We start from the raw sequence: 54,270 nt of genomic DNA, 5'->3' as shown, positions 1-54,270 counted from the left end.
AAGCTCGAGGTCGAAGTGCGTAAACCCATGGCGCACCACGCCTCCGGCTTTCCACGCCCCGGGAATCGGCGCGTTTTCCGAGCCATCCTTGCGCGAGCTCCAGCCATCGTCTGGCAGCGCGCGCATTCCGCCGAGCATGCCCTTCGAGGGCCGCCGCACCAACCAGACCTGTCCGTTGCGTTCGATCCAGAAGGCCGTCCCTGTGCGCCCAGTCCGCTCCTTCTTGCGCGCCTTGACCGGCAGGTCAGACTGCCTCCCCTGCGCCCGGGCAAGGCACGGCGCCGACAGCGGGCACAGCAGGCACTTGGGCGCCCGAGTGGTGCAGATCGTAGCGCCGAGGTCCATCATCGCCTGCGCGAAGTCGCCCGGGCGTTCGCGCGGGGTGATGTCTTCGGCAGCGGCCCGGATGGCCTTGCGGGCGCCAGGCAGCGGCTCGTCGATCAGGAACAGGCGGGCGACCACCCGCTCGACATTGGCGTCCACCACCGTCGCCGCCTCGCCGAACGCAATCGCCGCTACCGCCGCAGCGGTGTAGGCACCAAGGCCGGGGAGTTGTCTCAGGCCCTCTTCGGTCTCGGGAAAACCTCCGCGTTCGGCCACGGCTTTGGCGCAGGCAATGAGGTTGCGAGCGCGCGAGTAGTATCCCAGCCCTGCCCACTCGGCCATGACCGCTTCCTCCGGCGCGTCGGCCAGCGCTTTCACCGTTGGCCAGCGAGCGGCGAACTTTTCGAAATAGGGCGCGGCGTGCGCGGTCGTGGTCTGCTGAAGCATGACCTCCGACAGCCACACCCGGTACGGGTCGGGGCGTTCGGCCGAGCCAGGTGCGATTCTCCACGGAAATGCGCGCGCGTGGCCATCGTACCATTCGAGCAAAGCGGCTGGGACCCTATCCTCCATCGCGCCGCTATGGCATGGGCTTGGCGTCCATGGAACGCGATGGCGAAAAGAAGAAGGGGGTTAAGCCCAAGGCTTACGAGCGCCCGCGCGGAGGTCCCGCTCGGCCGGTGGCGGAGCTTGTCCCGCAGATCGGGCGCGCCGCGTTCCGCCGGTTCGGTTTCGTGCAGTCGAGCGTGGTCACGCGCTGGCCCGAGATCGTCGGCCCCACCCATGCGAAAGTCTGCAGCCCCGAAGCGATCCGCTTTCCGCCAGGGGAGAAGAACGACGGCATCCTGCAACTGGTCGTCCTGCCGGCCCATGCCCCGCTGATCCAGCACCTGATCCCCGAGATCATGGAGCGCGTGAACCGGTTCTTCGGCTACAAGGCTGTGGCGCGGGTGAAGTTGCGGCAAGGCGCGGTTAAGCCGCCGCGTGCAGAAGGCGTGCGGACGGCGCCGCCTTCGCTCAAGCCAATCCCGATGGAATTGGGCGACAGCTTGCGCGATATTGGGGATCCGGAACTGCGTGCCGTGCTCGAATCGCTGGCGCGCAGTCTTGGAACGAGAGAGGGGTCCGAATGATCGGTAGAAGGATTGCCGCTGCCCTTGCGCTGGGTGTCGCGGCGCTGGCATCGGGCGGTGCCACCGCAAACTGGAACGCCACGGTCAGCGCGACCGGCACGAGCCACCTTATCGGCAACCCGGCCGCCAAGGTCAGGCTTGTCGAGTACATCAGCTATACCTGCCCGCATTGCGCGGCTTTCACCCGCGAGGGGGAAGAGCCGATCAAGCTGGCCTACATCGCGCCAGGCAAGGTCAACCTGGAGGTCCGCCACCTGCTGCGCGATCCGGTGGACCTGACAGTAGCCGTGCTGGCGCATTGCGGCCCCGTGTCGAAGTTCCCGCAGAACCATTCCGCGTTCATGTTCGGGCAGGACAAGTGGCTCGCGACCCTGACCAAGGCCACGCCGGCCCAACAGCAGCGCTGGAAGGCGAGCGGGGCCGCCGGCCGCAAGGCGATCGCGAGTGACGGCGGCCTCTACGCCATCATGACTCGGCGCGGGTATTCGCGCACGGAAGTCGACCGCTGCCTGGCCGATGACGCTTTCGTGAAGACCCTGGCGGAAACGTCGGCCAAGGATTGGGAAAAGCCCGGTATCGACAGCACCCCGACTTTCGCGGTCAACGGGGTGGTCCTGCCCGGCACACACACCTGGGACGCGCTTTCCAAGCAGCTCGACGAATTCGTCCGCAAAGCGTCCTGAGCCCCTAGTTCAGCTATATAGACCCACTCGAGAGGGAACCCGCATGATAACCATTCGCCAAGTGTCCTTCGCCATCCTCGCCGCAACGTCGGCGCTCGCGCTCGCCGCGTGTGGCGAAAAAGCCGAGGAAGGCGCGCCCAAGGGCGAACCGATCGCCAACATCGCCGCGCCGGCCGGCACGACCTGGGCCGAGACCGCCGTTGAAACACCCGAAGGCGGCTTCCGCATCGGCAATCCCGAAGCCCCGCTCAAGCTGGTCGAATACGCCAGCCACACCTGCTCGCACTGCGCCGAGTTCTCGCAGCAGGGATCCGGCCCGCTCGATGAATATGTGAACCGTGGCATCGTCAGCTACGAGATCCGCAACCTCGTCCGCGACTCGCTGGACCTGACGATTGCCATGCTGGCCCGCTGCGGTACGCCTGAGACATTCCACCCGCTCGCTAACCAGGCCTGGGCCAACTTCACCCCGATCATGGAGCACGTGCAGGCCAATGCCGGCGCGGTCCAGGCGGCGATGGAATCGGCCCCGGCCCAGCGCTTCCAGAACATTGCCGAGGCCGCTGGCCTGTTCGACTTCTTCGCCGCTCGCGGAATCAGTCGCGACCAGGCGATGATGTGCCTGGCCGACACGGCCAAGGCGCAGAAGATCGCTACCGCGTCGCAGACCCAGGCTGACGAACTCAAACTCACCGGCACGCCGACCTTCATTCTCAACGGCAAGGTCATCGACGGCACGAGCTGGGAAGTGCTCGAGGCCGCGCTTCAGGCCGCCGGAGCGCGCTGAAGTTTAGGCCGCAAACCCCGACACGGCACCGTACCGGGGATTGCGGCCTGACCATGGCGCGGCGCATAGCTGTGGAAACAGCGGCGCCGCGCTTCTTCCGCCAGCTCCGTTGGTCTAGCCTCTCCCTCTTACGCAGGGGGTTTTTGCGACCGATGGACATTCACGTCCAATGCTGATCCGCAAACTCAAGCTCGCAGGCTTCAAGAGCTTCGTCGAGCCCTCCGAGCTGCGCATCGAGCCCGGCCTCACTGGCGTGGTCGGGCCTAACGGCTGCGGCAAGTCCAACCTTCTCGAAGCAATCCGCTGGGTCATGGGCGAAAACTCGCCCAAGTCGATGCGTTCGGGCGGCATGGACGACGTGATCTTTGCCGGCACGGCCCAGCGCCCACCGCGCGATTTCGCCGAGGTCGTCCTCGACGCTGTGCGTGACGATGGCGAGGAATTGCAGGTCACTCGCCGGATCGAGCGGGGCGCGGGCAGCGCCTATCGCGTCAACGGGCGCGATGTGCGGGCGAAGGACGTGTCGCTGGTCTTCGCCGACGCGGCCACCGGTGCGCACAGTCCCGCGCTCGTCAGCCAGGGCAAGATCGCCGCGGTCATCGCCGCCAAGCCGGCAGAGCGGCGCATGATGTTGGAGGAAGCCGCCGGCATCGCCGGGCTCCACGTCCGCCGTCGGGACGCGGAGAGCAAACTCAAGCAGACCGAGGCCAACCTCGCCCGCCTCGAAGATCTTGCCGCCGGACTAGACAGCCAGATGGCGACGCTGCGCCGGCAGGCCAAACAGGCGGAGCGGTACAAGGCTCTGTCCGACAAGATTCAGCACGCCGAGGCGCGTCTCGTCTTCGCACGGTGGCGCGACGCCGCCCAGGCGGCGGAGGCCGCGCGGGCCAGCGCACGTGGCGCCGAACAGAAGGTCGAGTTGGCCCAGCGGTTAACCCAGGAAGCGCAGAAGGCTCAGGCGGCCGCGGCAGAAAAACTGGCCGAAGTGCGCGAGGAACTGGCCGACAGGCGCGATGATGCCAGCGCGCACGGTCACCGGATGGCAGCGCTTTCCAGCCAACTCGAAGCCGCCGAACAGCGCCTGGCCGACCTCGACCGTCAGAAGCAGCGGCTGGAGGAAGACCGCGGCGAGGCTGATCGCGTGACGCGCGACGCGGCCGAGGCACTCAAGAAGCTGGCCGAAGATCTCGCCAGGGGTGAGGCCGGCTTGACTGCGGACGAGGCGCGCAGGCCCGAATTCACCCGCGCGGCGGAGCAGGCCGAAGCGGCCTCGCGCGCCGCCGAACTGGCGCTGGCCAAGGCGACCGCCGACCATGCGGGCGTAGAGGCGGAGTGGCGCATCGCCCAGGCCGAGGTCGGCCAGGTCGAAGCCAGGCTCGCGCGATTGGAGAATGAGGTCCGGCGGCTCGAGGACCAGCGCGCCTCCCTTTCCGCCCAGGGCGACCCTGACGAGGTGGTCGTCACCGCCCAGTCCGCCGCCGACGAAGCCGCACAAACCCTCGCCCGCACTCGCGAGAAGCTCTCCGAGGGGCAGGCGCGCAAGGAAGACCTAGCCAAGGCCCGCGACGAAGCTGCCAGCGCCCTCGCCACCGCGCGCGCCGAGCTGGCCGGGATCGAGCGTGAGTGGCAAGCGCTCCAGCGTGATCGAGAGGCCCGAGCGAAACAGGCCGCGGGCAAGCACGGCCTCCCCGTCGCGCTAGACAAGGTCGCCGCCGAACCGGGCTACGAACGGGCGCTCGCCGCCGTCCTCGGGCGTGACGCCAAGGCGCCACTTGGATCACCCTCGGGAGACGCGGAGGGCCGCTACTGGAGCGGCGCCGAAGCGCCCTCGCCGGTCGCCGGCAGTCTTGCAGCCCATGTCCGCGACTGCCCGCCGCAGTTAGCTGCGCGGCTGGCACTGGTCCATTTCGTGGAGAGCGACGATGGCCGCTTGCTCAAGCCGGGTGAATGGCTGGTCACGCGCGATGGTCGCTTGCGCCGGTGGGATGGCTTCCTGGCGCGCGGCGAAGGAGCGGCCGAGGCGGCCCGCCTTGAGGCCGAGAACCGATTTGCCGAACTCGACGCCCAGCTCCCGGCCCTTCGCGAGGCCGCGAACAAGGCCGAATTGGCCCAACGGGCAGCGCAGAAAGACCTCGCCGAGCTCCAGCGAACCCTTGTCGGGATCGAGCGCGAGACCCAACAGGCCGCCGAAGTCGAACGTCAGGCCCTGCGCGCGCTCGATCAGGCCGAAGCCGCGCGCGAACGCCTCGCGGCCCGCCGAGAAGAGCTAACTGCGGCTGAGACCGGCCTCGCCGAACAGCGCCAACAGGTCCAGGCGGAACTCACGGCGGCGCAGGCCAAGAAGCGCGACTTGCCCGACCCCGAGACCGGGCGCGCCGCCCTCACCGCCGCGCAGGCGAGGAACGAAGCTGCGCGCGTTACGCTCCAAAGCACCGCGGCCGCCCTCGCCGCGCACGACCAGGCACTCGCCGTCGCGCGCGAGCGGGTCTCGACCCAGCGCGCCGACATCAAGGGTTGGGAAGCCCGTGCCGGCGACGCCGCCAAGCGCTTGTCCGACATGTCCCTGCGGTTCGACGAGATCGCCGAGGAACGTGCGATCGTCGCTGCCAAGCCCGCTTCGCTGATGCGCGAGATCGAGGGCGGCGAAGCGGTGCGTGACCGGTTGGCCACCGAACTCGCCGCCGCCGAGGCCGCGGTCGCTGCGGCCACCGAGGAAGGCCGGACCGCGGATGGCGCTCTGACAGTGGCCAACGAAGCCCTGGCCTCTGCCCGCGAAGAGCGTGCCGGTTCCGCCGCTCGCGCCGAAAACGAAGAATCCCGGCGCGAGGAGATGGCGCGCATTTCCGGCGAGCGCTTCCAATGTCCGCCGCCAGTGCTCGCCAGCCGCTTCGAGTTCGACCCCGCCGAGATTTCCGGCTCGGGGGAGGAATCCGCGGTGATGGACCGCCTGGTCGGTGATCGCGAGAGGATCGGTCCGGTCAACCTCGTCGCGGCCGACGAACTGGCCCGGATCGAGGAAGAGCATGGCGCGAGCGTGGCCGAACAGGCCGAATTGGCCGAGGCCGTCAATCGCCTGCGCGGCTCGATCGGCAACCTCAACCGCGAAGGCCGTGAGCGGCTGCGCACCGCCTTTGAGGAAGTGGACGCGCATTTCCGCCAGCTGTTCACGCGGCTGTTCGAGGGTGGGCAGGCTCACCTTGCGTTGGTCGATTCCGACGATCCGCTCGAGGCGGGCCTTGAGATCTATGCCCAGCCCCCCGGCAAGCGGCTGCAATCGCTGACACTGCTATCAGGTGGCGAGCAGGCCCTGACCGCAGTGGCGCTGATCTTTGCTCTGTTCCTGACGAATCCCGCGCCGATCTGCGTACTCGACGAAGTCGACGCCCCGCTCGACGATGCCAATATCGATCGCTTCTGCGACCTGCTCGATGCAATGGTCCGAGAGACGCAGACCCGCTACCTCATCGTCACCCATAACGCGGTGACCATGAGCCGGATGCATCGCCTGTTCGGCGTGACGATGGTGGAGAAGGGCGTGAGCCGCCTGGTGAGCGTGGACCTCGGCGGAGCCGAGGAGCTTCTGGCGGCTGAGTAGAACCGACTAAGCGTAATAGGTCTCGATGAAGGGTTTGAGGAACGCCCGGTAAGGCTCCGCCGAGCCAATTCCTTCGCGGTTGATCGGACGGCGGACCTGCATGACGCTTGCCGTCGCAACGGCTCGCTCGCTCAGATGCGGCGCGAAAACCTGTGGTTCCTCAACCAATCCGCAGTGCGAAAGGATGCGGCGTACCCAGTCGCCTGGGTCGGTCACAAGTTCCTCGTAGGGCACGACAAGCAGGCGGTTGCCCAGAATGGACCGCCACTCGCGAAGCAATTGGTCGTCGAGGCGGAAATGAAAAGCGATGTCCTCGAGGTCGTAGCTCCAGGGCATGGTGCCAAGGAAATAGGTGCGGAAGCACGACCAGGCGCGGTCGAGTGGATCTCGGGTGACCCAGATCAAAGGTGCTTCGGGAAAGAATGCCGCGGCAAGGCCCAGATGCCGGCTGGTGTTGACCGTCTTGTCGACAATCCGTCCGCCCTTGGGAAAGCGCTCCGCGAGCAAATGATTCCATAGCTCCGTAAGGGAGAGCGTGCCCTGCTCCTTTACATAGCGTTCCAGCGTCTCGCAGGATTGGCCGCCGACTTCCTGGCTCAGCAGATCGAGCCGATTGATTTCGCCACCATCGCTCACCGCACTGTGGCTGGTGAGGATTTGCTCTACCAGGGTCGTACCCGAGCGAGGCAGGCCGGTGACGAAAATCGAACGGTGCGTCGGTTGCTGTTGCTGGCGACCGATGGCAGCGATCGCTTCGGCGGTATAGCCTTGCGTCGCGTCTTCCGCGTTCCTGCGATCCGCTTCGCGGTCGTAAACGATGAGCGTCTTCTGCAGTTCGGCACCGCGCGCAAAGGCCGCGAAAGCCGGGTCGTGCTCTCCACGATCGGCGCGTGCCTTTCCCAAGGCGTAATAATACGCCGCCTGTTCCGAGGGGCCCGCGGCTTCCATGCCCGGCTCGGCCCGGACAAGACGCTCGGCCAGTTCGGCCTCCCGCCCGAGATTGACGGACAGGGCCAGGGCCAGCCACGCCGAACCGGACTCCGGCCGCAGCTGCGTTACGCGTTCAAGCAACTCTTGCGCCTGGTCGGCCCTGCCCAGACTGAGCAAACTGGTTCCGCGACTATAGGCATTGGCCGCAGGGTCGGGGGCGGTATCGGGCAGCGTACAAAGCAGGGCGTAGGCTTCATCCAGGGCGCCGCCATAGGCCAGCAGGACAGCCTTCTGATACTGGGCGGCCGGATCGTTTTCCGCCGCTTCCACGAACAGGTCGATAGCCGCTCGCGACAGCGTCAACTCTCCAAAGTTGGCCGCGATTTGGGCGAGTTGCTGCCACTGCCCACCCATCGGCGCGCGTATCGCCACCAGCTCTCCAATTATGCGCTTTATCTCCGCGCGATCGCTTCGCTGAAGCGCCGGCTGCAGGTGCGCCAGTAGCCGCAGCTCTGCGGCCACGTCGCGGGAGTGCAAATTTCCGGTTTCTGGAGATGTGGGCACTTATCTGGCCGTGATGCGAAAATTCGACCCTTGGGGAACTCCAATTGCGAAGGGTTTTCAATGGCAAAAGTGTCGTAAGTTGTATCTTTGCCACGACATTAAACTTAGTGAGCTAAGTAACCCCGATTGCTTGTGCGCCCCGTCGTACGTGGCATATTCGGGTAAGGGAGGCTGCCGGTCATGCTGGAGCATCAGCAGATTGGCATTGAAGAGGTTCGTGCCGCCATCGCTATCCGGGATCATGACCTGGAGGGTGTAAGGTATCCAGCTGGAATCAAGCGCAAGTCCTGCGTCAACGGCCGGCTTCCCTGGACATGTCATTCATGCCGGGATTCATCTTAATGCCAGACGATCCAAAATTGCCTACGAGTCAGGACAAAGGGGACGGAAAGGCCCCGTGGCGGGAACTTGACGTCCAGCGCGCGATCAGTGCCGCAGAGAAGGCTGGCCTGAATCTCTACCGGGTCGAACTTGCTCCGGACGGCACGATTTCGATCGTTGTCCGCACCGAGTCCTGACTCGCGGAAAAGCACAATCCTCAGACAGGATCGCCGAGTTATAACGTCGGAACCGTTTCCAATCCCGCAGGCTGACGCCAGCGACCGGATTGTATCGAGAGGGTTTCGTCATGACCGATCACCCGCACACTCCTCTCGCGTTGGTCCCCTGCAACGATATCGAAGCCAGTGCGGCGTTTTATGCGCGGCTCGGTCTCGACGTGCTGAGCGACTACGGCAGCTATCGCATCCTCGGTGACGGTAAGGGCTGACTGCTGTACTTCTCTTCGGATCGCCCGAGGGGTCGTCCCCGGCCGCAATGTCAACGGCGTCTATCTCTATCTCGAAGACGTCGACGGCCTTGCCGCCAGGCTTGCGGATTGGCGCCCCGGTGGTGGTCCTTCTCACAAGACGTGGGGCGTGCACGAAGAGTCGGTACCGGACCCCGATGGTACGCTGACGCTGGTAAGGATCGGCTTGCCCAGCGAATGGGTCCGTTGAGGACGTGCCATCGCGGCACAACCGGGCCCCTGTGCGCAAAACGCCAAATATCTGGCGCTTTCAGTATAGCATGGTGGCGAGTGAAACCATATCTGTGTGCCTACCGAGGCCAGCGAGCGCGGAGGTCACGGAACCGGAGATTCCCCTTCGGCATGCTAAGCTGACGGCAAGGTCCAACCTGAACCCCTGGGCCAAACCGTTTCCGCGCTCACTCCTGGCTATCCGAGTATAGCGCGCGGCCCGGCGCCCATGGCGCCAAGACGGTCGTCCTTGTTGTAGAGCTGGCACTTCTGCAAGCTCAGGCAACCGCATCCGATACATTGATCGAGCTGATTGCGGGTACGTGTCAGCAAGTTGATCCGCTGGTCGATCTCGAACCGCATCCCGCGGCTGATCTGCTGCCAGTCGGACAACGTCGGCGCCCTGCCCTGCGGCAACTGGGCCAGCTGCTGCTCGATATCGGCCAGAGCCAATCCCAGCTTCTGAGCGATGAGAATGAAGCTGACCCGGCGAATGTCGGAGCGCAGGAACCGGCGTTGATTGCCACCCGTGCGCAGCGCCTGGAGAAGCCCCTTGTCTTCGTAATATCGGATCGCCGAAACCGCCACGCCCGTACGTGCCGCGAGCTGGCCAATCGTAATGAAGCGGTCTTCCACCATGGCGAACCCACCCATTTTCGTTTGACCTCAAGTTAGCTTGAGGTTGCACAAGGAGCAAGCGAATTGATTCGCCCGCGCCCGCTAGTGAGCGCGAATGCATTGTTAAAACAAGCTTTTATCGCAATTTCTTGCTAGAAGAGTGGAGCCCTGAGATGAACGAACCGCTCAGAACGCCCGAACTAGAGTTCTATCGCCTCACCCAGCTCGTACGCCGTGATCCGTCGGTCAAAGAAGCCGAGAGACGCCCGCTGCTCGGACCACTGGCGCATATGCGCCGTCTCAAAATGAGCTGAAAGGGCCTCACGGCGGGTCCAGACTTCCGTCACTCTGAACAACCCTGCTTCGGCGATGTCCTCGGCGTAAGCGTAAACGCGGCAGCCCGGCTCTGCGAGCGTCGCCTCGATCACCGCGCGCATCAGCGGGCGGGCCGCGGCCAGCGAGTCCGCCGGAAATCGAAACGTCCCGATGACGGCGATCAAGGCTCGTAGTCCGGGAGGGGTTTCAGGACACCGAAGGTCTCCTCGCTCGGCTTGCCCGTGAGCGGTGGCAGTTCCAGCGGGACATCCTGAACCCTGGTGTCGGGAACTCGCCGAAGTAGGTCCTGGATCAAGGTCAGCCGACCGACCCTCTGGTTGTTGAAGTCGACCAGCGTCCACGGCGCGTGCTCGGTATGGGTCGCCCGAAGCATGGCCTCGCGAGCGCGGGTATAGTCATCGTACTGCTCGCGCGCGGTCAGGTCGATCGGCGAGAGCTTCCAGCCCTTCAGCGGATCCTCCGCCCGTTCGGCGAACCGCTCCTCCTGCTTCTCCTGGTCACAGCACAGCCAGTACTTGAGCAGCAGCACGCCGTCATCGACGAGCAGCTTTTCGAATACCGGCGTCACTCTCAGAAATGAATCGACCTGGGCCGGAGTCGCGAACCCCATGACATGCTCGACCCCGGCACGATTGTACCAACTGCGGTCGAACAGCACGATTTCGCCGGCGGCCGGCAGGTGCGAAACGTAGCGCTGAAAGTACCACTGGCCCGCTTCTCGTTCCGTCGGCGTGCCGAGGGCGACGACGTGGCACTGACGAGGATTGAGGTGCCGGCTGATCGCATTGATCGCCCCGCCCTTCCCTGCGCTGTCCCGCCCTTCGAACACCACCACCACGCGGGCACCGGTATGCTTGACCCAGCGGGCCAGCTCGATCAGCTCGCGCTGCATCGGCTTGAGAGCTTCTTCGTATTCCTTGCGCTTTAGCTTGCTCATGGAATGACCTCCGGCAAGCCTCCGTATCGGCGCTAGAAGCTCTCTTCGTAAACCCGGGAAATGTCCTGACCCCACTCGCCGTGGAACTTGTCGAGCAGACGTTGGGCCGGGACCTTTCCGCTGGCGACGATTTCCTGAAGGGGTTCAAGAAAGCCAGCCTCGCTGTCGCCACCGGCATTGAAGCGCGCGCGGGCGTTAAGGCCGGCGCTGGCGATCTCGAGCGCCGGGCCCGCCAGATCGCGCAGAGTACCGCCGCCCGGCAGCGGAGCATCAAGCGCGAGCTTCGGCACTGCATTGCGCAGCGCCTCGCGCTCTTCCATCGACCAGTGCTTGACCAAGTCCCACGCTGCATCCAGCGCGGCGCCGTCGTAAAGCAACCCGACCCACAGCGCCGGGAGCGCGCAGATCCTGTTCCACGGGCCGCCGTCGGCCCCGCGCATTTCGAGGAAGCTCTTGAGGCGGACCTCGGGGAACGCTGTCGAGAGGTGGTCGGTCCAGTCGCTCGCCGTCGGCAGCTCGCCCGGGAGCGCCGGCAGACGGCCCTGCATGAAGTCGCGGAAGCTCCGCCCGGCGGCATCGATGTACCTGCCGTCGCGGAACACGAAATACATGGGAACGTCGAGCATGTAGTCGACGTAGCGTTCGTACCCGAACCCATCCTCGAACACGAACGGCAGCATTCCCGTCCTATGCGGATCCGTGTCCGACCAGATATGGCTGCGATAGCTGAGGAAGCCGTTAGGCTTTCCTTCGGTGAACGGCGAATTGGCGAACAAGGCGGTGGCCAGGGGCTGGAGCGCCAGACCGACACGGAACTTCTTGGCCATGTCGGCTTCGGAGGCATAGTCCAGGTTAACCTGGATCGTGCAAGTCCGCAGCATCATGTCGAGGCCCATCGAGCCCACCCGCGGCATGTGGCGCAGCATGATCTCGTACCGGCCCTTGGGCATGATCGGCAGTTCGTCGCGCCGCTTGTCGGGCCACATGCCCAGGCCGAGGTAGCCGATGCCCAACGCCTCGCCCACTTCCTTGACCTGTTCCAGGTGGCGGCCGGTCTCGGCACAAGTCTGGTGCAGGTTGTCCAGGGGAGCGCCCGAGAGTTCGAGCTGCCCGGCGGGTTCCAGGCTGACATTGCCGTCAGGCCCTTCGAGCGCAATGACGTTCTCGCCCTCGTAGACCGGCTTCCAGCCGAAACGCGTCAGCGCGAACAGCAACGAATGGATGCCGCCTGGCTCTTCATAGGAAGGAGCGTGATGATCGGTCAGCGAGAAGACTAGCTTTTCGTGCTCGGTACCGATGCGCCAGTTGATGACCGGCTTTTCGCCAGCCTGCATGGGTTCGACGAGCTGCTCACGCCGCTCGATCCGCAGATCCTCCCCCTCGGACGTCTTGCGCGTGCTCATGGCCGGGCCGTTAGGCGAGCCTTGCGAACCACGCCAGCGCAATTTTCATGGGCACGGATATCTACCAATCGCCGACGCTTCCCATCCACAGCGCTGCGGCCGCCATCGCGGCGGTTTCGCCCCGTAAGATACGCGGGCCGAGTGTGATGGGGCGCGCTTGTGGGACAGCTCGCACAGCCTCGCGCTCGGCGTCGTCGAAACCGCCCTCTGGTCCAATCAATAACGCAGCTGGTCCCGAATGCGCAGCGAAAGCGGCCGCCGCCGGTCCGCCCCCGAGCTCGTCGGCGAAAAACAAGGTTCGATCCGCCGGCCAGTCGCGCAGCAGCTTATCGAGTTTCACCGGGTCAGCGAGTTCCGGCAGCGCCGTCCGGGCGCACTGCTCCGCCGCTTCGGTCACCACCGAGCGGGCCCGCTCCAGGTTGAGCTTGTCCGCCACGCACCGCCGCATCAGCACAGGCTGGATTCGCCGCACGCCGAGCTCGGTCGCCTTCTCGAGCACCAGATCAAAGCGATCCTTCTTGAGCAGCGCGGCGCAGAGCCACAGGTCCGGCACCTGCTCACGCGAGCGCAGCCGTTCGACGAGATCGAGCCGGAGGTCGCGTTTGCCGGTATCGGAAACCCTGGCCGCCCACTCACCGGTTTCGTCGTCGCACAGAATCACTGTGTCGCCTTGCGCTATGCGCATCACCCGCAGCAGGTAATGCGCCTGCGAACCCTCGAGCAGGAGCGACTCTCCCTGGGCCAAAGGTCCGGATACGAACAGGCGCGGGGCGCTGCGCGGAGGCCAGGCGGGGGTGGCGGGCATTTGCACCTCCTACCTGCGTCCTAGCCGACCGCAATGTTCTTAAGGGCCTCACGTTGGCTCAACCCGCTGAGGCGGTCAGCGTTCGCTGCCACGTAGCGGCGGACTTCCGCGGGATCGGTCCAGGCGTATTGCCGTAGCGCCCAGCCGATCGCCTTGCGCAGAAAGAACTCCTTCGAATCCAGCGAGGGCTCGATGCAGGCGTAAAGGAGGTCCAGGTCTGTCTCCTGCTTGGCCTTGAGCTGGCAGAGGATCGCACTCCGCCGCTTCCATATGTCCTTGTCCTTGCTCCAGGTGAGCATGGCCTGCTTCATCGGCTCGCCCTCGGCCTTGAGGATGGGCCAGAAGCGCTGGCCGGCGATGGCATCGACGTAGTCCCACCAGGCGCCGCTCACGATCATTTCCTCGTACATGGGCAGGGCATCGAGCCTCTGGAACAGGCGTGCACCGCGCTCTCCGGTGAGTTCGATCGCCGCGTAGCGCTCCTCGCGGAATTCGGCGTTTCGCCAGATCGCCAGCACGTCAGCCTGCCATGCCGAGGTATCGGGCCACGCCAGGCCCGCGAAGAGGTTCCGGCACACCTTGCGCAAGGGCACCGCCGACACCCCTAGGTATGGCATGGCCGACTTCATGTAGGCCTGCATACCGGGCGCGCGAGCGGGCTCGGCCGCTTCGGCAAGAGCCGCGCGCAGGGTGGCGGCCAGATCGGGCTTTGCGGGCGGCATGCCGCTCTCCTAGCCCTATCCTCGCGAATCTTATAGGGCGTCGCGCATGACAGAAGCCATCGTCCCCGACAGCGAACACAAGGGCTTGGTCGCCCGCCTGCCGCAGCGACTGCGCGATTTCGCGCTGCTGGCGAGGTTCGACCGGCCGATCGGCTGGTGGCTCTTGTTCTGGCCCTGCGCCTGGGGTGTGTGGCTGACGGGCAGCGGGCTGCAGTGGCAGCTGATCTTGTGGCTCCTGCTCGGCGCCATCGCCATGAGAGGCGCCGGTTGCGTCTATAACGATGTCGTCGATGCCGATCTCGACCGGCAGGTCGCGCGCACTGCCAGCCGTCCGGTCGCGAGCGGCCGTGTCAGTGCCAAGGCCGCCTGGGCCTGGCTCTTCGCGCTATGCGGCGTCGGGCTCTTGGTGCTTTTTCAGTTGAGGTTGGAGGCGCAGATCGTCGCGCTGGCCAGCCTGGGCCTCGTCGCTGCCTATCCCTTCATGAAGCGGATCACCTGGTGGCCCCAGGCTTGGCTCGGCCTGGTATTCACCTGGGGTGCCCCGGTAGGCTGGGTAGCCATGCGTTCCGACCGGCTGGAGGTGCTCGCAGCGCTCTATGCGGGGAGCATCTTCTGGTGCATCGGCTACGACACGATTTACGCCCTGCAAGACCGGGAGGACGACGCACTGGTCGGCATCCGCTCGAGCGCGCTGCGGCTGGGAAACAATGTGCAGGCTGGGGTGATCGCGTTCTATGCCCTGGCCCTGAGCCTGTGGGGCCTAGCGTTCTGGCTGCTACGGGAGGACTGGGTCGCCCTGGTCGCGCTGCTGCCGGCCGCGCTTCACCTGATGTGGCAGGCGTTCACGCTCGATCCAACCGATCCTGACAATCCGCTGGCACGCTTCCGTTCCAATCGATTTGCCGGACTGTTGGTCGCCGCCGCCTGCCTGGTGGTCGGGAACGCCTGAGCTACTCCGCCGGCTGAACTTGCAAGCGGCGCGGACGCGCTCGGGTCAACGCGCGCGATAGCGGTGCGGTGATGAGCCCGTGATCGGCCATCCACGCGTGGTATTCCCGGTACTTCGGGTCCTCGGACAGCAAATGCGCTTCCTCGGTCCGGGCGCGCCAGTAGTAGATTCCGCTTATGATGGCGAGGAACACGGTGTTGCGTACCGCTTCCAGCCAAGAGCCGGTCGTTACCAGGAACGGCATGGCCGAAAGCCACCAGAACAGGTTCTTCGAGACGTAGGCCGGATGCCGCGTGAAGCGGTACGGCCCGTTGGTCACGACCCCGCGATAGGTCAGGTTGGAGAACCGTATCCCGAACGCGAAAGTCGCCCAGGCATAAATCGCCGTGAGGCTCAGCAGCAGCGCGGCCCAGATCCACAGCAGCGCGTCGTGGCCGGCCAGCCAATGTCCCCAGCCGGCGGTCTGATATTCGTATTGCAGGATGCCGCCGCTTCCCATCGTCACGAAGACGAACGGCGGATAGCAGATCAGCGCGGCGACCCAGCCCGCCAGGAAGGGATTGCCGCTGCGAATATGGGCGTCGAGCGGGCGCAGCGTCAGCAGGTAGCCGACGGTGCCGATCTGCACGTCGATAACGAACAACAGTTCGAACAGCCGGGCGCCAAGCTGCACCGGATCGTGGACCATGGCGCCAAAGTCAGCCTCCACCACGCCGGCAAAGCCGGGCGGCAGGATTGAGATCATGAATGCGCAGAAGAAACCCTTGATGATCCACGCCCGCCAGTGGCGCTTGACCTCGACAGGATCCCACGGCTCCCGGCTCATGAACATCGCGCCGAAGTGCCAGGCGTGGTCGCGCGGCTCCTTGAGATAGCGGTCGAGCCACAGGACATAGGGCACCGACAGCACGAACAACGGGATCGCCGCTGCGAAGATCACGTCCATCGCGAACAGGTACTGCCCACTCCAGTACCAGCGCCCGAGGCAATAGAAGGCGCCAATCGCGATCCAGGTCGCCCAGAGCCCCGCCAGCTTGACCAGCGAGACCTCGATCACTGCCGAAAGCGGCCGCGGGCGGCTCCAGTCGATGCCGGTCGACGGGCGGCGATGCACCTTGTCGACGAGCAAGGACCATGCCCCCATGGCTAGGCCGGTAAGGATCATCGCCATGAGCGCCGAATGCGGTCCGGACAGGACCTCCCGCCTGACGGGAAGGTCGAGAGCGGCGGAGATTTCCGGCCACAGTCGGGCAACGGCGATCCAGCCGAGCAATGTCACGACGCCGACGAGCCCGACCGACGCCGAAACGTCGCTCGTCGGCCGCTTTGCAAGCGTGGTGGAGGACGCGCTCATAGGCGCGCCCTAGCTCACAACGGTTAAAGCCCCGGTAACGCCTGCCTGCGGACTGGAGTCAGGGCCCTAACGCCAGGCCGTGATGCGGCCGCCGTCATCTAGGATGTACATCGTTCCGCCGGCGACGATCGGCGGCAGGGAGACCGGGTTGCTCAACTTGGTGAACGGAGTCACCGACCCATTGGTAACATCGACCGACTGGACCTCGCCCTCCGAACTGGCGATCCACAGGCGATTGTTGGCCAGAACCGGGCCGGTCCAGAAGATCGGTCCGGTCTCCTTCTCCGGATTGCGCCAATGCGGCAGCTGGATGACCCAGCGCACCTTGCCGGTGTTGCGGGCGATCGCCAGCATGCGCGAGTCGTCGGTCAGAGTGAAGATCCACTCGCCGGAGATGACAGGCGTGGAGATACCCGCGAGGCTCAGTTCCCAGAGGCGCTGGCCGGTTACCAGTTCGTAGGCCGCCATGCGCCCGCCCTGACCCAGCGCGTAGACGCGGCCATCGGCAATGATCGGGTCGGCGTCCACGTCGGTAAGCGTGCCAACCTGCGTCGAGATCGAGGTGCGCGAGAGCGCGTCCGACCACAAGTTGCGGCCGTTCTCGTAGCGGTAGGCGACGAGTTCACCTTGCGAATAACCGGCAATGACCGTGCCCTGTCCGGCGGCGGGCGCCGCCACGCCGAACACGCCTGATTCACCGGTCGCGGCCGCGTCGGTCCAGATGGGCGTGCCATCGGCGATGCGGAGAGCGTGAATCTGGTTGTCCTGCGTCATGACATAGACGGTGTTGAAGGCGATCGTCGGCGAACCGCGCAGCGGGCCAGCCGGCTTGACGCGCCAAAGCTCGGAACCGGTCGTCGCATCGAGCGCGACGACGTAGCCCGCGCCGTTGGTGGCATAGACCCGGCCTTCGAAGTAGCTCACGCCGCCACCGAAGGCTGCATTGCGAAGCTCGTTGGCGACCTGGATCTGGTGCACCCAGCGGGAAGCCCCGGTTGCCGCGTCAAACGCGTGGACCGAGCCCGTGGTGTCGACCGCGAACAGCGTCCCGCCGCCAACGACTGGCGCTGCGGCCAGGCGGCGTGCGGAGGTCGAGCCGGGGATCGAGGCCACCCAGGCCTGGGTGGGAGCAGCGGACAGCGCGACGTGTCCGGCGGTCTTCGACGCGTTGCCACCGGCCTGTGGCCAATCGGCATTGGTCTGCGCGGGAGGCAGCACGACCGTGATCGAGGCGAGGGTCGGGTCTGCCTTCACCTCGTTCGAAATACGCGAGAGGATCGGCGTGCGATTGCCGACAGTCGGCGTGCCCGGCTTGTCCTTGCCACCGAACGCACCGCATCCGGCAAGCGCGACTGCCAGCAAAGGCAGGGCGAGATAACGAGCGTGGGTAGTGAGACGCGAAGTCTTATGCATCAATCGGTTCACCATTATTGGGCCGGCTGGGCGGCGGGAGCGCCACCTTCCTGCTCGCGGACTTCGGCCAGCGTCTTGTCGACGTCGACAACGGCGTCGACCCCGAGCAGGCCGGCCATCTGGCGAGTACGCGAACGCAGGGACTTCGGCACGGTTTCATCCTTGGCGATTGCCGCGAACAGCGGCCCCGCAAGGTCGGGTTTGTTCTGCTTGAGATAGGCCATGGCGACCAGCTCGCCGGCGCTGCCGAACCAGGGGTTGCCTGGAGTGGCGAGCGGCTTCAGGCGGTCGATCACCTTCTGCGGCTCCAACTGGTCGAACTGCGCTGCCATCGAACGGATCGACGCGAGGTCGCGATAGGCCTGCGGGGCGTTGCCGTCGGCCGAAACCTCTTCGTACAGCTTGACCGCGTCCGCGTGGCGATTCTGATTAAGGGCGATACCGGCGCGGGCGAGCTTCGCCGAAACCGCTTGGGCGTCGCTCCGTTCGCTAGCCAGGGCCGCGAGGTCCTTGTCCGCCTGAGGGATCTGTCCTGCTTCGAGCCGGTCGAACGCGGTGATGAGCCGTTCCGAACGCTCTTCCTTTACGCCTTCCTGGTGCTCTGTCCACCACAGCCAGCCGCCAAAGGCCGCCAGCACGAGAATCAGGCCGATCGCAACAGGGATGCCGTATTTCTTGGCCGCGCCCCCCAGCTGGTCCTGTCGGACAGCCTCGTCGACCTCACGAAAGAGGACTTCCTGCTCGCGCGACTGGCGGTCGGCAAGCTCATCGGCACGGGACTTTCCGGAGTCAGGTCTAAGGGCCACGGGACTTTTCTGTTCAAGTTAATTGGTCGGCGCGCTGTTTAACGGATGGCTGCGCCTTTTCAATTGCCGAGTCGCCTCTGTCCCCGCCGCGGTGAACCTTGGCTGAAAGCTCAACGCGCGACTCCGGCTCGATTCATCAGGCCCCAGTAGAGTGCGCGATAGCGTTCGATCATCCGGCCTTCGTCGTATTCGGCCCGGGCCTTGGCTCGATTGGCCTCCCCGATGCGCTTGCGCAGCGCCTGATCGCCTGCAAGCGCCGTGATGGCCGCGGCAAGTCCTGCCTCGTCACCCGGCGCGCAAAGGTAGGGGCCGTTCTCGGTTGCAACCATAGCCGCGATGTCGCCGACCCGCGGGGCCGCGATTGGAAGCCCGGCCGCCATCGCCTCGACCAGCGAGATCGGGAACTGTTCCGATAACGAGGACAGGGCGAAGATATCGAACAGGGCGGTCGCCTTTGCCGGCTCGACTTGCCCAGGCAAATGAAGCCTATGCACCAGGCCGCAAGCGGATGCCTGGGCAAGGATCGCATCACGATCGGGCCCCTCTCCTCCAATGACCACCTGCCATTCTTCGGGCAGATCGCGGCAAGCCCGGACCAGGAGTGGCAGGTTTTTGACCGGTCGCAGGCCCGCCAGCGTGCCGACCCACAACTCGCCCTTGCGCTTGACCACGCGCGGCAACGCGTCGCGCTTGGGCGGCAGGGAGAAGGCGCGGGTGTCGATGCCGTTGGGGATCAGGCGCACACGGGTCCGTGGCTGATGCCATGTCTCGAGCGCGATCCGCTCCAGCGTGCGCGAAGGCACCACGAGGGCCGAGCTCCGCCCGAGCGCGATCCCACGGTAGAAGTTGCGCAGGGGTTTGAGGCCCGATGCCTCGTCCTCGTTGAAACCGTCCTCGTGATGGACGAGCGGCGGCAGCTTGTAGACGTCGGCAAACAGGGTGTGCGCCATCACCGCATCCATCGCACCCCAATTGTAAGTGCAGATGAGGTCGTACCCGGCCATTGCGGCGGCGAGACGTTTAAGCCGTCCGGGTAGTGGCTTCCCTTTGAGCGAAGGAAACTCGGGCCACGAGACTTGTGCCGCGCCGGAGAAGCGCTCGGCCGCCGCCCGGCGCTCGGGATCCGCCGAGACGATTGCATGCTCGGCATCGCGGCCGAAAGCGTTGATCAGTTGGACACAGCGCAGTTCCTTGCCGCCCGCATCGAAGCTCGAATGAAGGTGAAGTACTCGCGGAATGCTCATACCTGCGCGGCTTCGACCTTGCCGAGGAGCCGGGAAATCGCGTCCAGCGCCTGGGGCTCGTCCAGAGTTGGCGCATGGCCGACGCGGCGGATCGTGACGGCGTCGAGGCCCGGCAGCTCTTTCTTCATGCGACTGAGTGTTGCGGCGGAGAGGATGTCCGATACGCCCCCGCGTATCGCAAGCACCGGACGGCCTGCTAGCGCCTTAAACGCTGGCCACATGTCGGCGGGAGCCGTCCCTGAGGGCGTGCTAAACGGCTCTGCAATCCTCATGTCGTAGTCGAACGCGATACGGCCGCCCGGCCCCACCGCCATCAGCCGCTTGGCGAGCTTGAGCCAATCGGCGATCTTGAAATCGGGATAGGCGATGCCGCCCTGCTCCCGCAGGCCCCGGGCGGCGTGCATCCAAGTTGGGTAGCTGCGCCCCTGACCCACGTAGTCACGGATTCGGGTAAGTCCGGCCTCCTCGATATGTGGACCGATGTCGTTGAGCACCACGCCCGCGATCCGTTCCGGCGACAAGGTCGCCAGCAACATCGCCACGATCCCGCCGAGCGAAGTCCCGATCACGACCACCCGCGCCAGGCCCGCCTGGTCGAGCAGGGCGGAGATGTCGGCCACGTACTGCATCGGATTGTAGCTGGCCGAATCCTTCGCGTAGTCGCTCAGCCCCCGTCCCCGCAGGTCGGCGCAGATCACGCGCCAGCCTCCTGCGAAGGTCGAGGCTACGGATTCGAAGTCACGCGCGTTGCGAGTCAGACCCGGGATGCAGAGGATCGGCGGACGGCCCTCGCCGCCCGGATGGTCGCGATAACGGAGCGTCAGTCCATCCGCGCTAATCCATTCGCCCACTGTGAAGGCGGGTTCGCTCTGTACCACGTTCTGCTTGCTCCCCCGCTCTGGCCGCCCCACTAATGCAAAGATGCGAGCCGAACCGCAAGCTGCCCCTTATCGCCCCGATCCGCAGATCCTGAGCCTGGCCGATTGGCTTGGCGACCCGGTGAAGCCTGCCGACTTCCCTCGACATGACTTGCGCTTCCGCAACCAGCGATGGGCCAAGGCGGTCGGCCTCGACGGCTTGAACGATGAGGAGTGGATCGGTCATTTCGGACGCTTCGAGCCGTTGGCCGACAACCTGCCCCAGCCGCTGGCCCTGCGCTATCACGGCCACCAGTTCCGCGTTTACAATCCGGAGATCGGCGACGGTCGCGGTTTCACTTTCGCGCAGATGCGCGACGGCGGCGGACGTTTGCTCGAGCTGGGCACCAAGGGGTCCGGCCTGACTCCCTACAGCCGCACGGCCGACGGGCGACTGACGCTCAAGGGCGCCGTTCGGGAAATTCTCGCGACGGAGATGCTCGAGGCGTTGGGGGTCTACACCTCCAAGACCTTTTCCGTGATAGAGACCGGCGAAGAGCTGGAACGGGGCGACGAACCCTCGCCTACCCGCTCTGCGGTCCTGGTTCGCATGAGCCACTCGCACGTCCGCATCGGCACCTTCCAGCGTCTCCTGGCCTTCGAAGAGGATGGCCACATGCGGCAACTGGTGGACTACTGTCTCGCCCAGTTTCCCGGCCCGCCACCGCCAGACGACGCGCCGGGCCGCGACGAGCCGGCGGTGGTCCTGATGCATCAGGCGGTCGAGCGGCTGGCCGACCTCGCCGCGTCGTACATGGTCGCCGGCTTCGTCCATGGCGTGCTCAATTCGGACAACATGAACGTGACCGGCGAGAGCTTCGACTACGGACCATGGCGCTGGCTCCCGCAGTGGGATCCGGCTTTTACCGCCGCATACTTCGACCACAGCGGCCTCTATGCGTTTGGCCGTCAGCCCGAAGCGATCCGGTGGAATCTGACGCAACTGGCAATCTCGCTCACGCTTCTGGTCGAGGCTCCACCGCTCGTCGCCGCGATCGAGCGCTTTCCCGATCTTTACCACCAGGCGATCACTCGTCGGTTCTGCTGGCGCCTCGGCCTCGAGAGCCAGGGCGTGGAGGCGGATATGCATCTGATCGCAGCCGCGGAACAGACCATGCGAGGAGACGGGACCGGACCCGCCCGGTTCTTCTTCGACTACCGCGGCGGTCGCAGCGCCCAAGGCCCCCTCGCGGAAAGGCTTGCTAGTTACTCGGCGGTCACGAACGACCATCCCTATTGGTCGGGAGACGCTCCGCAAGCGATGCTCATCGACGAGGTCGAGGCCATCTGGTCGGCTATTGCTGAGCGCGACGACTGGCAGCCCCTGCACGACAAGGTCGCCGCGGTCCGCATGATGGGAGACGCTCTCGGGGAACCTCCTGAGCCGGCCGGACACCGGGCATAAAGAGCTTTGTAATATCTGGCGGACTGGCAAGATGAGACTAGTGGGACTATCTACCGTGATCGACCCCCCTTCCCTGTGAAACAGCGCGCGTGAGCGAAACCGAGATCATCTCTTTCGAACCGGCAACGGGTGCCGAACTCTGGCGTAGCCAGGTAGGTAACGTTGACGAAGTAGTCGGGCGGGCCCGTTTGGCCTGGCCCAAATGGGCGGCCGAACCCAATGCCGTGCGCATGGAACTCATGCGCCGCTTCGCCAACGAAGTGCGCAAACGCCTCGATGAGTTCGCCCAGCTCATCGCGAGAGAGACCGGCAAGCCGCTGTGGGAAAGCCGGACCGAAGTGGAAGCGGTCATCGCAAAGGTCGAAATTTCGATCCGCGCTCATGGTGAACGGACGGGACAGAGACGCCTCGACAGCGCCCTGCAGGGTTCACAGGCGCTGCGGCACAAGCCCCACGGCGTCATGGCCGTGCTGGGTCCCTATAACTTCCCTGCCCACCTCCCCAATGGCCACATCGTCCCAGCACTGATCGCGGGCAACGCCGTGATCCTGAAGCCGAGTGAAAAGACCCCGGCGACCGGTGAGTTCCTTCTCAAATGCTTCCACGCGGCCGGTGTCCCCGCCGACGTGGTCCAGTTGCTTGTCGGCGGACCTGACGAGGGCAAGGCGCTGGTCGCCCATGACGGCATCGACGGCGTGCTGTTCACCGGTTCGGCCCAGGCCGGCATCGCGATCAACCGCAAGATGGCGAGCAATCCGGGCAAGATCGTCGCGCTGGAGATGGGCGGCAACAACCCGATCGTGGTGTGGAACACGCCCAAGATAACCGACGCTGCCGCCTTGATCGTGCAATCGGCGTTCACCACCGCCGGCCAACGTTGCACCGCAGCCCGTCGGCTGATCGTCAAGTCCAGCATGTACGACAAGATCGTTGCCGAGGTGAAGCGGCTGACTGGCCGGATCATCGTCGGCGCACCGTTCGACGATCCCCAGCCGTTCATGGGTCCGGTCATCGACATGCAGGCGGCCGTCCAGCTCGCCGAGAGCGTGGTCTACCTGATCTCGAAAGGCGGCAAGGCGCTGACGCACATGAAGCAGCCGTTCGAAGGCCTGCCGTTTGTGACACCGGCGGTGATCGACACCACGGCGCTGAGCGAACGGCCCGACGTCGAGCTGTTCGGTCCGATCCTGCAAGTGATCAAGGTCGACGACTTCGACGAGGCGATCGCGGAGGCGAACAATACGCGCTTCGGACTCTCAGCCTCGTTGATCGGCGGTACACCCGAAGAGTACGATCACTTCTGGGCGGGAATCCGCGCCGGGATCGTCAACTGGAACCGGCCGACCAACGGCGCCTCTTCGGCCGCGCCGTTTGGCGGGATAGGCCTGTCGGGCAATCATCGGCCCGCCGCCTATTATGCCGCCGATTACTGCGCCTATCCGGTGGCGAGCACCGAAATGGAGCAACCGCGCGCCAGTGTCGGGGTAGGCTTCCGCGAAGACGGCAAGGCCAAAAGCGAGGCTTAGCCCGCCGTCACCAGGTCCACTTCGACCAAGCCCGAGGGTAACTCGCGGGCATAGACCACGATCGAGCGTGTGCCGTTGCTTCCCGCCAACACGTTATCGCCGCCTTGAAGGCCGTGCCTGGCCGGAAGCCCGGCGTTGCGGGCTCGCGTGAAATAGAAGTCCATCACCTCGTCCAATGGAACAGGCGTGACGAAATTGACCACGCGGAGAGCGCATCCCTCGGCATCGGTCCCGGCTGCTTCCTGCACGGCGCCCCGAGGGTAGATCGGAAACGCCGCCGGCATCTTGGCGGCCCATTGCATGGTGTAACTCACTTGCCCCGCACAAGCCGGATCGATTCCAGGCGCCACCTCCGCCCGAGCGCCGGCCGTCAGGGAGGATTCGGGAGCCAGTGAGTCGGAAATATCCTCGGGTTCCGGCGCCTTGCGCATGAGACCGACACCGCCCACCAACCCGAGGGCCTCCGCCCGAGCGGCTTCGATCGCGTCGGGCCCACTGTCCACGGTCGGCAGCGATCCATCCTGCCAAGGTAGCGATGCCGCGCTATTGGCGCGGTTCATGGCGGAGAGGTCCGGGTCGTAGCTGAGCGGTTGATTGAGGGCCGTGGTGACGGCGGGGTCTTGCTCCGTGTCGGCACGCGCGAGCTCATCCGATCCACCACATGCCGACAACAGAACCGGGGCGCAGGTCGCCAGGAGGATTCGAAAGCTCAGACACATCACTGCGCCCTAGCGCAAACTGGCAACTAAAGTGTTTAGGCTGAGAAACGAACAAGGCGCTCGCGTGGATCCATCACGCGAGCGCCTCGGCGCGATCCCTCATGAACACGTCCCGAAGGGCCGCACTCCAGCCGGAGCCGCTACAGGAGCAGCGGGCTCCGGCTGTCGGGTTGTCGGATCAACGGCATTTCACGCCGTCATCGAGGTTCTTACCAATCAGGGCACCGGCGGCGGCGCCGAGGATGGTGCCGAGCGAGCGATCGCCGCTGCTGTCGACTTCGCGACCGAGCAGAGCGCCGGCCGCACCGCCGATGATCAGGCCCGTAGTGCCGTCCTTCTTGCGGCAATAAGTCCGCCCATCGTTGCCGCGCCATACCCGCGTGTTGCGGCTAACTTGCTCACCACCGTAGTACGACTGGCGATAGCGGCGGTCATCGCGATGATGGCGACGATCGCGGTTCCAGCTGTCCTCTTTGGGAGCAGCACTGACCCCAGTGCGGACGTGACCGAAATCGGCGGCCATGGCCGGAACCGCCGAAGCGGTCATTCCGAGGGCAGCGATGGCGAGGGTGATATTTTTGGACAGCTTATTCATGTCTCGGCTCCGTTGAACTTCTTGTGACGGTTCATGCCTAAGCCCGGAATCCTGAACGGACGACAACCTGTCTGAAAGGATCGCATTTTTTTCGAACGGCTTGTCGAAAAGTGACTTCGTGCCTAACCGACAGCCAGTGAACGGGCACTCGGAACAGCATCGCAGTGGTCTACCCTACGCCCTTGGCGCGCACGCGTTCTGGGGCTCGATGCCCCTCTATCTGTTGCTGGTGCACCAGGTGCCGCCGATTGAATTCGTGGCGTGGCGGATCATCTTCACTCTGCCCTTGTGCCTCGTTTTCCTCACCTGGTCGCATAACCGCGGGAATGACGGTTGGGGTGAATTGCGGGCCGTCCTGGCCGACCGCCGGGCGCTGCTGACGCTGCTGGCCAGTGCCGCCCTGATCGGAGTCAACTGGTCGCTCTACGTCTGGGCGATCCAGACCGAGCATGTCTATGCCGCGAGCCTAGGGTATTACATCCTGCCGCTGGCCATGATGCTCATGGGCCTCGTCGTACTGGGAGAGCGGCTCAACCGCATCCAGTGGTGTGCGCTTCTCCTGGCAGGCGTCGGAGTCACCGCCCTGGCCATCGGGGCCCTGACGACCTTGTGGCTGAGCCTGTCGATGGCGCTGAGCTTCGGCATCTACGGCCTGTTGCGCAAGACCGTGGCGGCCGGGGCGCTGGTGGGCCTCACGATCGAATCGCTGCTGTTGTTGCTGCCGGCCGTGGCCATCGTCAGCTGGTACGCTGCCAGCCCGGCGGGAACCGTCATTGGGCGCGATACACTGGAGACCGCCGCGATCGCCTGGGCCGGGCCCATGACTGCGATACCGCTGATCTGGTTCGCCATCGCGGCCAGGCGGATGCCTTATACGGTCCTGGGCTTCCTGCAGTTTATTTCGCCAACCATCGTTTTCCTGATCGGCCTGCTGGTATTCGGCGAGAAACTGCGGCCGGCTCAGCTCGCCTGTTTCGTGGCGATCTGGGCCGCGGCGGGTTTGTTTGTGTGGGACCTGCTACGCCGTCGGAGTGCGTCCGAGGCTCATTGAACGCCTGTCTCCCCTCCCGCGCGCGGGAGGGAATCCTCACGCCGCCAGCGACAACTTCAGCTTGTCGAGAGCCGTAGCCTTGAGCTGATGCACACGCGGGATGCTGACGTTGAGCACCTGGGCGATCTCCGACAGGTTCAGTTCCTCCACGAAGTAGAGCTGGATCACGAGCTGCAGCCGTTCAGGCAAGGCCGTGATCTCGTCGATCAGGCGTGCACGATCCTCGGCTTCGAGAAGTATCGCTTCGGCACCCTCGTCATCTGACGCGAACACCGAAGAGGTGTCCGAATAACATTCGTCGATCGAGTCGAGCTGGATCACTGCCGCGTCGGTGCGCAGCTTCTCGAACTCCGCGAGCGTCAGGCCAAGCGCGGCTGCGGTTTCCGCAGCGGTCGGGACGCGCTTCAGCTTGAGCCGGAGCTGCTGTTGCGTCTGCTCGACCTTCCGCCTGTTGGCGCGCGCGCCCCTCGCTTCGGGAGAAGACGCGCGGAGCAAGTCCACCATCGCGCCCCTGACCCGCAACTTGGCATAGGCGGCAAAACCATCCTCGCTCGGTCCTTCGTGGCGCTGGGCGCACTCGGTAAGCGCTACGAGCCCAGCCTGCATCAAGTCCTCGACATCGAGCGAGGGGCCGGCGCTGCCCGAAAGGTGCCAAGCGAGCTTGCGCACCATGGGCAGGAACCGGGAGACCCGGTCGCCCACTTGAACTGAGTAGGCTTTCGCAGCCGAAAAACGGGTGTGATCCTGGATCATGCGGCCAAAGTCTCCCTGTCGGGTTCGTTGTTCTGTGTTTGATGCGATTCCGGCGCCTGGTGCGCCGCCAGGGCATTGTCGTCCCCGATCACGGCGATCACTTCGATCGGCTGCGTCACGGGAAGCTCATGGATCGAGATCACCAGGCAGCCCGGGGCACGAAGCTTGAGCAAGGCGGTTAGCGGTCGGCGGGCCCGCTGCTGGACGACCAGGGCTGGAGCGCCCTCGCCCGGCTGACGGGAGGCGACAATTGCAGCCACGCGCTCTCCGAGCGAACGAGCAAGGTCGGGCTCGATGATGACTTGGCCGGTGCCCGGATCCTGCATGCCTCCGACGACCATCTCTTCGAGATCGGCGGCGAGCGTTATGACCGGGAGGCGCTGATCTGGCGCGCAGATCTGGCCCACGATCATACCACCCAGGTCGGCACGGATCATATCGATCAGGCGATCGTGGTCGGTCGTCTGTTGCGCGGCTTGCGAGAGACTGGACAGAACCGGCAGCGGGTGAGCCAACGGAATGCCGTCGGCCAGGAGCGAGCGCATCACGCGGGTGATCGCAGCGAGCGATAGCGGTTGCGGTGTGATCGTATCGACCAGCTGAGCGTTGTTCTCGCGCACCGAGTCGAGCAGCTCGCGGACCTGATCGGGTCCCAGCAGTTCCTGCGGCCGCGCGGCGAGCAGCTGGTTCACGTGGGTCGCGATGACACTCTCTATGTCGACCACGAGATAGCCTTCGGCCACCGCGAGGTCGCGATTGTTTGGATCGATCCACAGCGCCGGGCAGCCGAAGCTGGGGTCGAACGTCGCCTCGCCCACGATCTGGTCATTGGGCTTGGCGTCTCCGGTATCGATGGCGAGAACTCGGTTGGTACGGATCTGGGCCGAGCCGAGCGGCGCGCCGCCAAGCAGGACGCGATAATGATCGGGCGCCAGATCGAAGGAGTCGCGAACGCGGAAACGCGGGACGACGAAACCAAAGGTCTGGCAAAGTTGCCGCCGCAGGCCCGTAAGGCGCGCCACGAGCGGGGCGCCCTTCCGGTCGTCGGCCAGATGAACCAGGCCATAGCCCAGTTCGATCGTGACAAGCGTCTGTTCCGAAATCTCCTCGATCGAGATGCGCGACGGATCGGTCACCGGCTTGGGCTCTTCGACCACGGCAGCGGTCCGGGCACGGCGGCCGAGCGACTTCCACAGCCAGAAGGCCCCCAGGGAAAGCGGCCAGAAGATGGTCTGCGGCATCGCCGGGATCATTCCCATCGCGCCGAGAATGCAGGCCACAGGCAACCAGATGCGCGGGTCCGAAAGCTGGCCGCTGATCTGGCCGGTAAGGTCGCGGCTGTCCGAAACTCGCGTGACGATAACGGCGGCCGCAATCGACAGCAGCAGGGCCGGAATGGAGGCGACCAGCGCGTCGCCCACGGCCAGTGTGACATAAAGCGCACCGGCATCGGCAAGCGACAGGCCGTGGCTCACGACGCCAAGGATGAGACCCGCGACGAGGTTGACGAACAGGATCAGCAGGGCAGCGATCGCGTCGCCCTTCACGAACTTGCTGGCGCCATCCATCGAGCCGTAGAAATCGGCCTCGGTCGCCACTTCGCGGCGGCGGGCCTTGGCTTCGGCAGCGGTCATGAGGCCTGCCGCGAGATCGGCGTCGATCGCCATCTGCTTGCCGGGCAAGGCGTCGAGGGTGAAGCGCGCGGACACTTCGGACACGCGGCCGGCGCCCTTGGTCACGACGACCAGGTTGATGATCATCAGGATCATGAATACGAACAGGCCGACGGCGAAGTTGCCGCCGATCAGGAAGGCCCCGAAAGCCTCGATCACCTTACCCGCCGCGGCTTCGCCCTCGTGGCCGTTCATCAGGACCACACGGGTCGAAGCGACGTTGAGCGCCAGCCTCAATAGGGTGGCGAAGAGCAGAACGGAGGGAAAGGACGAGAAGTCGAGCGGCTTTTCCGAGTTGATCGCTGCCATCAGGATCGCGACCGACAAGGCGATGTTGAGCACGAAGAAGACGTCGAGCATCATCGCCGGGATCGGCACGACCATCAGCACGATGATCGTCAGGATGCCCACCGGCAGGGCGAGCGACGGCGTCAGGATCGAACGAAGCGCGTTCACAGCCCGAATGTCCTGAATGCGGAGTAGGCTTTCTCGACGCGTTCACCGGCCTTGCCAGGCAGGTTCGCAGTGGAACCGAAGGTCGCCTGCAGCGTGTCCGCCATGGAGGGGATGCGCTGCGGCTGCTCGGGTGCCGCCGAGCGGCTGTAGGACGCGGCCTGGAAGGACGACTGCGGCGAATAGTAGCGTCCGCCGGAGAACCCGTCGAAGCCGCCTTCCATGGCCGAGGAAACCTTGTTCCGCATGAGGTCCATGACCTCGCCGACCGAACGGGGCCGGCCGTTGTCGTAGAAGATCGGGCGATTGGCCGACGCGGATTCGGGAAAGAGATCCGCCGCCGACTGTCCAGGGTTGTTTTGAAGCGCCGTGAGGAACGAGCGAGCCCCTCCGGCTCCCATGAAGTGCGCCAGGTAGAGTTCGGCGGAATCAGGCTCGCGGCCCAGGACCCCGCGCAGTTCGGTCGCGTTGTCGCGAGCCAGTTCGGCGGCCATCAGGGCCGAGGCGTCCGGATCGAAGCGCAAGTTCATCACTTGCGCCCGCATCGTCGGATCATCGATTCCCGCGCGTCCGCCTGAGCGGGAGATCGCGGCGTCGGCCCAGCTGAGCCCGTGGCGCGCACCGTGCCGGTCGAGCGTCTCGAGCCAGGTGCCGGCAGTGAACTGGAATAGGCCCGCCGCGCTCGAGGTCGAGGCGCGGGCGCTGGGATCGAAGGCGGACTCGATCTTGGCCTGAGCGAGCAGGTAGTCGAAATTGACTCCTGTAGCGGCGGACGCGCGGGCAATCGCCGCACGAACATCGCTTCGCTGCACAGAACTGACTTCAGGCACTGTTACCCCCGGATCGGAAAACTCGATCCGGGTTCAGCATGATCCGTGCCAAACTAGGCGCGGGCGGGAATTTCCCTTTGCCGGGGAGTGCGGCGAGCCTCGTATACCGAGTTTCCGCCGCTCAAGGCCGTAAGGCGCGATTGCACGTTGGCGGCGATCAGGTTGCGCAGCTTCCGGTTTACGTCGTTAAGGCGAAGGACGGAGTCGAGAATCCCCCGGCTTTCCTCATCAAGCTCCGCGCCGCGGCCCTCGATGGCGTCGCACAGGGTCATCTTGCCGTCGGCACAGGTAACGATACGTTCGAGGTCGATGGCGGCAAGGGCCTGCCGTTCTGCCTCGAGTAGGGCAAACATTTGCCGCAGACTTTCGCGAAGGGCCGGGTTGCTCATGGTTTGGTCCTGAGAAGGATGCCGGCGGCGATCATCGCGTCAGCGACTTTCATCGGCACGATGGGATAGTGACCTTCCTCGATCGCCTGGCGGATTTGCTCGACGCGATCGATATCGACGGGCGCGGACTCGCCGGCGGAAGCTGCGGAAAGAGCCACTTCGCCGAGCCCTTCCTGTTCGCGGGATTCGACGGGCCGCACACGCGCAACCGCGTTCACGGGGGTGGCCCCCGCTCCCGTTATGCGGGGAGTTATCCCGCTCAGCCCTGATGTTTCGATCGGTCTCATTGTGCCGCTCCGTCGTCTGGACAATGACTAAGACGGCGGCAACCAACTTATTTTAAGGCCCCGCCTTCACGAGGCCGGGCAAAATTTGCCGGGTTACGGCAATTCCATGCCGACAATGCCGGGACGCAGGACCTGTGCGCGCAGCGGATCACCCTTGCGGTCGAGCGGTTGCACGCGGATCCATTCGCCCACGGCACCGGCTTCCAGCGCCTCTCCTTGACGGGAAAGCGTGAAACCCGAACCCTTGACGCTGATGGTCACGCGCGAGCCGCGGCTGACCACATCGGGTCCTGCGGCAACGGCGGAAGCCGATGCGTTGCCGCCGTCGACAAGCGGGACGAACACCCGCCAACCGCCCGGCTCGGGGCATTGCACGATCACGGTGTTGCGGGTCCTGCCATACCATTCGAGCGCCATTCCCGGCGCGCATTCGGCCAGGCGCAAGCGGCGGTCTACCGGTAGCCGGGCACCCCCTGGCGTACCGATGGCCGCACCGGTGAAATCGGCAACGGCGCGGTCGATGGCGGAAAGGTCGGTAACCCCTGCCGCCAGGGCAGGAGCGGACATTGCCGAAAGCGTTGCGGCGGCAATCAGAACCCTTCCTGTGAGGCGACGCCTCAACGGCAGGGGGATCGCACGCGAAGCGGAGGGCGGAGGCTCGGGCGGCGTACCGCAGGCTCCTCCGTCAGCCGCCTTGGGCGACTGCCGCCTCTCCAGGGCGTCGCAATTCGAAAGATTGCGAAGGAAAGCTCGCTGCTTGGCGATAGAGCCCGGTTTCGCACGCATACTAGTAAATCCCTTGCAACGGATCAGTTCTGCCGATCCTGCTGCAAGGTTTGTGCCATCTTCTCTTCACCCTGGTCGAAAGCGAGCACGGCAAGAGCTTCGGCTTTCGGCCCCTGCTCCAGAATAATGCGAGCGGATTGTCCCGCTGGACCGGCCGCACGAGCCATCTCGATCGCTTTCGCCGCCGCCTCAGGAGCATGCCCCGCCTCGTAGCGGACGACCAGGGAGAGCTGCTGGCGCTGGTCGGGCGCCTGCTCGGCCAGCCATTGGGATAGCGGCGGCGCCCCCTCGGCGTCGCTGTAGATCGCAAGCGGCTCACCCGACACCGGCAGGACTGGCGCCTGGCGCTTCTGGATTTCCGAGCTGATCCCGGCTGCGGTGACGATGAACAGGATCAGCGCCAGGTCGGCCATGGTGGTCTGCCAGCCGACGGACATCTTCGGGATCATGCGGCCTCCCTTGCCGCCGCCTCGGGATGGCGGCGGAGCGAGGCCTCTATCGCCGAGGCAAGCCAGTCGATCATTTGCTCGCGCGCCTTATCTTCGGCCTGCGCCTTCCGGTCGACGACCGCGGCAAGCGGCGCAAATATGAAGTTCGCGGCGACCAGGCCGTAGAGCGTCGTCGCCACGGCCATTCCGATCGACTCGGCGAAATTGCCCGTCGCGGCGGCGAAGGATGACAGCCCCCCGAGCGAGATTAGCGTGCCCGCCAGCCCCAGGACCGGACCAAGATCCGCCGCCGCGGCAAAGAACGTCGTAGCCCTCTGGGCCGCATCCATGCGCTTGGCGCGATGGGCTTCATGGCTGCTGTGAATGGTCTTTATCGAGCGGGTGCGGATCAGTTCGTCGGTCACCTCGTCGAATTCGCCATCGCCAAAATGGCGCGGCTCCGCTCCGAGGAAGCCTTGGGCCTCGATGTCCTGCACCTGTATGGCCAATTCGGACTTCGCCCTGTTCGCGTCAAAGCCCCGGCCGAACAGGAGCCCGAACTCGCGAAGCGCAGCGCGGGCATCGCCCCAACCGCAGCGCATGACCGTGGCGACGATCGTCCCGCCGAAAACGAGCACCGCCGCTACGGGATCGAAAAAATGACTGCCTTCCATCACGAGATCTCCTCACCCGAAAGAACGGCGGGAAATCGCTGCTTTCAGGGTGTGGCCGAACTTTGCCGGTTTGCGGCAAACCCTTGCCGCCACCCCCGCCCTGCCTCCGGTGAGACTGCTCCTCGAAGGCATTTGGCACGGCCCTTGCTCAAGACATTGCGAACGAACGTCCGTGGCGACGAATGCCGAGGGCGAACGAACGTGGAGACTATGATGAGCGAGGGATTGTTCGGTGTTCACGGCGCAGCGCTGGAAGTACGCGCTCAACGCCTGGGAATGCTCGGCTCCAACATCGCGAATGCCGCGACCCCCGGGTACAAGGCGCGCGACATCGACTTCGCCAAGGCGCTCGAAGCGCGCATGGGCGGAACCGAGGCCGACGCGGCCGCTGAATCGGCCGTGCAGTATCGCGTGCCGGTGATGCCCAGCCTTGATGGCAACACGGTGGAGATGTCGGTCGAACAGACGGCCTTCGCCGAAAACGCCGTCGCCTACTCGGCGACTCTCGGCTTCTTGCGCGGGCGGATCGAAACCGTCACCCGCGCGATCAAGGGCGAATGACGATGCCGGGCCAGATGACCCTGTTCGACGTCGCCCAGCGCGCCATGTCGGCGCAGCTCGTGCGTATGAACACCGCCGCTTCCAACCTAGCCAACGCGGGCAGCGTGGCGGGCAGCGAGGCCGAAGCCTACCGCCCGCTCCGTCCGGTGTTCGCCGAACAGCTGGACCAGGCGACCGGCCTCAGCACCGTGCGCGTCGACGGCGTCTACCGCGCCGATGTCACGCCGACCAAGACGCACGATCCCAATCACCCGCTGGCCGACGAGAACGGCGATGTCTGGGCCTCTCCGGTCGATGAGAACTCGGAGATGGTCGAGATGATGGAGGCGTCCCGCCAATATCGGAACGTCGTCGACGCTCTCTCCACCGCCAAGCAACTGATGCTCGAAACGATGAGGATGAAATGACCGTATCGCAAGTCAACTCGACTGGGGCGAACGCCGCCACCAGCACGACCGGGCGGGGTTACTCGTCGCTCGACCAGACCGATTTTCTGCGCCTGCTGACCGTACAGGTGCAACAGCAGGATCCGTTCGATCCGGTCGATAACAAGGAGATGCTGGCGCAGATGGCCCAGTTCTCCTCGCTAGCCGGCATCAACGACGTGAACTCCAACCTCGAACAGATCTCGGCGAAGCTCGACGCCCTCGCCGCTGCGCAAACCGCCCAATCAACGGGAGCCTAATCCGATGTCCTTCTACACTTCGCTCAACGGCCTCAAGAACGCCCAGACCGACCTGGGTGTCATCGCCCACAACATCGCTAACGCCGAAACGAACGGCTTCAAGAAGGGCAACACCCAGTTCGCCGACATCGTCGTGAACTCGGCATCGTCCAACCCGCGCTTGGCCCAGGGCCTTGGCGCCCGCGTCGAAGCGATCACTCAGAATTTCTCGCTCGGCCCGATCGAGCAGACCGGTTCGGCACTCGACATTGCTATCTCGGGTGACGGCTTCTTCGCCATGCGCGCGCCCGATGGCTCGACCCTTTACACCCGCAACGGCGCCTTCGACACCGACGGCGCGGGCTTCATCAACGACGGTTCGGACAACCGGCTGCAGGTCTTCCCGACGGACGCCACCGGCACCGTCACCAGCATGACCCCGATCGATGCGCAGATCCCGCCCTTCAACGGCGCAGGCGCAGAGTATGCCGGCGTATCGGTGACCGACAACGGCCTGGTCGTCGCGACTTATGCCGACGGCAGCCAGACCAACATCGGCACCGTCGCCCTCGCCCGCTTCGTTTCCCCGACCGGCCTCAAGCAGGTCGGTTCGTCGAACTGGGAATCGACCGGCATCTCCGGCGCCGCCACCTTCGGCCTGCCGAACCAGGGCGCTTACGGCAGCCTCATGTCGGGCGCGCTCGAGCGTTCGAACGTCGACATCGCCGAAGAGCTCGTCGGCCTGATTACCGCCCAGCGTAACTTCCAGGCGAACGCCAAGGCGATCGACACTGCGACCCAGATCTCGCAGGCGATCATGAACCTGCGGACGTAAGATCATGGACCGGCTGATCTACACCGCCCTCTCCGGCATGCAGTCCTCGATGAATCGCCAGCGCGTTATCGCCAGCAACATGGCGAACGCGCAGACGATCGGCTTCCGGGCCGAAATCATGGACCAGCGGCCGATGACCCTGAAGGGAGACGGGCTCGAAGCGCGCTCCCTGCAGGAAGCCCTGGTGCGCTCGGCAGACATGTCGGGTGGCGAGATCGTCGAGACCGGGCGCGGGCTCGATCTCTCGATCGACGGCGAAGCACTGATGGCGGTGCAGGCAACCGATGGCTCGGAGGCCTATACCCGGAGGGGCGACCTGTCGATCACGGCAGGTGGCCTCCTCGTCAACGGAGAAGGCAATCCGGTGCTTGGTGACGCCGGTCCCATTACCGTTCCCCTCGGCACCAACCCTTCGATCTCGCCTGACGGCACGATCATGGTCGCCGACCCGGCCGCGCCCGACGCGCCGCCGCAGGAGGTGGGGCGGATCAAGCTGGCCTCCTGGCAGGGCAGTCCCATCGCGAAAGGCCTCGACGGCCTGTTCCGCGTCGAAGGGGGCGGTGTTCTGCCTCAGGATGCAGAGGCCACGGTCAAGACCGGCAGCCTCGAGCAATCCAACGTCAAATCCACCGAGGTGCTGGTCGACATGATCGATGCCCAGCGTCTCTATGCCATGCGCAGCAAACTGATCGTCACGGCCCGCGAGGTCGATGAAGGCGGTTCACAACTGCTGCGGATGAGCTGAGCAAAAGGAACCAGACCATGCCCATTTCAGCTCTCCAGGTCGCCCGTACCGGACTCGAAGCGCAGGACGTGCGGATGCGCGTCATCGCCAACAACCTCGCCAACGTCGGCACGACCGGCTTCAAGAAGGATCGTGCCAACTTCGCGACCCTCGCCTACCAGGACGCCCGCACCGCCGGTCAGCGTTCCTCCGGCGAAACGGCATACGCGACGGGCCTTAACCTTGGCACCGGCGTCTCGGTCCAGTCGACCAGTCAGATCGTCACCCAGGGTGCGATGCAGACCACCAACAACGCCCTCGACCTCGCGCTCGATGGTGACGGCTACTTCCAGGTCGAAATGCCCGGCGGCCAGATGGGCTATACCCGTGCCGGCAACTTCGCCCTGTCCTCCGAAGGCCAGGTTGTGACCCAGCAGGGCTACGTCCTGCAGCCGGCGATCACAGTTCCAGAAGGCGCGGGCTCGATCACGGTTTCGCCCGACGGCATCGTCTCCGCCGTTCTTCCCGGTGAAGCCGAACCGGCCGAACTCGGTCAGATCCAGGTCGCGAGCTTCACCAACGCCGCGGGCCTCCAGGCCATCGGCGACAACTTCCTGGTCGAAACCGCCGGCAGCGGCGCGGCCCAGCTCGCTCCGGGCGGGGAACTCGGCCGGGGCAATATCCGCCAGGGCATGCTCGAAGCCTCGAACGTCAACATCGTCGAAGAGCTCGTCGGCATGATCGAATGCCAGCGCGCCTACGAGATCAACTCAAAGATGATCTCCTCGGTCGACGAGATGCTGCGCAACGCCAACCAGACACTGTGAGGCCCAAGATGATCCGCAAGCTTCCGATATCCGCGCTCTGCCTGGTCATGTTGGCCGGCTGTGCGGCGGACCAGCGTCCGGCGGGATTTACCGCCACGCTCCCGCCCCCACCCGTCGCGGCTCCGGCCCAGGCGAACGGAGCCATCTTCAACGCTTCTGCCGGCTACGCCCCGCTCCACTTCGGACAGCGCGCGCACCGGGTCGGCGACCTTGTCACCGTGGTGCTGATGGAGAGGACCACGACCTCCAAATCGGCCGACTCCACGCAGTCGCGCGACGGCAGCATTTCGCTGACGCCGCCCACGGCCGGTCCGTTCGCTTTCAACCCTAATGTCCTTAATTCTGGCGGTTCTTCGTCGTTCAATGGAGGCGGGGACGCTTCGCAGACCAGTTCGCTCAGGGGCGATCTGACGGTCACGATCGCCGAAGTTCGCCCGAACGGAACCGCTCTGGTGAAAGGCGAAAAGGTCATGCAGTTCAGCCAGGGCGAAGAATGGGTCCAGCTGGCCGGCATCATCCGCCTTGCCGACATCGACCAGGACAACCGCATCGCTTCGCAACGCGTTGCCGACGCGCAGATCACTTATGCCGGTAAGGGCGCTGTCCAGCGCGCGAGCCGCGAAGGCTGGCTGTCGCGCTTCTTCAACACCGTAACTCCGTTCTGAGGTGAGGCCATGATCCGCAAGCTCATCCTCGCCGCGACGGCCGCACTGGCCGCTGCTCTCGCACTCAGCGCAGCCCCGGCCGCCGCAGAACGCGTCCGCGACCTCGGGACGTTCCAGTCGGTTCGTTCGAACCAGCTGACCGGCTACGGCATCGTCGTCGGCCTGGACGGTTCGGGCGATGACAACTTCGCCTATCTGACGCAGGCCATGCGCGGCGTTTCCGGCCGGTTCGGCCTGCAGCTGCCGCCGGGTGTGAACCCGGCGCTGAAGAACGCCGCGGCGGTCATGATTACGGCCGAGCTTCCAGCCTTCGCCAAACCCGGCCAGCGGATCGACATCACCGTCTCGGCCATCGGCAAGGCCAAGAGCCTTCGCGGCGGGGCGCTCATCATGACCCCCCTCTACGGCGCCGATGGAGAGATCTACGCCATGGCCCAGGGCAATCTGGCCGTAGGCGGTCTCGGGGTTTCGGGCCGCGACGGCTCGAAGCTGACGGTCAACATTCCCACCGTCGGCCGCATTGCCGACGGCGCCAGCGTCGAACGCGCAGTGGCTACGGGCTTCGATACATCCGAAGCGCTGCGCTGGAACCTCGCCACCGCTGATTTCCTGACCGCCTCACGAGTCCGCGACGCGATTAACGCCCGCTATCCAGGAACGGCCGTAGTCGAGGACGGGGTCACCCTCGCCCTTCGACTCCCGCTTAACCCCGACGAGCGGGCCGGCATGATGGCCGCCATCGAGATGATCGAGATCAACCCGGCCGAGACCGCCGCGCGCGTCATCATCAACAGCCGGACCGGCACGGTGGTGATCTCCAACGCCGTACGCCTTTCTCCCGCGGCAATCAGCCACGGCAGCCTGGTGGTCCGGATCGATGAGGACCAGAGAGTTGTCCAGCCCGAACCCTTCAGCCGCGGCCAGACCGCGGTCGAGGAAAGCAGCGCGATCGACATCGAACAACAGGGCAACAGGGTCACCCTGGTCCAGCCGGGCGCTTCGCTAGCGCAGGTTGTCGACGCTCTCAACATGCTCGGCGTCAGCCCAGCCGACCTGGTCGCGATCCTGGAAGCGCTCAAGCAGGCCGGATCGCTCAAAGCCGAAATGGTGGTGATATGACCCTGCCCGTCCAGCTCGGCGCATCCCCGATGTCGACCGCCGGTTCCGACCACGCTCGCCTGAAGGAAGTGGCGCAGCAGTTCGAAGCGATCTTCGTCCGCCAGATGTTGTCCGCCGCGCGCAGCGCCGGCTTCGGCGGTGACGAGCTGTTCGGCAGCGCCGGCGAAGAGACCTTCCAGGAGATGCGCGACTCCCAGTTCGCGGACATCGCCAGCCAGACCGGCACGCTCGGCTTTGCGGCCAGCATCGAAAAGCAACTCGCACAACACCTGGGGGCGAAAGGCTAACCCATGGCATCCGATCTTCTTACCATTGCCGCCAGCGGCACCCGGGCCGCGCGAAGCGCGCTCGACGTTACGGCGCAGAACATCGCCAATGCTTCCACCGAAGGCTACATCCGCCGTACCGCGCAGATGGAAGAGGTGGCGGGCGCCAGCGGGTTCCGCACCAACGACATATCGCTCTCGGGCGTCCGTGTCGCAGGCGTCAACCGCAACGCCGATGCATTCCGCCAGGCCGAGGTGCGGCGCACCAACAGCGATGCGACGCGGGCCTCGACCGAGCTTAACGGCCTCAAGGACATCGAAAGCGCGGTCGAACAGGCGGATGTCTATACGGCGATCGTCGAGCTCGAGAGCGCGCTCAAACAGCTTGGCCAGGATCCGGTGGATCCCTCGCTTCGCGCGGCGACGCTCGCAGCAGCTGACGCGCTCGCCGGCAAGTTCAACATCGCCGCCAACGGGCTCAACGCCGTCACGCAGGGCGAGCAGTTCGATGCCTCGGCCGAGGTCGATCAGGCCAACGTCCTCGCGGGGGAGCTCGCGCGGATCAACCAGCGCCTCGCGCGCGCCGGTGCCGGTAGCAGTGACCAGTCGAGCCTGCTCGACCAGCGCGACCTGATGCTCGAGAAGCTGAGCGGCATCGCCAACATCAACACGACTTTTGCGGCCGACGGCACGGTGACGGTCAACCTCGGCGGACCTACCGGCCCAGCCCTGGTGAGCGGGAACAACACATCACCGCTCGCGATGACCACCGCAGCCGATGGAACCATCTCCTTCGATGTCGGCGGAACCGCCGTCAGCGTTTCGGGCGGCTCGCTGTCAGGCCATGCGCTGGCGCTGCAGGAAGTGGCCAATGTGCGCGGCAAGCTCGACACGCTCGCCGCGAGCGTCGCCGATACCGTAAACGCCGCGCAAGCCGCGGGCGTCGATCTAGACGGCGCGACGGGCACCCCTCTGTTCACCGGCACGACCGCCGCCACAATCGCCCTGGCGACGACCGACGGCCGGGCGATAGCCACAGCTCCCGCCGGAGCCGCCGCTGGCAGCCGCGACGCTTCGAACCTGACCGCGCTCAGCAGTGCGCTGGAAACCGGTGGCGCAGCGGATCGCATGAACAGCCTGTTGTTCGACATTTCGAGCCGGGTCTCGGGCCGGCAAGTCACCAGCGAGGCGCTGACCACGATCGCCTCGTCGGCTCGCGCCACCCTGCTGCAGCAGTCCGGCGTGGATCTCGACCAGGAGGCGGCCAATCTGATCCGCTTCCAGCAGGCCTTCCAGGCTTCCGGACGCGCGATGCAGGTCGCAACCGACATCTTCGACACCTTGATCGGAATTGGCTGAAACCATGATCAACCTTAGCACCGCGTCGTACTTCGAACGGTCGACCCAGCAGTTGGGCAGCCTGCGCGAACAGGCCAACAAGCTGCAGGACCAGATCAGCACCGGCGATCGACTGACCCGCTCGTCCGACGATCCGGTCGCCGCCGCCCGGCTACGCATTCTCGACCGTCGCGAACGTCTCGCGGCCGTCGACCAGCGCAACTCCGACGCGGCGCTGAGCGATCTGAAACTGGCCGACACCGCACTCAGCACGATGGTCAACATCATCACTCGCGCCAAGGAGCTTGCCCTTTCGGCGGCTAACGAAGCCCAGGGGCCGGAACAGCGCGCACTGCTCAGCGCCGAACTCGACACGCTGCGCGAAAGCCTGCTGTCGGTGGCCAACAGCCGCAACGCGTCGGGCCACGCGCTGTTCGGCGGCCAGACCGGCGGAGCGGCCTACACCCTCAGCGGGACCACCATCACTTATGCCGGCACGGCCGCGACGGGCGCGATCGACATCGGCGAAGGCCAGCAGGTGACGCCCTCCTTCACCGGACCGGAGGTTCTGAACTTCGACCAAGGCGGCACCACGACCGATCTGTTTGCCCTGCTCGGCAATCTCTCCGCCGCGTTGCAGGACCCGGCGGTCGATTCCGTGGCGGTGGCGCAAGCCTCGCTCGACGGGCTCGACAGCTCGTTCGACAAGGTCACCACCGCGCAGACCATCACCGGTGCGCGCATGGGTTGGATCGACATGATGGACACCCGCCGCCAGGCAGTCGGCGACCAGGTGACCCAGGAAAAGTCCGACATCGGCAGCGTCGATCCAGCGACCGCCATGGTGCACCTGCAGGAAACTCTCACCGTGCTCGAGGCCAGCCAGGCGAGCTTCGTCAAACTCTCCGGCCTTTCGCTTTTCAACTTAATCCGCTGACCGGTATCAAGGGGACTTTTAGAGATGTACGCGGTAATCGGGATCGTCCTCCTGATCGTAATGGTGTTTGGCGGCTTCGCCATCACGGGCGGTGCTCTCGGCCCGGTCATGCATGCGATCCCCCACGAGATGCTCATCATCGGGGGCGCAGGTGTCGCGGCCCTGGTCACGGGCAACTCGCTGCATGAGCTCAAGGCCATCGGCGGATCCTTCAAGAAGGTCTTCAAGGGGCCGCGCCATAACAAGCAGGATCACATCGACGCGATCGCACTGACGACCAAGCTCATGCGCCTGCTTCGCGCCGAAGGGCCGCTGGCGCTGGAGGCCCACGTGCAGGAGCCGGAGAATTCGCCGATCTTTGCAGAGTTCCCCAACTTGCTCGCCAACAAGCCGCTGATCGACCTGATCTGCGATCCGCTGACTCTTCTCGTCGTCTCATCGGGCTCGCTCGACGCCTATGCAGTCGAGGAAGTCATGGACAACGCCATGAAGACGCACTTCCACGAATTGCAGGAACCGCAGCACGCTTTGCAGGGCCTGGCTGACGCCCTGCCCGCGCTCGGCATCGTCGCCGCGGTGCTCGGCGTGGTGAAGACCATGGGTTCGATCGACGAGCCGCCATCCGTTCTGGGCGGCATGATCGGCTCGGCGTTGGTCGGCACCTTCCTCGGCGTTTTGCTCGCCTATGGTATCGTCGGCCCCATGGCCTCGCGGCTCAAGCAGGTCCTCGACCAGGACGAACAGATCTTCCACGTGGTCAAGCAGGTGATCATCGCCAGCCTCCACGGCCATCCGCAGCCGCTGGTGGTGGAGAGCGCACGATCGAGCCTGGGTGAATCGGTAAGACCGCGCCTGACCGAACTGCTCGACAGTCTGCGGGGTCGCTGACATGGCCCAGGCCAAGGGCAAGAACGAACCTCCGCGCCCGATCATCGTCAAGAAGATCATCGTCGCGGCGAGCGGACACCACGGCGGTGCCTGGAAGGTCGCTTATGCGGACTTCGTGACCGCCATGATGGCCTTCTTCCTGCTGCTCTGGCTGCTGGGCTCGACCACCGAGGACCAGCGCAAGGGGCTGGCCGACTATTTCGCTCCAACGCTGGTCAAGCTGAAGGAACAAAGCGCGGGTTCTTACGGACTGCTCGGCGGCGCTTCGCTGACCGATCCGGACAACTATCCGCATCGCGCCTCGCAGACCGGCAAGAGCGCCATCACCATCCCGCGCGACGCCTCTGGCGGGCAGCGCGAGGGGGCGAGCCAGATATCCCGCATGCAGCAGCGTTTGATGCAGCGGGTTGCCGAGAACGAGCGCCTACGCAAGCTGATGCAGCAGGTGCGCATGGTGGACACCACCGAAGGCGTGCGGATCGACCTGGTCGACGATGCCGACTTCTCCATGTTCACGCTCGGCACCACCGTGCTGACGACGGACGCCCGCGACCTGCTCGCCGCGATCGCCGACACGGTGGCGCCCGAGAACGGCAAGGTCACGATCCGCGGCCATACCGACGCACTTCCGTGGCGCAGCGGGGTGAAGGCTAACAACTGGTCGCTTTCCGCCGGCCGCGCCGAGGCTACCCGCCAGGCTCTCCTTCGCGAGGGCATCGCCGAGGGCCGCTTCTTCCGCATCGAAGGCGTCGCGGACCGCGAGCTGCTGATCAAGGACAAGCCCCAGGATCCGCGCAACCGGCGCATGTCGATCCTGCTGACGAACTGAGGACTTTCAGCCGGACCGTTTCACCTCTGGCAGCTTGTAGCTGCCGTTGAGGAGCGGTTCGGTGGGGACGTAAGTGCGCAGAAGGAGCGCGAACTGATCGTCAGGCGCGGGCAACCAGTTGGCCTTGCCTTCTGCATCCTCGGGCTCATCCCGCGAGAGCACTAGCGTCAGCGAGCCGTCCTCGCCGAATTTCAGTTCGTCGGCGTCGAGGTTGACCGTGCCGATGTTGTGCCGCGCGTTGGGGCTGCTCGGCGTCATGAAGTAGTCGCGGTCGTACATGGTGAGTGACCAGAAACCGCCCGTAGTGCGGTCTACCGGCGGCAGTTGGTCCTTTTCGAAGCGCATCGTGTAGCGATAGCGGCCCTGCAGCAGCTCACCCTTCGCGTCGGTGCCACGGATGAAGTAGATCGCCTCGTGGTAATCATTGACGTAGATATAGATCACCGCTGCGAGCGCCCGGCCATACCAATCGGTCTTCCAGGCGCCCCCATTTTCCTGCCGCTGCCAGCCGTTGCCGGCGTCGACCCCAACCTGATCGTAGCGCGCGCCTTCGTATAGCTCGGCATCCGCGGTGAGCGCCGCGCGATCGAGCAGCGCCTTCCATCGCTGATCGGCCTTGCGAAGGTCGATCAGCGTCCGCGCTTGCGCCGCCATGGGCGCGTCATCGGGTCCAACCAGGGGATTGGCATCGAGGGCCCTTTCCAGGTCATCCCAAAAGGTCTCACCATGCACGGGCCGGTTGCGCAACAGATCAGGGTCGGCCGCCAGGATCGCAGCGTTCAGTCCTTCAGGATAGACCTTGTTGCGGGCGCTGGCTTCGCAATCGAACTGGTGCCGCCCGGGTTTGTCCGCACTCAGCGGGAGTGCCCCCATCTGATTGAGCACTGCTCGTGCCCGGGCCTTCCCCTCTGGCGTTCGCGAGGCGAAGCTTCGAGCCATAGCGACGCCGATGTTGGTCGGAGAGCGCAATACCTCGACGAAGCCCTGCGGCGTCTCGCCATGCCATTCGGGGCCGACCCACAGGAATTTGCCGGCGGGCGTACGCGACGCGGAGCCGAGTTGGTGGGTTACGGTGGTAAATGCATCGACGATCTGGATCGTCCAGTAATGTCCTTCCGGCACGTCCTGCGGTGTCTGGATGACGACCGGTTCCTCACCCAGGTCGGCAAAGCACGCGCCATAAATGGTGTCGTTGTTGGGCGTGACCACCTTTCGCTGCTGGGCAGGAAGATAGTCGTCGACATAGCCCATCCAGTTCTTCGGGCAGCCGGGGAAGAGACCCATCGCCATGCCCGGCCCGTGACCTTCCATTAGTTCCCAGGTGCTGGTCCGTCCGACCGTGTTAACGAGCGGGTGCCCCCAGACATAGACGACCCGCGCCAGCGCCTCGACATAGTGTTCGCTGGCAAGGCTTGCCGGCACGCCAGCGCCGTTCTTGAGATCGGCATGGGCCGGTGTGAACTGGCGGACAGGGTAGGGAAGCTCGCCATCGGCTCTCGCCGTTGCGGGGCGCGCAAGAGTGTCGGTGCCGGTCATGTTCGTCTCCGTGCCTCCTCGATATTCGAAGAATGCTAGAGCGCGAGGCTGCCCCTGCCATGGGCACAAACCCGGATTCCCGCCGCTGCAATCACCCAAGCGGAAGTGCATGCTGCAACCGGGTCTTTCCTGACCCGAGAACAAGAAAAGCCCGGCGCTCGCGAGGAGCGCCGGGCCCGGCTAGGGACTGTGAAGTCCGGTACTATTAGCGCAGCAGCGACAGAACGTTCTGCTGGCTCTGGTTCGCCTGCGACAGCATCGCGGTCGAGGCCTGGCTCAGAATCTGGGCCTTGGCGAGCGCGGTGGTTTCAGCCGAGTAGTCGGTGTCTTCGATCCGCGAACGAGCGTCCGACAGGTTGTTGACGTTGTTGGTCAGGTTGTTGACCACCGATTCAAGGCGGCTCTGACCAGCACCGAGCGTAGCGCGGGCGCCGTTAACGTCGTCGAGAGCGTCGTCGACGTTGTCGAGCGTGGTGTTCGACAGGGCAGCCGTCGAAACGTCGAGCGTGCCGACCGTGATGGCATCGACCGTCAGGGTGACGGTGTCGCCGTTGTTCGAACCGGTCTGGATGTCGAAGGTGTCGCCGGCGCCAGCCGCGAGAACCTTGACGCCGTTGAACTCGGTGTCGGCCAGAATGCTGGTGATCTGCGAGCTGAGCTCGGTGACTTCCTTGTTCATGTAAGCGCGGTCGGTGGCGTCGTTGTAGATGCCCGAAGCCGACTGGACGGCGAGTTCACGAACGCGCTGCAGCATGTTGGTGACTTCCTGCAGAGCGCCTTCAGCGGTCTGCGCCAGCGAGATGCCGTCGTTCGAGTTGCGGATCGCCTGGTTCATGCCGCGAACCTGCGAGGTCATCGAGTTGCTGATGGCGAGGCCGGCAGCGTCGTCCTTGGCGCTGTTGATGCGCTTGCCGGTCGACAGACGCTCCATGGCGGTGCCGAGGGCCTTGTCGGCCTTGTTCGACGCGGAAGCGGCGCGCAGCGCGCTGGTGTTGCTGTTGATAACGGACATTTGAAAGCTCCTTCGATACGGTCCCAAGTCTTCGTGCGCTGCCGAGAAAAGTTCGTTGGCAAGCGGCAGCCATGGACAAGACCGGCAGGAGTGGTGCGGATTTTAAGCCCGGCTTTTCAGAAAGCTCGTTGCAAAGCGCGCTGCGGGGCTCCCTCCTTCTTGCGCGAGGGGGCGATGGCGGCCGTCCAGGCCAGGCGTACCGCGTCCTGCGCCATCCCTTAACACCTCTCGCGAACGCGCGCCGAATTTCGGCAAATTTTTTCCGCGCACTCAAAAATTTCTTCAAGAAAGTTAATTCGACAGTTCCGGGCGGGTTACGTGCGAGCCTCGCCCTATCCGTATTTTGGCAAAAATACGTAAAGTTACTTACGCACTTATACGTCACCTATAATTAGCCATACTTTTCACGTCCCCGCCCCAAAAGCGCCTCAAGAGTTACCGGTTCAGGGGGTATTCGAAGTGGGGTCGTTGGAAACATCCGATGCGTTCAAGAAAAATCATCCGGCCCTTGCGGCACGGATTGCGGGAATGGCGGCTTCGCTTTTTCCGGGCCGCTCACTCACTGTCGGGGATGACAGTGAAAGGCTGTTGGCCGATCGCGCCTCGACTGTAAGTGTATCGCGTAGCGATCGTTGCGGCCTCAGCCGCACGGCAACGCGGGCTCGTCTGGCTTATGACGATCCCAACGCGGAAGCCTCTTTCGCCGCCCTCGTCGCCCTGCTCGCAGGTCGTCACGAGCCGGTGGCGGCGGATCCGACCACGCTGTCGGTACTGGCGATGGCGGATCGCCTGGCTAACACCGAGATTCCAGTGCTGATCAACGGCCCGACCGGAACCGGCAAGGAAGTCCTCTCGCGCTTCATTCACAACCGCAGCAACCGCCGCGACAAGCCGTTCATCGCGGTTAACTGCGCGGCCATTCCCGAAACCATGATCGAAGCGCTGCTGTTCGGCCATCAAAAGGGCGCCTTCACCGGTGCCAACTCCGCCAGCGAAGGCTTCTTCCGCGCCGCCGATGGCGGCACCCTGTTCCTCGACGAAATCGCCGAGATGCCGTTGCAGCTGCAAGCCAAGCTTCTGCGTGCCCTGCAGGAAGGCGAAGTGATCCCGGTCGGCGCCACCCGTCCGGTCAAGGTCGACGTCCGTATCGTCGCCGCCGCCAACCGCGACCTTCCGCTCGAAGTCGAGGAAGGCCGCTTCCGTGCCGACCTCTACTATCGCCTCAACGTTTTCCCGATGAGCCTTTCGCCGCTGCGCGAACGCCCGGCGGATATCGCTCCGCTCGCGTTCGCCTTGCTCCTGCGCCACTCGCCCGACGGAGCCCCGGCCCCGTGGATCAGCGATGCCGCCCTCGCCGCTCTCCGTGGTCACGGCTGGCCGGGCAACGTGCGCGAGCTCGAGAACGTCATGCGCCGCGCCCAGATCCTGGCCGCCGGCCAGCCGATGATCCAGCCCGAGCACATCGTGTTCGACCGTCCTGTGCGCCTGGTCTCCCAGCCCCCTGCGGCGGAAGACGAAGAGGCAGGCTCCGGCGAAAAGCTGTCGAAGATCGTCCAGATCTCGGAAGCACGCGCCATCATGGAAACGCTCAACGCTTGCGGCGGACGTCGCGCCGAAGCGGCCCGCCAGCTCGGCATCAGCGAGCGTACCCTGCGCTATCGCCTGGCTTCTTTCCGTGATGCCGGCCTTGCCATGGGAGCCGGCCGATGAGCGTTATCAATAGCATCGGCAGCGGCGGCTCCGTCGCCCAGATCATCGCCATGCGTCAGCAGATCATCGACCGTTCGAGCCTGCTGCAAGAACTGCACCGGGCCCGGCAGGCAGAAGCCCCGCAGGAGTCCGCCCCGGCGGGTGGCGGCTTCGCCGACACGCTGAAGACCGCGCTCGACGGTGTCAACGCGACCCAGAAGAACGCTTCGGAATTGAGCGAAGGCTACGAACGCGGCGAGGTGACCGACATCGCCAAGGTCATGCTCGCCCGTCAGGAAGCCGGCGTCGCGTTCGAGGCGACCTTGCAAGTCAGGAACAAGCTGCTGTCCGCGTACCAGGACATCATGCGGATGGGGGTTTGATTAGATGAGCGACCTTATTCCAGCAGCCGGGGGAGGCGGGGCGGCGCGGCCGCAATCGCTGCTCGATCCGCTGCGCAATCCCTCGCTCGGGACGATGGACCGCGTCAGCGCGTTCGCCGCCCAGCCGCCCGTCAGGAAGGCCCTGCCCTGGTTCGCCGGGGTGGCCGCCATCGGTCTCGTCGCCATTGCCTGGGCCGCCTTTTCGACGCCGCCGCAGCGGGTTCTCTACGCCTCGCTCGGCGATAGCGAACGGGCCGGTGTCGTCGAAGCGCTCGACAAGGCCTCGATCAACTACACGATCGATAACGCGACCGGTGCGCTGACCGTCGCCGAAGGCGACCTCTACAAGGCGCGCATGCTCGTGGCGTCGGAGAACGCGCTGGCGATGCCGCAGAGCGGCGCGGAAATGCTCGACTCCCTGCCGATGGGAGCCAGCCGGACGCTCGAAGGCGATCGCCTGCGCGCCGCCCAGGAGCGCGAGCTCACTCTAACTGTCGCGGAGATCGACGGCGTGGAAGCCGTGCGGGTCCACCTCGCGCGGCCGGACCGCTCCGTCTTCGTGCGCGACGATGCGCCGCCGAGCGCCTCGGTCATGGTCCGGATGGCCCCGGGTCGGCAGCTTGCCGACAGCCAGGTCACCGCGATCGCCAATCTCGTGGCCGCGTCCGTCCCAGGCCTCACGGTCGATGCGGTGCGGATCGTCGATCAGCACGGCCGCCTGCTGTCGGAACCGTCGAGCGACAAGTCGGACCGCCTTAACCTGCAATCGCGCATGGAAGATAAGCTCCGCGCGCAAGTCGCCCAGCTGCTGACGCCGATGATCGGCGAAGGCAACTTCTCGAGCGAGATTCAGGTCGATCTCGACATGAACGAGGTCACCTCGGCGCGCGAAAGCTACGACAAGGACGGCTCGATCCGCCGGGAAACCGAGCAGCAGAGCCAGACGGTCGGCTCAGGCGCCGTGGGTGTACCGGGCGTCCTTTCGAACAGCCCGCCTCCCCCGACCCAAGTGCAGCCTGGCGCGCCCCTGGGCACTGTCCCGCAACCGGCCAATCCGACAACCGGCGAAAGCAGCGCGACGCGCACTTACGAACTCGGTCGCGAAGTCGCCGTGTCGAACAACGCGCCGGGCAATATCCGCCGCCTGACCGTCGCCGTCGCGCTAAGCAAAGAGGCGATGAAGGGCACCAGCGCCGCGGAGATGAAGAAGCTCGAACAGCTGATCGGCGCGGCCGTGGGCATCGACCCCAACCGTGGCGATCAGGTCGCGGTCATGGTGCGTCCTTTCGAAGTCGTCGATGCGGAGGCGCTGCCTTTTTGGGAAACCTCCTGGTTCGCGATGATCCTGCGCAACGGCGTGGCTCTGGTTGTCGTGCTGCTGGTGCTGCTGCTGGCGGTTCGCCCGCTCATGAAGGCGCTGACCGGCAAGGCAAAGGCGCAAGCCGAGGAAGGTAGCGGGGAGATCGCAGCCTTGGCTCCGGCCGGAAACGTCGCCGCACTAGCTGCACCGGCGGAAGAAGAATCCGAGCGCGAGAAGCTCGCCGCACAGATCGACCTTGCCCGACGCATCGTACGTGAAAAGCCCGACGACGCCGTACTCGCCCTGAAACGAATGCTGGCGGGTAATCGGCCTGATGCGGAGGCAGCCCGATGAGCGAGGACGTTCTGGATAGATTGCCCGACGCGGAACGCGCGGCGATCCTGGTCATGCTGCTCGAAGAAGAAGACGCAGCGGGCCTGCTGTCACGGCTGTCGCCGGAAGAGTTGCAGCAGCTCGGGTCGAAGATGTTTGGCCTTGGCGAGCTTGGCCCCGCGGCCATCACCGACGCGCTGACCGGCTTTGCCGAAAGCGCCTCGCAGGGTGGGTTGCCGGCGCAGGATCGCTCCGAAGACGTCCGCCGGATCATGACCGGAGCAGTCGGCGAGCTGAAGGCCAACAGCCTCATGCGCCGGATCGCCCCGGACGCCGGGCAGCAGCAGAGCCCGACTCTCGAGCTTGCCCGCTGGCTCAACGCCGACGTGATCATCTCGTTGATCGAGGAAGAGCATCCCCAGGCCATTGCGGTGCTGCTGCTCCAGCTCGATCCCCAGGTTGCGGCGCAAGTGCTGGCCGGGTTGCCGGAAGCCGTTCAGGCGCCGGTGATTCAGCGTGTCGCCCGACTCGACCCGATCGCGCCCGAAGCACTGGTCATGCTCGAAGAAATGCTCTCGACCCGGATCGCCACGAACCATGGCCGCGTCCCGCTCTCGATGGGCGGAGTGCGCGAAGCGGCGGAAATCATCAACGCCGCGGTCAAGGCCGTAGAGAAGCGCGTGATGCCAGAGATCACCAAGGTCGACAAAAAGCTCGCCAAGGAACTCGAGAACGAGATGTTCAAGTTCGAACATCTCTTCAAGCTCGACGCCAAGACGATGGGCCAACTGCTGCGCGAGATCGAGAACGAAGTGCTGATCGACGCGCTCAAGGGCATCACGGAAGAAGAGCGCGAGCCGTTCTTCGCAGCGATGTCTGCCCGTGCGGCCGATGGCGTGCGCGACGAAATCGAGGCGCGCGGCCGGGTCAAGAAGGCCGATGCGCTCACGGCACAGCAATCGGTCATCGCGACCGCCAAGCGCCTCGCCACCGAAGGCACGATCTCGCTCGGCGACGGCGGAGACGAATATGTCTAGCATGTCGTTCGAAGAGTTTGCCCGCCCTGCCGTTTTCGCCCGTGACCCGCGCTTTTCCGTCCTTTTCGGCGAAGCTCCCGTCGTCCAGGGAGACGCTCCGCCGGATCCGGTCGTCGAGGCCTACGAACGCGGATTGCGCGAAGGCGCGGCGGCCGCGGCAGTCGAAGCGGAGCGGCTCGACCTTGAACGCGAAGCCGCCCGGAAGAAGATCGAACTGGCTTTCGCCCTGTTCGACCAGAGTTCCGCCGCGGACCTGACCGAGCGCCTGCGCCAGACGGTCCATGCCCTGTGCGAAGCAGCCGTCATCCCGCTGGCAATCGATCCCGAGGGACTGGCCAGGCGCACCGAGAAAGCCGTCTCGATGTTGCAGCGCGCCCAGGATGAGAAGCTCGTTCTGCTCAATCCGGAGGACCTCGAACTCGTGCGCCAGCGCCTGCCCGAGGACCTCAAGGTTCAGGGCGATCCCAGCGTGGAGCGCGGAGGCCTGCGGATCGAAACCGCCGACGGCGGAATCGAGGACGGCCCAGCGCACTGGCGCCGCATGCTGCTCGAGGCGTTCCGCGAATGCTGAGCCAGATCGACTCCGTTCTTAGCGATTTCGCTGACGCCTCGGTCGACTTTCGACCGCAGCGCTATGGTCTGGTCACGGCCTGTGATGGCGGCCTGATCGAGGTCAGTGGGCTTTCGGTCCCGGTCGGCGCCCTGTGCCGCATCGACGACGGAAAAGGTTCCGCTCTGACCGCCGAGACGATCGGCTTTCGGAATGGTCGCACCATGATGACCTTGCTCGGCGACGTAGTGCTGCTGCGTCCTGGCGCTCGCGTGCGTCCTGAAGGCGCGCCGGGCATGCTGCCCGTCGGGCCTGCCTATCTCGGGCGCGCTGTCGATGGCGAAGGGAAGCCGATCGACGGCGGACCGGCACTGCGCAGCAAGATCGATTGGCCAGCCGGGGGCGTCCGTACGGGCGCTCTCGACCGCGCCAGCGTCAAGGAGCCGTTCGACATCGGCATCCGCGCCATCAACGGGCTGATGACGCTCGGCGTCGGGCAACGCGTCGGCATCATGGCCGGATCGGGTGTCGGCAAGTCGGTGCTGATCGACATGATCGCCCGCGGTGCCCAGGCAGACGTGGTCGTGGTAGGCCTGATTGGCGAACGCGCCCGCGAAGTATCCGATTTCGTCGAACGTCACATGCACGGCGAAAAGGCCGGGCGCACCGCGGTCGTCGCCGTACCCGCCGATCATGCGCCCAACTTGCGCCTGCGCGGGGCCTTGCTCGCGACCTCCCTGGCCGAGCATTTCCGCAACTCAGGCAAACGCGTCCTGCTGATCATCGACAGCCTGACCCGCATCGCCCACGCGGCTCGCGAAATCGGGCTCCTCCTCGGAGAGCCCGGCGCGGCGCGCGGCTATCCTCCATCGGCTCTCGCAACGATTACCAAGCTGGTGGAGCGAGCTGGCAATTCCGCGGAAAGCGGCGGTTCGATTACCGGTCTCTACTCGGTCCTTGCCGATGGTGACGACCACAACGATCCGGTGGTCGATACCGCCCGTTCGATCCTCGATGGCCATATCGTGCTCTCGCGCGATCTGGCCCAGCGCGGACAGTACCCAGCCATCGACGTCGCCGCCTCGCTCAGCCGCGTGATGAACGACATCGTTCCGCCCGAGCACGCCGAATTGGCGCGCCGCTTTCGCGCCTTGAGCTCGGCCTACGAAGGTAACCGCGATCTCGTGCTGATGGGTGCTTATCGCCCTGGCGCTGATCCTTTGGTCGATCGGGCCATCGCCATGCACGGGGACCTGACCAAGTTTCTCGGCCAGCCGACCGGAGACCTGGTCTCGCTGGAATCCTCCCTTGCGGAACTGTCGCGGCTGATCGGCCATGATGGCTGATCGCGGGCGCCTCAAGCGCGCCAAGCTGATCGAACGCGTCCGCACTGCCGAAAAGCGCAAGGTCGCGGCCGAGGCCTACGAGGCCGAGGCCCGTCGCGCACGCCTCGCGGGAATCTCGGAACGGACGATGCTGCTCGGGCAGGCCTATTCTGGACGCTCCTCCGTCGCCGACGGAGACGAGTTGCGCGGTGTCGTCATGCTCTCCGCGCAGTTGCACGCGCTCGGCATCACCGCAGCCAAGCAGGCAGACCATGCACGGGTCGAGGCCGACGCCCGTCTGGCCGACCTCGCCTCGGCCGACCGCCGCCAGAAGCACGCCGAAGAACAGCGCCGTGGCCTCGCCCGGCTGCTGGACGAGCGCAATAACCGGCCCGTTCTGCCGACCACGAGGCAAACTGGCACGGAACTTGATTAGCAGAGAGCAAACAATGGTGAACGGCCAAGACTATGCTCTCTACTGCTTCTTCATCGTCGACCCTTTCCTCAGCGCTGCAGGCGATCGCCGGCGGTAAGAAAAGCGGGTTAACGCAAGGCGTATCCGAGGAAGGCGCCAGCTTCGGCAACCTGCTCTCCACGCTCTCCGGCATCGCCACTTCCTCCGACAAGGCAGCCGATCCCGCCACTGCGGTAGAACAGGCTCTCGCCTCTCCCGTTGCCGGTGCGGCAATTGCCGGCGGCAAAATCTTGCCGGGCCTGTTGCCGACGTCGCCGGAAGGCGAAGGCGAGACCGACCTGGCAGCCACCGAGACCGACGAGAAGGACGCGCCCGTCGCCCTGACGCCCGAGATGATGCAGCTCGTCCTCGCGGGCCTTCCTGCCGCGGCATTGCCCGCAACCGACGAAGTCGCTGAGCTGCCGGCCGTCCCGGCGAAGTCGGCTCCGACGGTGAGCCCGCAGATGCCGCCGCCGGTGGTTGCGGACGCGCTCCCCGTTCTCCAGCAACCGGCGAAGCCGGATCGCCGCACAGCGCCAACCGAAATCTCCCTCACCGTTCGCGTGGACAGCCCGGCCACAACGGAAACTCCGGCAGCCGAAGCCACCGAAGCCGTCGCGACGACCGCACCCACCAAGGCGGCGAGCCCGGCCCTGGCGGCTCGGGCGGACGCGCCGGTCGTACAGCCGCTGGCACCGCAGTTCTCGGCCGCTTCGCCGGACGCGCCGACGGCCGCGACGCATCACGCCACCAACCACGTCGCGTCGCTGCACAACGCGAACGCTGTCGACATCGGCGCCACGCTCGACCGGCTGGTCGCCGCCCGCGAAGCGCTTATGCCTGCTCAGGCTACGATCGATATCGACCATGCCGACTTTGGCGAAGTCTCGATCCGTATCGAACAGACCGTTCACGGTCATCTCTCGGTCGAGCTGGCTGGATCGGACCCCGACCTCAAGCGCGCGGTTGCCGCCGCCGTCCAGGCCGACAGCGCCACCGCCGGCAACCAGGACAACGCCGCCTCCCGCTCCGGCACCCAGCACCGCGACAGCCCCATGGATCGCGGAGCCGGTACCGGCTCGGGCGGCGAGACCCGCCCTCAGGGCGAGCGCAACAGCCAGGGCCGTCGCGACAGCACCCGGCAGCGTGATGACCTCGCCCAATCTGAATCCCGCTCCGGCACTTTCGCCTGAGCGCCCCCACCTCCGGACATTCGAGGAACACGATGAGCAGCAAGAAGACCAGTGAAGAGAAGCCGAAGAAGGGCAAGGGCCTGATCATGATGATCGGCCTGGGGATCGTCCTCGTCGCGGCTGGCGGCGGTGGTGCCTTCGCTTTGGTCCAGACCGGCGTGATCGGAAAGGGCCATGGCGAAGAGGACAACAAGCCCAAGCTCGTCCGCAAGGGCGAGGACGATCCCTACGCTCCCGCTCCCGCCAAGGGAGAAGAAGGCGGCGCCGAACTGGTCTATGGCGACGGTGGCAGCAAGTACCGCACCGCCTATTACCGGTTTCCCGAAGAATTCACCTCCAACCTGCGCAATTCCGACGGCCTGGTGCAGCTGAGCCTTGCAGCCTCGACCCGTTATGACGGGCGTGTGCTGATGTGGCTGGCCGAGCACCAGCTGGCGATCCGCTCGCGCCTGTTGGTGGAGATCGCCAACTCCAGCGCCGAGGAAGTCGAAACGCCGCAGGGCAAGGCCCAGCTGCAGAAGCGCCTCACCGCGGCGATCAACGACGTGCTGGAAAAGGCCGAAGGCTTCGGTGGCGTCGACAATGTCCACTTCCTGACTTTCATCGTCCAATGAAACCCGAACGCACCCTCAAGGCCGCTGGCCTTGCCGTAAGTCACTGCGAGGCGCTGTTCCGCCAGCGTGGCGAGGAAGTGGACCTGCTGCCCGAGTTCGGGCGGCTCGGCGAACGTCTGGCGCGCGCAATCGCTCCGTCCCTCGCCGCCTTTTCCGGCGGCAAGGCTCCTGAAGTGCGGGTAGAGAGCGCAGTCCGCATGAATGGTGGCGACCTGGCCGGCAAGATTTTGCCGCTGGCGGCAAATTCTCTCCTCGGACCGGAAGAAGGTTCGCACCGCCTGCTTCTGTCTATCGACGGCGCGGCGATCCTCGCCCAGCTCGATCGGACGTTCGGCGGCACGGGAGAACTGACCGAGGCCCTGCCCAAGGTGTTGCCGCTCTCGGCCGACCTCCTGGCCCAGCGCCTGGAGAAAATGGTTACCGAGGCGCTCGGTCAATTGGTTACCGACCTCGGACCGCTGACGATCGCCGAGCGCGACTGCTCGTACTCGACGATTTCCCCGTACCGTAAGGCGGAAGCGCTCGTAGTCCTGACCCTCGAGATCGACGACGGCAGCTTGAAGCCATGGACGATGACGGTGGCGACGAAGGCGGAAACCCTGCCCTCGATCGTCGCGGCGCCGTCCTCGCCCAAGCGCCGCGAGCGTCGCAAGATGGGGCCGCTCGACGATCCCTTCGCCAGCGTTCCGCTGTCGGTCGAAGCGGTTCTCGCCGAAATGCGCATCCCGCTGAGCCGCCTCGCGACCTTCGCTCCGGGGCAGACAATTCCGATCCCGGTCGCTCGCGCCGTTCCGCTGCGCGTGGGTGGCACGATCATTGCAAAGGGAACTGTGGGTGAGTTCGAAGACCGGGCTGCCCTGCAACTGACCACGACGATGTTTACCCGAAAGGACCCACAGTGACATTCCAAGCTCCGGGCTTTGGCCTGATCCAGGACATCGATGTCCGCCTGACGGTGGAGCTCGGTCGCACCGACCTGCACCTGCGCGATGTTCTGGCGCTCGGTGAGGAAAGCGTGGTCATGCTCGATCGCCTGGTCGACGAACCGCTCGACGTTAAGGTCAATGGCAAGCTGATCGCCCGG

General features: G+C 65.2%; 59 protein-coding genes (2 of these 59 running past the window's edge). 34 read left to right on the top strand and 25 right to left on the bottom strand.

What is annotated here, in order from left to right:
- A protein-coding gene (locus tag KK137_RS02750) for an A/G-specific adenine glycosylase (protein ID WP_214534512.1) crosses the window boundary here: on the bottom strand, window positions 1–897 show its 5' portion. 135 nt of this gene lie to the left of the window's left edge; 897 of the gene's 1,032 nt are visible here — the first part of the coding sequence; its start codon is at window positions 895–897; its stop codon lies off the left edge, out of view.
- Window positions 898–911: 14 nt separating this feature from the next.
- Here KK137_RS02750 and KK137_RS02745 point away from each other — a divergent pair, with 14 nt between their 5' ends.
- The 4 genes from KK137_RS02745 to KK137_RS02730 all read left to right on the top strand — a co-directional run bounded on the left by KK137_RS02745 (window position 912) and on the right by KK137_RS02730 (window position 6,522).
- Window positions 912–1,457, top strand: a complete 546-nt coding sequence (locus KK137_RS02745; protein WP_214534511.1) for a DUF721 domain-containing protein — start codon at window positions 912–914, stop codon at window positions 1,455–1,457.
- Window positions 1,454–2,140, top strand: a complete 687-nt coding sequence (locus tag KK137_RS02740) for a thioredoxin domain-containing protein (protein ID WP_214534510.1) — start codon at window positions 1,454–1,456, stop codon at window positions 2,138–2,140. Before KK137_RS02745 ends, KK137_RS02740 begins: the two co-directional genes overlap by 4 nt.
- A gap of 43 nt (window positions 2,141–2,183) precedes the next feature.
- Window positions 2,184–2,927, top strand: a complete 744-nt coding sequence (locus tag KK137_RS02735) for a thioredoxin domain-containing protein (protein ID WP_214534509.1) — start codon at window positions 2,184–2,186, stop codon at window positions 2,925–2,927.
- Window positions 2,928–3,096: 169 nt separating this feature from the next.
- Window positions 3,097–6,522: a chromosome segregation SMC family protein gene (locus tag KK137_RS02730; RefSeq protein WP_214534508.1), complete on the top strand. Its 3,426-nt coding sequence runs from the start codon at window positions 3,097–3,099 to the stop codon at window positions 6,520–6,522.
- Between the two features lie 6 nt (window positions 6,523–6,528).
- On the opposite strand, the gene KK137_RS02725 is transcribed toward KK137_RS02730, so the two are convergent.
- Window positions 6,529–7,884 (bottom strand): tetratricopeptide repeat-containing sulfotransferase family protein, encoded by a 1,356-nt coding sequence (locus KK137_RS02725; protein ID WP_214534507.1) that lies wholly within the window; start codon window positions 7,882–7,884, stop codon window positions 6,529–6,531.
- Between the two features lie 760 nt (window positions 7,885–8,644).
- On the opposite strand from KK137_RS02725, the gene KK137_RS02720 reads away from it, so the two are divergent.
- Both KK137_RS02720 and KK137_RS02715 read left to right on the top strand, forming a co-directional pair.
- Window positions 8,645–8,785, top strand: a complete 141-nt coding sequence (locus KK137_RS02720; protein WP_214534506.1) for a hypothetical protein — start codon at window positions 8,645–8,647, stop codon at window positions 8,783–8,785.
- Window positions 8,769–9,014 carry a VOC family protein gene (locus KK137_RS02715; RefSeq protein WP_214534505.1) on the top strand — a complete coding sequence of 82 codons (246 nt, stop codon included), beginning with the start codon at window positions 8,769–8,771 and terminating at the stop codon, window positions 9,012–9,014. Before KK137_RS02720 ends, KK137_RS02715 begins: the two co-directional genes overlap by 17 nt.
- A 218-nt stretch (window positions 9,015–9,232) precedes the next feature.
- On the opposite strand, the gene soxR is transcribed toward KK137_RS02715, so the two are convergent.
- The 6 genes from soxR to KK137_RS02685 all read right to left on the bottom strand — a co-directional run bounded on the left by soxR (window position 9,233) and on the right by KK137_RS02685 (window position 13,855).
- The gene (gene soxR / locus KK137_RS02710; RefSeq protein ID WP_250893558.1) at window positions 9,233–9,688 is read right to left on the bottom strand and encodes a redox-sensitive transcriptional activator SoxR; all 456 of its coding nucleotides are present in this window, start codon (window positions 9,686–9,688) and stop codon (window positions 9,233–9,235) included.
- Between the two features lie 164 nt (window positions 9,689–9,852).
- Complete coding sequence (locus KK137_RS02705) at window positions 9,853–10,152, bottom strand: putative quinol monooxygenase (RefSeq protein ID WP_214534504.1); 300 nt, start codon at window positions 10,150–10,152, stop codon at window positions 9,853–9,855.
- Window positions 10,149–10,925 (bottom strand): polyphosphate kinase 2, encoded by a 777-nt coding sequence (gene ppk2 / locus KK137_RS02700; RefSeq protein WP_214534503.1) that lies wholly within the window; start codon window positions 10,923–10,925, stop codon window positions 10,149–10,151. The genes KK137_RS02705 and ppk2 overlap by 4 nt, the downstream gene beginning before the upstream one ends.
- 32 nt (window positions 10,926–10,957) lie before the next feature.
- The gene (locus tag KK137_RS02695) at window positions 10,958–12,328 is read right to left on the bottom strand and encodes a glutamate--cysteine ligase (RefSeq protein ID WP_214534502.1); all 1,371 of its coding nucleotides are present in this window, start codon (window positions 12,326–12,328) and stop codon (window positions 10,958–10,960) included.
- A gap of 61 nt (window positions 12,329–12,389) precedes the next feature.
- On the bottom strand, window positions 12,390–13,133 hold the full coding sequence (locus KK137_RS02690; RefSeq protein ID WP_214534501.1) for a 16S rRNA (uracil(1498)-N(3))-methyltransferase: 744 nt from the start codon (window positions 13,131–13,133) through the stop codon (window positions 12,390–12,392).
- A gap of 20 nt (window positions 13,134–13,153) precedes the next feature.
- Complete coding sequence (locus KK137_RS02685; RefSeq protein WP_214534500.1) at window positions 13,154–13,855, bottom strand: DNA alkylation repair protein; 702 nt, start codon at window positions 13,853–13,855, stop codon at window positions 13,154–13,156.
- Between the two features lie 46 nt (window positions 13,856–13,901).
- Here KK137_RS02685 and ubiA point away from each other — a divergent pair, with 46 nt between their 5' ends.
- Window positions 13,902–14,804 (top strand): 4-hydroxybenzoate octaprenyltransferase, encoded by a 903-nt coding sequence (gene ubiA, locus KK137_RS02680; protein WP_214534499.1) that lies wholly within the window; start codon window positions 13,902–13,904, stop codon window positions 14,802–14,804.
- A gap of 1 nt (window position 14,805) precedes the next feature.
- On the opposite strand, the gene KK137_RS02675 is transcribed toward ubiA, so the two are convergent.
- The 5 genes from KK137_RS02675 to KK137_RS02655 all read right to left on the bottom strand — a co-directional run bounded on the left by KK137_RS02675 (window position 14,806) and on the right by KK137_RS02655 (window position 20,499).
- Window positions 14,806–16,158, bottom strand: coding sequence for a methyltransferase family protein (locus KK137_RS02675; protein ID WP_214534498.1), 1,353 nt, complete (start codon window positions 16,156–16,158; stop codon window positions 14,806–14,808).
- A 66-nt stretch (window positions 16,159–16,224) separates the two neighbouring features.
- Window positions 16,225–17,571, bottom strand: coding sequence for an outer membrane protein assembly factor BamB family protein (locus tag KK137_RS02670; protein WP_250893557.1), 1,347 nt, complete (start codon window positions 17,569–17,571; stop codon window positions 16,225–16,227).
- Window positions 17,572–17,585: 14 nt separating this feature from the next.
- Entirely contained in the window at window positions 17,586–18,377 is a 792-nt protein-coding gene (locus KK137_RS02665; protein WP_214534496.1) for a tetratricopeptide repeat protein, read from the bottom strand.
- 110 nt (window positions 18,378–18,487) lie between these two features.
- Window positions 18,488–19,621, bottom strand: coding sequence for a glycosyltransferase family 4 protein (locus KK137_RS02660; protein ID WP_214534495.1), 1,134 nt, complete (start codon window positions 19,619–19,621; stop codon window positions 18,488–18,490).
- The gene (locus tag KK137_RS02655; RefSeq protein WP_214534494.1) at window positions 19,618–20,499 is read right to left on the bottom strand and encodes an alpha/beta fold hydrolase; all 882 of its coding nucleotides are present in this window, start codon (window positions 20,497–20,499) and stop codon (window positions 19,618–19,620) included. Before KK137_RS02655 ends, KK137_RS02660 begins: the two co-directional genes overlap by 4 nt.
- A 43-nt stretch (window positions 20,500–20,542) precedes the next feature.
- On the opposite strand from KK137_RS02655, the gene KK137_RS02650 reads away from it, so the two are divergent.
- Together KK137_RS02650 and astD are read left to right on the top strand one after the other, a co-directional pair.
- Window positions 20,543–21,943 (top strand): protein adenylyltransferase SelO family protein, encoded by a 1,401-nt coding sequence (locus tag KK137_RS02650; protein WP_214534493.1) that lies wholly within the window; start codon window positions 20,543–20,545, stop codon window positions 21,941–21,943.
- Between the two features lie 89 nt (window positions 21,944–22,032).
- Window positions 22,033–23,469, top strand: a complete 1,437-nt coding sequence (astD, locus tag KK137_RS02645; protein ID WP_214534492.1) for a succinylglutamate-semialdehyde dehydrogenase — start codon at window positions 22,033–22,035, stop codon at window positions 23,467–23,469.
- Here astD and KK137_RS02640 read toward each other — a convergent pair.
- Window positions 23,466–24,188, bottom strand: a complete 723-nt coding sequence (locus KK137_RS02640) for a hypothetical protein (protein WP_214534491.1) — start codon at window positions 24,186–24,188, stop codon at window positions 23,466–23,468. The two genes, astD and KK137_RS02640, sit on opposite strands and share 4 nt — an antisense overlap.
- 178 nt (window positions 24,189–24,366) lie before the next feature.
- Window positions 24,367–24,783 (bottom strand): glycine zipper 2TM domain-containing protein, encoded by a 417-nt coding sequence (locus KK137_RS02635; RefSeq protein ID WP_250893556.1) that lies wholly within the window; start codon window positions 24,781–24,783, stop codon window positions 24,367–24,369.
- A gap of 136 nt (window positions 24,784–24,919) precedes the next feature.
- Between KK137_RS02635 and rarD the strand changes: the two genes are divergently transcribed.
- Entirely contained in the window at window positions 24,920–25,834 is a 915-nt protein-coding gene (gene rarD / locus KK137_RS02630) for an EamA family transporter RarD (protein WP_338027947.1), read from the top strand.
- Between the two features lie 36 nt (window positions 25,835–25,870).
- Here rarD and KK137_RS02625 read toward each other — a convergent pair whose 3' ends face one another.
- From KK137_RS02625 to KK137_RS02590, 8 genes are all read right to left on the bottom strand, one after another.
- Window positions 25,871–26,587 (bottom strand): sigma-70 family RNA polymerase sigma factor, encoded by a 717-nt coding sequence (locus KK137_RS02625; protein WP_214534490.1) that lies wholly within the window; start codon window positions 26,585–26,587, stop codon window positions 25,871–25,873.
- A complete protein-coding gene (locus KK137_RS02620; protein ID WP_420829309.1) occupies window positions 26,584–28,716 on the bottom strand; it encodes a flagellar biosynthesis protein FlhA in 2,133 nt (710 codons plus the stop codon). The genes KK137_RS02625 and KK137_RS02620 overlap by 4 nt, the downstream gene beginning before the upstream one ends.
- Window positions 28,713–29,543 carry a lytic transglycosylase domain-containing protein gene (locus KK137_RS02615; RefSeq protein WP_338027946.1) on the bottom strand — a complete coding sequence of 277 codons (831 nt, stop codon included), beginning with the start codon at window positions 29,541–29,543 and terminating at the stop codon, window positions 28,713–28,715. The genes KK137_RS02620 and KK137_RS02615 overlap by 4 nt, the downstream gene beginning before the upstream one ends.
- A 53-nt stretch (window positions 29,544–29,596) precedes the next feature.
- Entirely contained in the window at window positions 29,597–29,932 is a 336-nt protein-coding gene (locus tag KK137_RS02610) for a hypothetical protein (protein ID WP_250893555.1), read from the bottom strand.
- The gene (locus KK137_RS02605; protein WP_338027945.1) at window positions 29,929–30,150 is read right to left on the bottom strand and encodes a flagellar biosynthesis anti-sigma factor FlgM; all 222 of its coding nucleotides are present in this window, start codon (window positions 30,148–30,150) and stop codon (window positions 29,929–29,931) included. Before KK137_RS02605 ends, KK137_RS02610 begins: the two co-directional genes overlap by 4 nt.
- A 162-nt stretch (window positions 30,151–30,312) precedes the next feature.
- The gene (locus tag KK137_RS02600; RefSeq protein WP_214534488.1) at window positions 30,313–30,786 is read right to left on the bottom strand and encodes a flagella basal body P-ring formation protein FlgA; all 474 of its coding nucleotides are present in this window, start codon (window positions 30,784–30,786) and stop codon (window positions 30,313–30,315) included.
- 242 nt (window positions 30,787–31,028) lie between these two features.
- Window positions 31,029–31,454, bottom strand: coding sequence for a hypothetical protein (locus KK137_RS02595; protein WP_214534487.1), 426 nt, complete (start codon window positions 31,452–31,454; stop codon window positions 31,029–31,031).
- Window positions 31,451–32,107, bottom strand: a complete 657-nt coding sequence (locus KK137_RS02590) for a MotA/TolQ/ExbB proton channel family protein (protein ID WP_214534486.1) — start codon at window positions 32,105–32,107, stop codon at window positions 31,451–31,453. Before KK137_RS02590 ends, KK137_RS02595 begins: the two co-directional genes overlap by 4 nt.
- A gap of 213 nt (window positions 32,108–32,320) precedes the next feature.
- Here KK137_RS02590 and flgB point away from each other — a divergent pair, with 213 nt between their 5' ends.
- The 13 genes from flgB to KK137_RS02525 are packed head-to-tail and all read left to right on the top strand — an operon-like array spanning window position 32,321 to window position 41,760.
- Window positions 32,321–32,668 (top strand): flagellar basal body rod protein FlgB, encoded by a 348-nt coding sequence (gene flgB, locus KK137_RS02585; RefSeq protein ID WP_214534485.1) that lies wholly within the window; start codon window positions 32,321–32,323, stop codon window positions 32,666–32,668.
- Between the two features lie 2 nt (window positions 32,669–32,670).
- Complete coding sequence (gene flgC, locus KK137_RS02580; RefSeq protein ID WP_214535910.1) at window positions 32,671–33,075, top strand: flagellar basal body rod protein FlgC; 405 nt, start codon at window positions 32,671–32,673, stop codon at window positions 33,073–33,075.
- Window positions 33,072–33,353 carry a flagellar hook assembly protein FlgD gene (locus KK137_RS02575; protein WP_214534484.1) on the top strand — a complete coding sequence of 94 codons (282 nt, stop codon included), beginning with the start codon at window positions 33,072–33,074 and terminating at the stop codon, window positions 33,351–33,353. The genes flgC and KK137_RS02575 overlap by 4 nt, the downstream gene beginning before the upstream one ends.
- Before the next feature lie 4 nt (window positions 33,354–33,357).
- Window positions 33,358–34,167, top strand: coding sequence for a flagellar hook-basal body complex protein (locus tag KK137_RS02570; protein ID WP_214534483.1), 810 nt, complete (start codon window positions 33,358–33,360; stop codon window positions 34,165–34,167).
- 4 nt (window positions 34,168–34,171) lie between these two features.
- Complete coding sequence (locus tag KK137_RS02565; protein WP_214534482.1) at window positions 34,172–34,912, top strand: flagellar basal body rod protein FlgF; 741 nt, start codon at window positions 34,172–34,174, stop codon at window positions 34,910–34,912.
- A gap of 17 nt (window positions 34,913–34,929) precedes the next feature.
- Window positions 34,930–35,718, top strand: coding sequence for a flagellar basal-body rod protein FlgG (gene flgG / locus KK137_RS02560; protein WP_214534481.1), 789 nt, complete (start codon window positions 34,930–34,932; stop codon window positions 35,716–35,718).
- Window positions 35,719–35,726: 8 nt separating this feature from the next.
- Window positions 35,727–36,383, top strand: a complete 657-nt coding sequence (locus tag KK137_RS02555; protein ID WP_214534480.1) for a flagellar basal body L-ring protein FlgH — start codon at window positions 35,727–35,729, stop codon at window positions 36,381–36,383.
- Between the two features lie 9 nt (window positions 36,384–36,392).
- A complete protein-coding gene (locus KK137_RS02550) occupies window positions 36,393–37,502 on the top strand; it encodes a flagellar basal body P-ring protein FlgI (protein ID WP_214534479.1) in 1,110 nt (369 codons plus the stop codon).
- Window positions 37,499–37,789, top strand: a complete 291-nt coding sequence (locus KK137_RS02545; protein ID WP_214534478.1) for a rod-binding protein — start codon at window positions 37,499–37,501, stop codon at window positions 37,787–37,789. The genes KK137_RS02550 and KK137_RS02545 overlap by 4 nt, the downstream gene beginning before the upstream one ends.
- A gap of 3 nt (window positions 37,790–37,792) precedes the next feature.
- The gene (flgK, locus tag KK137_RS02540; RefSeq protein ID WP_214534477.1) at window positions 37,793–39,127 is read left to right on the top strand and encodes a flagellar hook-associated protein FlgK; all 1,335 of its coding nucleotides are present in this window, start codon (window positions 37,793–37,795) and stop codon (window positions 39,125–39,127) included.
- 4 nt (window positions 39,128–39,131) lie between these two features.
- Window positions 39,132–40,043 (top strand): flagellin N-terminal helical domain-containing protein, encoded by a 912-nt coding sequence (locus KK137_RS02535; RefSeq protein WP_214534476.1) that lies wholly within the window; start codon window positions 39,132–39,134, stop codon window positions 40,041–40,043.
- Between the two features lie 24 nt (window positions 40,044–40,067).
- Window positions 40,068–40,931: a flagellar motor stator protein MotA gene (gene motA, locus KK137_RS02530; protein ID WP_214534475.1), complete on the top strand. Its 864-nt coding sequence runs from the start codon at window positions 40,068–40,070 to the stop codon at window positions 40,929–40,931.
- 1 nt (window position 40,932) lies between these two features.
- The gene (locus KK137_RS02525) at window positions 40,933–41,760 is read left to right on the top strand and encodes a flagellar motor protein MotB (RefSeq protein ID WP_214534474.1); all 828 of its coding nucleotides are present in this window, start codon (window positions 40,933–40,935) and stop codon (window positions 41,758–41,760) included.
- Window positions 41,761–41,766: 6 nt separating this feature from the next.
- On the opposite strand, the gene KK137_RS02520 is transcribed toward KK137_RS02525, so the two are convergent.
- Window positions 41,767–43,296 carry a DUF1254 domain-containing protein gene (locus tag KK137_RS02520; protein WP_214534473.1) on the bottom strand — a complete coding sequence of 510 codons (1,530 nt, stop codon included), beginning with the start codon at window positions 43,294–43,296 and terminating at the stop codon, window positions 41,767–41,769.
- A 205-nt stretch (window positions 43,297–43,501) separates the two neighbouring features.
- Window positions 43,502–44,308, bottom strand: a complete 807-nt coding sequence (locus KK137_RS02515) for a flagellin N-terminal helical domain-containing protein (RefSeq protein WP_214534472.1) — start codon at window positions 44,306–44,308, stop codon at window positions 43,502–43,504.
- A 528-nt stretch (window positions 44,309–44,836) separates the two neighbouring features.
- Here KK137_RS02515 and KK137_RS02510 point away from each other — a divergent pair.
- The 11 genes in view from KK137_RS02510 to fliN are tightly spaced (at most 32 nt apart) and all read left to right on the top strand, a layout consistent with a single transcriptional unit that may run on beyond the window.
- Window positions 44,837–46,018: a sigma-54 interaction domain-containing protein gene (locus tag KK137_RS02510; protein ID WP_214534471.1), complete on the top strand. Its 1,182-nt coding sequence runs from the start codon at window positions 44,837–44,839 to the stop codon at window positions 46,016–46,018.
- Complete coding sequence (fliE, locus tag KK137_RS02505) at window positions 46,015–46,380, top strand: flagellar hook-basal body complex protein FliE (RefSeq protein ID WP_214534470.1); 366 nt, start codon at window positions 46,015–46,017, stop codon at window positions 46,378–46,380. The genes KK137_RS02510 and fliE overlap by 4 nt, the downstream gene beginning before the upstream one ends.
- Before the next feature lie 4 nt (window positions 46,381–46,384).
- Window positions 46,385–48,034: a flagellar basal-body MS-ring/collar protein FliF gene (gene fliF, locus KK137_RS02500; RefSeq protein ID WP_214534469.1), complete on the top strand. Its 1,650-nt coding sequence runs from the start codon at window positions 46,385–46,387 to the stop codon at window positions 48,032–48,034.
- The gene (locus tag KK137_RS02495; protein ID WP_214534468.1) at window positions 48,031–49,050 is read left to right on the top strand and encodes a flagellar motor switch protein FliG; all 1,020 of its coding nucleotides are present in this window, start codon (window positions 48,031–48,033) and stop codon (window positions 49,048–49,050) included. Before fliF ends, KK137_RS02495 begins: the two co-directional genes overlap by 4 nt.
- Window positions 49,043–49,621, top strand: a complete 579-nt coding sequence (locus tag KK137_RS02490; protein ID WP_214534467.1) for a FliH/SctL family protein — start codon at window positions 49,043–49,045, stop codon at window positions 49,619–49,621. The genes KK137_RS02495 and KK137_RS02490 overlap by 8 nt, the downstream gene beginning before the upstream one ends.
- Window positions 49,615–50,946, top strand: coding sequence for a FliI/YscN family ATPase (locus KK137_RS02485; protein WP_214534466.1), 1,332 nt, complete (start codon window positions 49,615–49,617; stop codon window positions 50,944–50,946). Before KK137_RS02490 ends, KK137_RS02485 begins: the two co-directional genes overlap by 7 nt.
- Window positions 50,936–51,361: a hypothetical protein gene (locus tag KK137_RS02480; protein WP_214534465.1), complete on the top strand. Its 426-nt coding sequence runs from the start codon at window positions 50,936–50,938 to the stop codon at window positions 51,359–51,361. The genes KK137_RS02485 and KK137_RS02480 overlap by 11 nt, the downstream gene beginning before the upstream one ends.
- Before the next feature lie 32 nt (window positions 51,362–51,393).
- Window positions 51,394–52,572: a hypothetical protein gene (locus KK137_RS02475; RefSeq protein ID WP_214534464.1), complete on the top strand. Its 1,179-nt coding sequence runs from the start codon at window positions 51,394–51,396 to the stop codon at window positions 52,570–52,572.
- Between the two features lie 32 nt (window positions 52,573–52,604).
- On the top strand, window positions 52,605–53,186 hold the full coding sequence (locus KK137_RS02470) for a flagellar basal body-associated FliL family protein (protein WP_214534463.1): 582 nt from the start codon (window positions 52,605–52,607) through the stop codon (window positions 53,184–53,186).
- Entirely contained in the window at window positions 53,183–54,088 is a 906-nt protein-coding gene (locus KK137_RS02465) for a FliM/FliN family flagellar motor switch protein (protein WP_214534462.1), read from the top strand. Before KK137_RS02470 ends, KK137_RS02465 begins: the two co-directional genes overlap by 4 nt.
- Window positions 54,085–54,270 carry the 5' portion of a flagellar motor switch protein FliN gene (fliN, locus tag KK137_RS02460; protein ID WP_214534461.1) on the top strand. 84 nt of this gene lie beyond the right edge of the window, so the window shows 186 of its 270 coding nt (coding positions 1–186); the start codon lies at window positions 54,085–54,087; the stop codon falls past the right edge of the window. Before KK137_RS02465 ends, fliN begins: the two co-directional genes overlap by 4 nt.

This window comes from Croceibacterium selenioxidans (assembly GCF_018599195.1).
Lineage (GTDB): Bacteria > Pseudomonadota > Alphaproteobacteria > Sphingomonadales > Sphingomonadaceae > Croceibacterium_A > Croceibacterium_A selenioxidans.
This window is presented reverse-complemented; position numbering and strand designations above follow the sequence as displayed.

What these genes read in the sequence shown, in the direction of transcription:
- KK137_RS02745 (WP_214534511.1), top strand. Translation starts at nt 912, where the DNA reads ATGGGCTTGGCGTCCATGGAACGCGATGGCGAAAAGAAGAAGGGGGTT.
- KK137_RS02740 (WP_214534510.1), top strand. Translation starts at nt 1,454, where the DNA reads ATGATCGGTAGAAGGATTGCCGCTGCCCTTGCGCTGGGTGTCGCGGCG.
- KK137_RS02735 (WP_214534509.1), top strand. Translation starts at nt 2,184, where the DNA reads ATGATAACCATTCGCCAAGTGTCCTTCGCCATCCTCGCCGCAACGTCG.
- KK137_RS02730 (WP_214534508.1), top strand. Translation starts at nt 3,097, where the DNA reads ATGCTGATCCGCAAACTCAAGCTCGCAGGCTTCAAGAGCTTCGTCGAG.
- KK137_RS02720 (WP_214534506.1), top strand. Translation starts at nt 8,645, where the DNA reads ATGACCGATCACCCGCACACTCCTCTCGCGTTGGTCCCCTGCAACGAT.
- soxR (WP_250893558.1), bottom strand. Translation starts at nt 9,688, where the DNA reads ATGGGTGGGTTCGCCATGGTGGAAGACCGCTTCATTACGATTGGCCAG.
- ppk2 (WP_214534503.1), bottom strand. Translation starts at nt 10,925, where the DNA reads ATGAGCAAGCTAAAGCGCAAGGAATACGAAGAAGCTCTCAAGCCGATG.
- KK137_RS02695 (WP_214534502.1), bottom strand. Translation starts at nt 12,328, where the DNA reads ATGAGCACGCGCAAGACGTCCGAGGGGGAGGATCTGCGGATCGAGCGG.
- KK137_RS02690 (WP_214534501.1), bottom strand. Translation starts at nt 13,133, where the DNA reads ATGCCCGCCACCCCCGCCTGGCCTCCGCGCAGCGCCCCGCGCCTGTTC.
- KK137_RS02685 (WP_214534500.1), bottom strand. Translation starts at nt 13,855, where the DNA reads ATGCCGCCCGCAAAGCCCGATCTGGCCGCCACCCTGCGCGCGGCTCTT.
- ubiA (WP_214534499.1), top strand. Translation starts at nt 13,902, where the DNA reads ATGACAGAAGCCATCGTCCCCGACAGCGAACACAAGGGCTTGGTCGCC.
- KK137_RS02675 (WP_214534498.1), bottom strand. Translation starts at nt 16,158, where the DNA reads ATGAGCGCGTCCTCCACCACGCTTGCAAAGCGGCCGACGAGCGACGTT.
- KK137_RS02670 (WP_250893557.1), bottom strand. Translation starts at nt 17,571, where the DNA reads ATGCATAAGACTTCGCGTCTCACTACCCACGCTCGTTATCTCGCCCTG.
- KK137_RS02660 (WP_214534495.1), bottom strand. Translation starts at nt 19,621, where the DNA reads ATGAGCATTCCGCGAGTACTTCACCTTCATTCGAGCTTCGATGCGGGC.
- KK137_RS02650 (WP_214534493.1), top strand. Translation starts at nt 20,543, where the DNA reads ATGCGAGCCGAACCGCAAGCTGCCCCTTATCGCCCCGATCCGCAGATC.
- KK137_RS02640 (WP_214534491.1), bottom strand. Translation starts at nt 24,188, where the DNA reads ATGTGTCTGAGCTTTCGAATCCTCCTGGCGACCTGCGCCCCGGTTCTG.
- KK137_RS02635 (WP_250893556.1), bottom strand. Translation starts at nt 24,783, where the DNA reads ATGAATAAGCTGTCCAAAAATATCACCCTCGCCATCGCTGCCCTCGGA.
- KK137_RS02625 (WP_214534490.1), bottom strand. Translation starts at nt 26,587, where the DNA reads ATGATCCAGGATCACACCCGTTTTTCGGCTGCGAAAGCCTACTCAGTT.
- KK137_RS02610 (WP_250893555.1), bottom strand. Translation starts at nt 29,932, where the DNA reads ATGAGCAACCCGGCCCTTCGCGAAAGTCTGCGGCAAATGTTTGCCCTA.
- KK137_RS02600 (WP_214534488.1), bottom strand. Translation starts at nt 30,786, where the DNA reads ATGTCCGCTCCTGCCCTGGCGGCAGGGGTTACCGACCTTTCCGCCATC.
- KK137_RS02595 (WP_214534487.1), bottom strand. Translation starts at nt 31,454, where the DNA reads ATGATCCCGAAGATGTCCGTCGGCTGGCAGACCACCATGGCCGACCTG.
- KK137_RS02590 (WP_214534486.1), bottom strand. Translation starts at nt 32,107, where the DNA reads ATGGAAGGCAGTCATTTTTTCGATCCCGTAGCGGCGGTGCTCGTTTTC.
- flgB (WP_214534485.1), top strand. Translation starts at nt 32,321, where the DNA reads ATGAGCGAGGGATTGTTCGGTGTTCACGGCGCAGCGCTGGAAGTACGC.
- flgC (WP_214535910.1), top strand. Translation starts at nt 32,671, where the DNA reads ATGCCGGGCCAGATGACCCTGTTCGACGTCGCCCAGCGCGCCATGTCG.
- KK137_RS02575 (WP_214534484.1), top strand. Translation starts at nt 33,072, where the DNA reads ATGACCGTATCGCAAGTCAACTCGACTGGGGCGAACGCCGCCACCAGC.
- KK137_RS02570 (WP_214534483.1), top strand. Translation starts at nt 33,358, where the DNA reads ATGTCCTTCTACACTTCGCTCAACGGCCTCAAGAACGCCCAGACCGAC.
- KK137_RS02565 (WP_214534482.1), top strand. Translation starts at nt 34,172, where the DNA reads ATGGACCGGCTGATCTACACCGCCCTCTCCGGCATGCAGTCCTCGATG.
- flgG (WP_214534481.1), top strand. Translation starts at nt 34,930, where the DNA reads ATGCCCATTTCAGCTCTCCAGGTCGCCCGTACCGGACTCGAAGCGCAG.
- KK137_RS02555 (WP_214534480.1), top strand. Translation starts at nt 35,727, where the DNA reads ATGATCCGCAAGCTTCCGATATCCGCGCTCTGCCTGGTCATGTTGGCC.
- KK137_RS02550 (WP_214534479.1), top strand. Translation starts at nt 36,393, where the DNA reads ATGATCCGCAAGCTCATCCTCGCCGCGACGGCCGCACTGGCCGCTGCT.
- KK137_RS02545 (WP_214534478.1), top strand. Translation starts at nt 37,499, where the DNA reads ATGACCCTGCCCGTCCAGCTCGGCGCATCCCCGATGTCGACCGCCGGT.
- flgK (WP_214534477.1), top strand. Translation starts at nt 37,793, where the DNA reads ATGGCATCCGATCTTCTTACCATTGCCGCCAGCGGCACCCGGGCCGCG.
- KK137_RS02535 (WP_214534476.1), top strand. Translation starts at nt 39,132, where the DNA reads ATGATCAACCTTAGCACCGCGTCGTACTTCGAACGGTCGACCCAGCAG.
- motA (WP_214534475.1), top strand. Translation starts at nt 40,068, where the DNA reads ATGTACGCGGTAATCGGGATCGTCCTCCTGATCGTAATGGTGTTTGGC.
- KK137_RS02525 (WP_214534474.1), top strand. Translation starts at nt 40,933, where the DNA reads ATGGCCCAGGCCAAGGGCAAGAACGAACCTCCGCGCCCGATCATCGTC.
- KK137_RS02520 (WP_214534473.1), bottom strand. Translation starts at nt 43,296, where the DNA reads ATGACCGGCACCGACACTCTTGCGCGCCCCGCAACGGCGAGAGCCGAT.
- KK137_RS02515 (WP_214534472.1), bottom strand. Translation starts at nt 44,308, where the DNA reads ATGTCCGTTATCAACAGCAACACCAGCGCGCTGCGCGCCGCTTCCGCG.
- KK137_RS02510 (WP_214534471.1), top strand. Translation starts at nt 44,837, where the DNA reads ATGGCGGCTTCGCTTTTTCCGGGCCGCTCACTCACTGTCGGGGATGAC.
- fliE (WP_214534470.1), top strand. Translation starts at nt 46,015, where the DNA reads ATGAGCGTTATCAATAGCATCGGCAGCGGCGGCTCCGTCGCCCAGATC.
- fliF (WP_214534469.1), top strand. Translation starts at nt 46,385, where the DNA reads ATGAGCGACCTTATTCCAGCAGCCGGGGGAGGCGGGGCGGCGCGGCCG.
- KK137_RS02495 (WP_214534468.1), top strand. Translation starts at nt 48,031, where the DNA reads ATGAGCGAGGACGTTCTGGATAGATTGCCCGACGCGGAACGCGCGGCG.
- KK137_RS02490 (WP_214534467.1), top strand. Translation starts at nt 49,043, where the DNA reads ATGTCTAGCATGTCGTTCGAAGAGTTTGCCCGCCCTGCCGTTTTCGCC.
- KK137_RS02485 (WP_214534466.1), top strand. Translation starts at nt 49,615, where the DNA reads ATGCTGAGCCAGATCGACTCCGTTCTTAGCGATTTCGCTGACGCCTCG.
- KK137_RS02480 (WP_214534465.1), top strand. Translation starts at nt 50,936, where the DNA reads ATGATGGCTGATCGCGGGCGCCTCAAGCGCGCCAAGCTGATCGAACGC.
- KK137_RS02475 (WP_214534464.1), top strand. Translation starts at nt 51,394, where the DNA reads ATGCTCTCTACTGCTTCTTCATCGTCGACCCTTTCCTCAGCGCTGCAG.
- KK137_RS02470 (WP_214534463.1), top strand. Translation starts at nt 52,605, where the DNA reads ATGAGCAGCAAGAAGACCAGTGAAGAGAAGCCGAAGAAGGGCAAGGGC.
- KK137_RS02465 (WP_214534462.1), top strand. Translation starts at nt 53,183, where the DNA reads ATGAAACCCGAACGCACCCTCAAGGCCGCTGGCCTTGCCGTAAGTCAC.